The 56480-nt window shown below is 70.0% G+C and carries 51 protein-coding genes and 3 pseudogenes (1 of these 54 running past the window's edge); 29 read left to right on the top strand and 25 right to left on the bottom strand.

Annotation, left to right across the window (positions count from 1 at the left end; translation table 11 throughout):
* Positions 1 to 219: 219 nt before the first annotated feature.
* Positions 220 to 618 (bottom strand): VOC family protein, encoded by a 399-nt coding sequence (locus tag IH68_RS0119970; protein ID WP_030937051.1) that lies wholly within the window; start codon positions 616 to 618, stop codon positions 220 to 222.
* Between the two features lie 93 nt (positions 619 to 711).
* Between IH68_RS0119970 and IH68_RS0119975 the strand changes: the two genes are divergently transcribed.
* Complete coding sequence (locus IH68_RS0119975; protein WP_030937053.1) at positions 712 to 1701, top strand: helix-turn-helix transcriptional regulator; 990 nt, start codon at positions 712 to 714, stop codon at positions 1699 to 1701.
* Positions 1702 to 1845: 144 nt separating this feature from the next.
* Here the strand turns inward: IH68_RS0119975 and IH68_RS0119980 are convergent, their stop codons facing one another.
* The 5 genes from IH68_RS0119980 to IH68_RS0120000 all read right to left on the bottom strand — a co-directional run bounded on the left by IH68_RS0119980 (position 1846) and on the right by IH68_RS0120000 (position 6168).
* Entirely contained in the window at positions 1846 to 2712 is an 867-nt protein-coding gene (locus IH68_RS0119980; RefSeq protein WP_030937055.1) for an alpha/beta hydrolase, read from the bottom strand.
* A gap of 549 nt (positions 2713 to 3261) precedes the next feature.
* Complete coding sequence (locus tag IH68_RS0119985) at positions 3262 to 4497, bottom strand: GNAT family N-acetyltransferase (protein WP_030937057.1); 1236 nt, start codon at positions 4495 to 4497, stop codon at positions 3262 to 3264.
* A gap of 236 nt (positions 4498 to 4733) precedes the next feature.
* Positions 4734 to 5168, bottom strand: coding sequence for a DUF2267 domain-containing protein (locus IH68_RS0119990; protein ID WP_420718995.1), 435 nt, complete (start codon positions 5166 to 5168; stop codon positions 4734 to 4736).
* A gap of 70 nt (positions 5169 to 5238) precedes the next feature.
* A complete protein-coding gene (locus IH68_RS0119995) occupies positions 5239 to 5634 on the bottom strand; it encodes a DUF2267 domain-containing protein (protein WP_030937062.1) in 396 nt (131 codons plus the stop codon).
* A 102-nt stretch (positions 5635 to 5736) separates the two neighbouring features.
* Positions 5737 to 6168 (bottom strand): Hsp20/alpha crystallin family protein, encoded by a 432-nt coding sequence (locus IH68_RS0120000; RefSeq protein ID WP_030937064.1) that lies wholly within the window; start codon positions 6166 to 6168, stop codon positions 5737 to 5739.
* A 127-nt stretch (positions 6169 to 6295) separates the two neighbouring features.
* Here IH68_RS0120000 and IH68_RS0120005 point away from each other — a divergent pair, with 127 nt between their 5' ends.
* The gene (locus tag IH68_RS0120005) at positions 6296 to 6964 is read left to right on the top strand and encodes a hypothetical protein (protein ID WP_051833599.1); all 669 of its coding nucleotides are present in this window, start codon (positions 6296 to 6298) and stop codon (positions 6962 to 6964) included.
* Between the two features lie 268 nt (positions 6965 to 7232).
* On the opposite strand, the gene IH68_RS0120010 is transcribed toward IH68_RS0120005, so the two are convergent.
* The gene (locus IH68_RS0120010; protein ID WP_030937069.1) at positions 7233 to 8606 is read right to left on the bottom strand and encodes a pentapeptide repeat-containing protein; all 1374 of its coding nucleotides are present in this window, start codon (positions 8604 to 8606) and stop codon (positions 7233 to 7235) included.
* Between the two features lie 187 nt (positions 8607 to 8793).
* Entirely contained in the window at positions 8794 to 10152 is a 1359-nt protein-coding gene (locus IH68_RS0120020; protein WP_420718996.1) for an RICIN domain-containing protein, read from the bottom strand.
* A 257-nt stretch (positions 10153 to 10409) separates the two neighbouring features.
* Here IH68_RS0120020 and htpG point away from each other — a divergent pair, with 257 nt between their 5' ends.
* Positions 10410 to 12314 carry a molecular chaperone HtpG gene (gene htpG, locus IH68_RS0120025; RefSeq protein ID WP_030937073.1) on the top strand — a complete coding sequence of 635 codons (1905 nt, stop codon included), beginning with the start codon at positions 10410 to 10412 and terminating at the stop codon, positions 12312 to 12314.
* Positions 12315 to 12392: 78 nt separating this feature from the next.
* On the opposite strand, the gene IH68_RS0120030 is transcribed toward htpG, so the two are convergent.
* Positions 12393 to 14093 (bottom strand): cellulase family glycosylhydrolase, encoded by a 1701-nt coding sequence (locus tag IH68_RS0120030; protein ID WP_030937076.1) that lies wholly within the window; start codon positions 14091 to 14093, stop codon positions 12393 to 12395.
* Between the two features lie 232 nt (positions 14094 to 14325).
* Between IH68_RS0120030 and IH68_RS0120035 the strand changes: the two genes are divergently transcribed.
* The 12 genes and pseudogenes from IH68_RS0120035 (at position 14326) to rph (ending at position 29069) form a co-directional block, all read left to right on the top strand.
* Positions 14326 to 15372, top strand: a complete 1047-nt coding sequence (locus IH68_RS0120035; protein WP_051833601.1) for a LacI family DNA-binding transcriptional regulator — start codon at positions 14326 to 14328, stop codon at positions 15370 to 15372.
* Positions 15373 to 15513: 141 nt separating this feature from the next.
* The gene (locus tag IH68_RS0120040) at positions 15514 to 15771 is read left to right on the top strand and encodes a hypothetical protein (protein ID WP_030937080.1); all 258 of its coding nucleotides are present in this window, start codon (positions 15514 to 15516) and stop codon (positions 15769 to 15771) included.
* Positions 15772 to 15802: 31 nt separating this feature from the next.
* Entirely contained in the window at positions 15803 to 17317 is a 1515-nt protein-coding gene (locus IH68_RS0120045) for a glycoside hydrolase family 43 protein (protein ID WP_199931899.1), read from the top strand.
* A 275-nt stretch (positions 17318 to 17592) separates the two neighbouring features.
* Positions 17593 to 18168, top strand: a pseudogene (locus IH68_RS55350) (MFS transporter); the annotation flags it as partial.
* A gap of 38 nt (positions 18169 to 18206) precedes the next feature.
* Positions 18207 to 18437, top strand: a complete 231-nt coding sequence (locus IH68_RS55355) for a carbohydrate ABC transporter permease (protein WP_030937086.1) — start codon at positions 18207 to 18209, stop codon at positions 18435 to 18437.
* Positions 18434 to 19255 carry a carbohydrate ABC transporter permease gene (locus tag IH68_RS0120060; RefSeq protein ID WP_030937089.1) on the top strand — a complete coding sequence of 274 codons (822 nt, stop codon included), beginning with the start codon at positions 18434 to 18436 and terminating at the stop codon, positions 19253 to 19255. Before IH68_RS55355 ends, IH68_RS0120060 begins: the two co-directional genes overlap by 4 nt.
* A 31-nt stretch (positions 19256 to 19286) precedes the next feature.
* The gene (locus IH68_RS0120065; RefSeq protein WP_030937091.1) at positions 19287 to 20552 is read left to right on the top strand and encodes an ABC transporter substrate-binding protein; all 1266 of its coding nucleotides are present in this window, start codon (positions 19287 to 19289) and stop codon (positions 20550 to 20552) included.
* A 73-nt stretch (positions 20553 to 20625) separates the two neighbouring features.
* The gene (locus IH68_RS0120070; RefSeq protein ID WP_051833674.1) at positions 20626 to 23742 is read left to right on the top strand and encodes an alpha-L-rhamnosidase; all 3117 of its coding nucleotides are present in this window, start codon (positions 20626 to 20628) and stop codon (positions 23740 to 23742) included.
* A 77-nt stretch (positions 23743 to 23819) separates the two neighbouring features.
* Positions 23820 to 24305 carry a hypothetical protein gene (locus tag IH68_RS0120075; RefSeq protein WP_030937095.1) on the top strand — a complete coding sequence of 162 codons (486 nt, stop codon included), beginning with the start codon at positions 23820 to 23822 and terminating at the stop codon, positions 24303 to 24305.
* Between the two features lie 520 nt (positions 24306 to 24825).
* A protein-coding gene (locus IH68_RS59795; RefSeq protein WP_420718997.1) for an IS630 family transposase occupies positions 24826 to 25919 on the top strand; the annotation gives its coding sequence in 2 pieces (ribosomal slippage) (positions 24826 to 25269 and positions 25272 to 25919; 1092 coding nt in all).
* A gap of 7 nt (positions 25920 to 25926) precedes the next feature.
* A pseudogene (locus IH68_RS49930) lies at positions 25927 to 26233 on the top strand (transposase); the annotation flags it as partial.
* Between the two features lie 238 nt (positions 26234 to 26471).
* Positions 26472 to 29069, top strand: coding sequence for a rifamycin-inactivating phosphotransferase (rph, locus tag IH68_RS0120100; protein WP_030937105.1), 2598 nt, complete (start codon positions 26472 to 26474; stop codon positions 29067 to 29069).
* Positions 29070 to 29076: 7 nt separating this feature from the next.
* Here the strand turns inward: rph and IH68_RS0120105 are convergent, their stop codons facing one another.
* Entirely contained in the window at positions 29077 to 30189 is a 1113-nt protein-coding gene (locus IH68_RS0120105; protein WP_030937107.1) for an ABC transporter substrate-binding protein, read from the bottom strand.
* A complete protein-coding gene (locus tag IH68_RS59800) occupies positions 30186 to 30680 on the bottom strand; it encodes a hypothetical protein (protein WP_420718998.1) in 495 nt (164 codons plus the stop codon). Before IH68_RS59800 ends, IH68_RS0120105 begins: the two co-directional genes overlap by 4 nt.
* A 116-nt stretch (positions 30681 to 30796) precedes the next feature.
* Here IH68_RS59800 and IH68_RS0120115 point away from each other — a divergent pair, with 116 nt between their 5' ends.
* Entirely contained in the window at positions 30797 to 30982 is a 186-nt protein-coding gene (locus IH68_RS0120115; protein ID WP_159403700.1) for a hypothetical protein, read from the top strand.
* A gap of 139 nt (positions 30983 to 31121) precedes the next feature.
* On the opposite strand, the gene sigJ is transcribed toward IH68_RS0120115, so the two are convergent.
* Positions 31122 to 32048, bottom strand: coding sequence for an RNA polymerase sigma factor SigJ (sigJ, locus tag IH68_RS0120120; RefSeq protein ID WP_030937113.1), 927 nt, complete (start codon positions 32046 to 32048; stop codon positions 31122 to 31124).
* 100 nt (positions 32049 to 32148) lie between these two features.
* Between sigJ and IH68_RS0120125 the strand changes: the two genes are divergently transcribed.
* A complete protein-coding gene (locus IH68_RS0120125) occupies positions 32149 to 32544 on the top strand; it encodes a hypothetical protein (RefSeq protein WP_030937115.1) in 396 nt (131 codons plus the stop codon).
* A 53-nt stretch (positions 32545 to 32597) separates the two neighbouring features.
* Positions 32598 to 33578 carry a threonine ammonia-lyase gene (locus IH68_RS0120130; RefSeq protein WP_030937117.1) on the top strand — a complete coding sequence of 327 codons (981 nt, stop codon included), beginning with the start codon at positions 32598 to 32600 and terminating at the stop codon, positions 33576 to 33578.
* 286 nt (positions 33579 to 33864) lie between these two features.
* On the opposite strand, the gene IH68_RS0120135 is transcribed toward IH68_RS0120130, so the two are convergent.
* Both IH68_RS0120135 and IH68_RS0120140 read right to left on the bottom strand, forming a co-directional pair.
* On the bottom strand, positions 33865 to 36054 hold the full coding sequence (locus IH68_RS0120135; protein WP_030937120.1) for an MMPL family transporter: 2190 nt from the start codon (positions 36052 to 36054) through the stop codon (positions 33865 to 33867).
* A 265-nt stretch (positions 36055 to 36319) separates the two neighbouring features.
* On the bottom strand, positions 36320 to 36775 hold the full coding sequence (locus IH68_RS0120140) for a nuclear transport factor 2 family protein (protein WP_030937123.1): 456 nt from the start codon (positions 36773 to 36775) through the stop codon (positions 36320 to 36322).
* Between the two features lie 115 nt (positions 36776 to 36890).
* Between IH68_RS0120140 and IH68_RS0120145 the strand changes: the two genes are divergently transcribed.
* A complete protein-coding gene (locus IH68_RS0120145) occupies positions 36891 to 37499 on the top strand; it encodes a TetR/AcrR family transcriptional regulator (protein ID WP_030937125.1) in 609 nt (202 codons plus the stop codon).
* A gap of 28 nt (positions 37500 to 37527) precedes the next feature.
* On the opposite strand, the gene IH68_RS0120150 is transcribed toward IH68_RS0120145, so the two are convergent.
* Genes IH68_RS0120150 through IH68_RS0120165 form a run of 4 tightly spaced genes read right to left on the bottom strand, consistent with a single transcriptional unit; the run spans position 37528 to position 41436 of the window.
* The gene (locus IH68_RS0120150) at positions 37528 to 38793 is read right to left on the bottom strand and encodes an FAD-dependent oxidoreductase (protein WP_030937128.1); all 1266 of its coding nucleotides are present in this window, start codon (positions 38791 to 38793) and stop codon (positions 37528 to 37530) included.
* 17 nt (positions 38794 to 38810) lie between these two features.
* On the bottom strand, positions 38811 to 39455 hold the full coding sequence (locus tag IH68_RS0120155; RefSeq protein ID WP_107057503.1) for a maleylpyruvate isomerase family mycothiol-dependent enzyme: 645 nt from the start codon (positions 39453 to 39455) through the stop codon (positions 38811 to 38813).
* Positions 39455 to 40288 (bottom strand): fumarylacetoacetate hydrolase family protein, encoded by an 834-nt coding sequence (locus IH68_RS0120160; RefSeq protein WP_030937132.1) that lies wholly within the window; start codon positions 40286 to 40288, stop codon positions 39455 to 39457. Before IH68_RS0120160 ends, IH68_RS0120155 begins: the two co-directional genes overlap by 1 nt.
* Positions 40285 to 41436, bottom strand: a complete 1152-nt coding sequence (locus IH68_RS0120165) for a cupin domain-containing protein (protein WP_030937134.1) — start codon at positions 41434 to 41436, stop codon at positions 40285 to 40287. The genes IH68_RS0120160 and IH68_RS0120165 overlap by 4 nt, the downstream gene beginning before the upstream one ends.
* 78 nt (positions 41437 to 41514) lie before the next feature.
* On the opposite strand from IH68_RS0120165, the gene IH68_RS0120170 reads away from it, so the two are divergent.
* Positions 41515 to 42291, top strand: coding sequence for an IclR family transcriptional regulator (locus IH68_RS0120170; RefSeq protein ID WP_030937136.1), 777 nt, complete (start codon positions 41515 to 41517; stop codon positions 42289 to 42291).
* Between the two features lie 52 nt (positions 42292 to 42343).
* Here the strand turns inward: IH68_RS0120170 and rox are convergent, their stop codons facing one another.
* Positions 42344 to 43774: a rifampin monooxygenase gene (rox, locus tag IH68_RS0120175; RefSeq protein WP_030937138.1), complete on the bottom strand. Its 1431-nt coding sequence runs from the start codon at positions 43772 to 43774 to the stop codon at positions 42344 to 42346.
* Between the two features lie 141 nt (positions 43775 to 43915).
* Between rox and IH68_RS0120180 the strand changes: the two genes are divergently transcribed.
* Positions 43916 to 44911, top strand: coding sequence for a Gfo/Idh/MocA family protein (locus IH68_RS0120180; protein ID WP_030937140.1), 996 nt, complete (start codon positions 43916 to 43918; stop codon positions 44909 to 44911).
* A 1-nt stretch (position 44912) separates the two neighbouring features.
* Here IH68_RS0120180 and IH68_RS0120185 read toward each other — a convergent pair whose 3' ends face one another.
* Positions 44913 to 45527, bottom strand: a complete 615-nt coding sequence (locus IH68_RS0120185; RefSeq protein ID WP_030937142.1) for a dihydrofolate reductase family protein — start codon at positions 45525 to 45527, stop codon at positions 44913 to 44915.
* A 131-nt stretch (positions 45528 to 45658) separates the two neighbouring features.
* Between IH68_RS0120185 and IH68_RS0120190 the strand changes: the two genes are divergently transcribed.
* From IH68_RS0120190 to IH68_RS0120200, 3 genes are all read left to right on the top strand, one after another.
* The gene (locus tag IH68_RS0120190; RefSeq protein ID WP_030937144.1) at positions 45659 to 46615 is read left to right on the top strand and encodes a GlxA family transcriptional regulator; all 957 of its coding nucleotides are present in this window, start codon (positions 45659 to 45661) and stop codon (positions 46613 to 46615) included.
* A 125-nt stretch (positions 46616 to 46740) separates the two neighbouring features.
* Positions 46741 to 47739 carry a type I glyceraldehyde-3-phosphate dehydrogenase gene (gene gap / locus IH68_RS0120195; RefSeq protein ID WP_030937145.1) on the top strand — a complete coding sequence of 333 codons (999 nt, stop codon included), beginning with the start codon at positions 46741 to 46743 and terminating at the stop codon, positions 47737 to 47739.
* A 143-nt stretch (positions 47740 to 47882) separates the two neighbouring features.
* Positions 47883 to 48842: a hypothetical protein gene (locus tag IH68_RS0120200; protein WP_030937147.1), complete on the top strand. Its 960-nt coding sequence runs from the start codon at positions 47883 to 47885 to the stop codon at positions 48840 to 48842.
* Between the two features lie 22 nt (positions 48843 to 48864).
* Here the strand turns inward: IH68_RS0120200 and IH68_RS0120205 are convergent, their stop codons facing one another.
* From IH68_RS0120205 to IH68_RS0120215, 3 genes are all read right to left on the bottom strand, one after another.
* Positions 48865 to 49686, bottom strand: a complete 822-nt coding sequence (locus IH68_RS0120205) for an SAM-dependent methyltransferase (protein WP_030937149.1) — start codon at positions 49684 to 49686, stop codon at positions 48865 to 48867.
* A 133-nt stretch (positions 49687 to 49819) separates the two neighbouring features.
* On the bottom strand, positions 49820 to 51052 hold the full coding sequence (locus IH68_RS0120210) for an alpha/beta hydrolase family protein (RefSeq protein WP_030937151.1): 1233 nt from the start codon (positions 51050 to 51052) through the stop codon (positions 49820 to 49822).
* A gap of 118 nt (positions 51053 to 51170) precedes the next feature.
* The gene (locus IH68_RS0120215) at positions 51171 to 51944 is read right to left on the bottom strand and encodes a permease (protein ID WP_234341443.1); all 774 of its coding nucleotides are present in this window, start codon (positions 51942 to 51944) and stop codon (positions 51171 to 51173) included.
* Positions 51945 to 52057: 113 nt separating this feature from the next.
* Between IH68_RS0120215 and IH68_RS0120220 the strand changes: the two genes are divergently transcribed.
* The gene (locus IH68_RS0120220; RefSeq protein WP_030937155.1) at positions 52058 to 52681 is read left to right on the top strand and encodes a DUF1326 domain-containing protein; all 624 of its coding nucleotides are present in this window, start codon (positions 52058 to 52060) and stop codon (positions 52679 to 52681) included.
* A 58-nt stretch (positions 52682 to 52739) separates the two neighbouring features.
* Positions 52740 to 53042: a nitrate/nitrite transporter NrtS gene (gene nrtS, locus IH68_RS49940; RefSeq protein ID WP_078912533.1), complete on the top strand. Its 303-nt coding sequence runs from the start codon at positions 52740 to 52742 to the stop codon at positions 53040 to 53042.
* Between the two features lies 1 nt (position 53043).
* Here nrtS and IH68_RS0120230 read toward each other — a convergent pair whose 3' ends face one another.
* Positions 53044 to 53880: a DUF2182 domain-containing protein gene (locus tag IH68_RS0120230; protein WP_030937157.1), complete on the bottom strand. Its 837-nt coding sequence runs from the start codon at positions 53878 to 53880 to the stop codon at positions 53044 to 53046.
* 143 nt (positions 53881 to 54023) lie between these two features.
* Here IH68_RS0120230 and IH68_RS0120235 point away from each other — a divergent pair, with 143 nt between their 5' ends.
* The 3 genes and pseudogenes from IH68_RS0120235 to IH68_RS55365 all read left to right on the top strand — a co-directional run.
* Positions 54024 to 54695 (top strand): enoyl-CoA hydratase-related protein, encoded by a 672-nt coding sequence (locus tag IH68_RS0120235; protein WP_030937159.1) that lies wholly within the window; start codon positions 54024 to 54026, stop codon positions 54693 to 54695.
* Positions 54696 to 54791: 96 nt separating this feature from the next.
* Positions 54792 to 55433 carry a methyltransferase family protein gene (locus tag IH68_RS0120240; protein ID WP_030937161.1) on the top strand — a complete coding sequence of 214 codons (642 nt, stop codon included), beginning with the start codon at positions 54792 to 54794 and terminating at the stop codon, positions 55431 to 55433.
* Positions 55434 to 55472: 39 nt separating this feature from the next.
* Positions 55473 to 55607: pseudogene (locus IH68_RS55365) on the top strand (aminoglycoside phosphotransferase family protein); the annotation flags it as partial.
* A gap of 131 nt (positions 55608 to 55738) precedes the next feature.
* Here the strand turns inward: IH68_RS55365 and IH68_RS0120250 are convergent.
* Positions 55739 to 56480, bottom strand: the 3' portion of a protein-coding gene (locus IH68_RS0120250) for an SDR family oxidoreductase (protein WP_030937166.1). It continues 182 nt past the right edge of the window; 742 of the gene's 924 nt are visible here — the last part of the coding sequence; the start codon falls outside the window, past its right edge; it ends in the stop codon at positions 55739 to 55741.

The following is a 56480-nucleotide window of genomic DNA, read 5'->3' on the forward strand; positions in this document are numbered from 1 at the left end:
GCTCGGCGAAGACGGCGCCGGCCGCCTCCATGATCGCGGCGCGGTTGCGTTCGGCGTCGGCGCGGCGGCCGCGCGGTGCGGGCTGTTCGGGTGCGGGGGGCGGCTGGTCGGCGAGGGTCACGGCATTCAGGGTACAGCGAACTTCCAGCCTTGCGGAGCAATCGCTCCGGTTGTACCACACTCAAGGGGCAGCGGCGGACCGCACGGCTGTGCGTGGCGTCAGCGTGCGAACTTTTCCCTGGCCGCCGGCGTGACGGGGGTGAAGAAGTTGACGAGGTTGCCGTCGGGGTCGCGGAACAGCAGCGACCGGTTGCCCCAGGGCAACGTGGTGGGCTCGGTGACGAAGTCGGTGACGAAGCCGGTCAGGCTCTGGTGAACGCGGTCCACGTCGTCGACGAGGAACTCGGTGATCACGCTGTGGTTGTCCGCCGGGCGGGCAGAGCCCGGGGCGAACAGCGGGACGGTGCGGGTGCCGGCGATCGCGAGGGTGGCGCCCGCGGTCTTCAGCTCGGCGAAGTCCTCCGTGGCCCACGCCGCCCGCGCCCCTGTGGCTCGCTCGTAGAAGTCGACGAGGCGCGCCACGTCGCTGGTGATGATGCGGATCGAGACGAAGTCCATGGGAATCTCCTTGGCTGTGCTGGAGGCGTGCATGTCGCAGGCTAGGGGAAATAGTGGACAGAATCGGTCCTGTATTCGCGTTAGGCTGCGAACATGCCTCGACCCACCGGCCGCGTGCTGACACTCCTGGAGCTGCTCCAGTCGGGCGGCACCCGGACCGTGGCCGAGCTCGCCGACCGGCTCGGCGTCGAAGGGCGCACCGTGCGCCGGTATGTGGACCAGCTGATCGACCTGGACGTGCCCGTGGAATCGGTGCGCGGCCGCTACGGCGGGTACCGGCTTGCCCCGGGGTACCGCTTGCCTCCGCTCATGCTCAGCGACGACGAGGCGCTGGCCGTGCTGCTCGGCCTGGTCGCCGGCCGCCGGGCAGGGCTGACGACGACGGAGCGCACGGCAAACGAGACGGCATCGGCGAAGATCCGGCGGGTGCTGCCCAAGCACATCGCCCGCCGGCTCGACACGCTGCTGGAAGCTCTCGCCTTCACCGATGAGCCCGGCGAGTCGGACCACCCGGACGCCGGGCTCCTGCTCACCCTCGCCGATGCGGTGCGCCACCGCCGACCGGTCTCGATCCGCTACACCGACCGCGACGGACGGCGCAGCGAACGCACGCTGCACGCGTACGGGATCGTCGCCCATGCGGGCCGTTGGTACGTCACGGGCAAGGACGCCCAGGTCGGCGAGGACCGAACCTTCCGGCTCGATCGCATCGCAGACGCAAGGACCCTCCCCGGCTCGTTCGAGGCGCCTGTGGGTCCCGGTCCGGCACAGCGCGTGTTGTCAGGGTTCGCCACGGCCGAGTACCGGCATGAGGTGACCTTGCGGATCCACGGCACAGTTGAGCAGATCCGCGCCCACCTTCCCGCCGGCGTCGCGAGCCTGGAGGAGCACGAGCCCGCGGCCGGCGAGGACCCGGCGGCCGAGCGCTGGATGCGCGTCGAGCTGCGGGCGGAGCGGCTCGACTGGTTGCCTCGGATACTCGCCGCACTCGACCGGCCGTTCGTCATCGAGCGCCCCGCTGAACTCCGCGACCTCGTCATCGCGCTTGCCGATCGCCTCACGTCCTACGCCCGCCAAGCCTGACAGTGAGGAACTCCCGGATGCATTACGACCGCCGGCGCGCCTAGGGCAAACGCCACGCCAGGCCGTAACCGCCCTCGCTCGCCGCACAGTCAGCGTCTTGTGGGCCCTGATCCGAGACGGCCGCCTCTACGTAGTCGCCGCGCCTCAACCCACCGGTGGGTCACCGCGGTCGTCCGACCGCCACAACCAGCGGAGGGCGTCGGGAAGCAGGACCCCGCCGTGGTTGGGGCTGTGGCCACCGTCGCCCAGGACGAGGCGGAAGTCGTAGCGGGCTTCTGCCAGTGCGGCCGCGACGCGCAGGTTGTTGGCGAGCCAGTTCGCCTCGGGTTCGTTCCAGCGCAGGTCACGGTGGCCCGCTTGCATGAAGATACGCAGCGGCTTGTGCGGGACGCGGGGGATGAGTTCGGGGTATGGGTTGCCGCCTGGCATCTGGGTGAAGCTGGACAAGTACGCGATCACCCGGCGGAATTTGTCCGGGCGCAGCCAGGCTGCGGTAAAGGCGCAGTTGCCGCCGCTGCTGCCGCCGCAGATGCCCCACCGGTCGGGGTCCTCGACGATCGAATAGCGCTTCGTGACCTCTGGGATGATCTCTGCCAGGAGAAAGCGGACGTACCGGTCGTCGTAGGCGTCGTACTCGGTGTTGCGGTTCTTCGGATTCTCAGCATCTGGGAAGACGCCCGGGTCGACGAACAGGCCGATGGTGATCGGGATGTCACCGCGGTGGACGAGATTGTCCAAAACGATCGTGCCTCGGACCTCCCCTTCAGGGTCCAGGTACCACCATCCGTCCTGGAACACCATCAGCGACGCCGGTTCCGAAAGGTCGTACCGGGCGGGCACGTGTACCCAGAACTTCCGTGAGGTTCCCGGGTAGATCGCGCTGTCGCTCCAGTCGAACTCGATCGTCTCGCCGGCCGGTACGCCAGGCTGCACGGCGGAGTCGGGGCCATGGGCATAGCGCACGTCTGACAGCTGAATCGGGAGCGGCTGGTAGGGCACCTCGATCGTCACGCGGCCCAACCTAGGAAGGATCAGGAACGATCTCAACGGGGTTTGTGAACACCGCGATGCCGGACGCCCGCAACTACTGCGCCGAGGTGTCGCGCGAGTAGCGGCGGCGCAGTGCGCGCAGCTTGGCCGCGACACGGAGATTGGTGCTGTGGAAGCGGGGGTCGCCGGCGGCTACCCGTACATCCTCCGTGATCGGTCAACGTCATGATGCTGCCATCCCGCCCGCCGTCGCCTCCAATGCGCCGACCTGGAGCCGGCCGCGAGCTTCCCGATGCCCGACGGGGAGGAAGTGCGGCCTGTCGTCGAGCGCTGACCCGGGCGGGGCTGCCGCCAGGCGGGCATCCACAGCGCCGTCACCCTGATCGAACAGGCCGCCGCGCCGCGCCGCCCGGGCCGCTACCACCTCTTACACGCCACCCGGGGCAGCCCTGCAGCGAGCCCTCGGCCGCACCGACCAGGCCCTGAAGCTCACCATCAATCCGGCCCAACGCCCCCTGCCCGCCACGCGATTGCACCCACCGAGGGCCTCCACTGACTTTGGGGCTGCGGTCAGAACCAGTGCAGGCAGTGCGGGGAGCGCTCGGCGCGGAAGAGAGTGTCGGCGAGGGCGGCCGCGCCCGGGCGGTGGGCCTGGATGTGTCCCGCACGTACGAGCGTGCTCGGGGCGGTGCCGCCGAGGTAGATCGAACCGAGGTCGCTCGCGTCCAGGGACAGATCGGGCTCCCGGTCCGTGGGGACGCATTCGGCTTTGCTGTCGCGCACCGTCAGCAGGTAGCGGCCGTGCTCACCGAGGAACGGGTCGTCGACGTCGAGGACGAGCTCGCCGTCCATGGACCAGCCGCGCGCGGTCAGCGCTCGCGGGACGTCCAGCAGCCGTACCCAGAGCCAGTCGGTGTCGTTGCTGACCTGGCCGGCGCGGAAGTCCGCAAGCTGCCAGCGCAGCGGATTGTCGGGCGGGATGTGCTTGAACACCACCTGACGGACCAGGTCGTGTCCGAGCACGAACCGGGCCAGGGCCGTGAAGACGGCGTCGTCGGTGGCGATGGTCTCGTCGACCGTCAAGGCGTCGCCTTCGCCGATTGCATAGCTGGCGTACCCGTCCGGGACGCCCTCGGCGTCACGGTGGACGGCCACGTAGCGCGGCGCCGGAGAGATGGGGGGCTGCCCCGCGCCCGAGGCCCACCAGCGGTGCGGCCTGGACAGCGCACCGGGCTGGGCGCGGCGGTAACGGTCGTAGACCTCCTCCAGGATCTCGCCGCACTCGGCCCGCCGCAGCAGCTCGACCGAGCCGGTGTCCCGACCGGTCGCCGGTGCCTCGGCCGTTCCGTGTGCCCGGGGGAGGGCGAGGGCGGCCTGGTGGCGCGGCACCGTCAGCCGCTGTGTGTAGGTGGCCGGCCCGTAGCCGAACCTGCGGTAGATCACGGCCTCGGAGGCCAGCAGTACGGAGAGGAACTCCCCTCGGGCCCGCAGTTCGGTGAGCTGATGCCGCATCAGCGCGGTGAGCACGCCCTTGCGTCGGTGCGAGGGCAGGACGCCGACGGCGGTCACCCCCGCGGCCGGGGCGAGGATCTCACCGGGCAGCGTGAGCTCGAAGGAGTACGCGCCCGCGGTGCCGACGGGCCGTCCGTCCGCCGTAACGGCGAGCAGGTTGCGGTCCATTTCGAGCGCCGCCCACCACACTCCGCCGCCGCCCTCGGCCGGGGTTTCCGGGAAGCGCCCGAACGCGGCATACATGGTGTCGACGAAGACGTCGAAGTCCTGGTCGGTCGTGGAACGGATCTCCATTGGTGCCGCTGCCTCCCCGGGCTACCGGCACCACGACCCGCGGTGCCCCGCCACAGTGCAACGCCGAGGCGTCGCCGGGTCAAACGAATTACGGCCGGGCCTGCGGCCGTTCAGATCTGTTGGCGATCCTCAAAGCGGTCGGCATGATGCCGGTGACCGGAGCCCTGCGCGGTCTCGACGGCCCGTGCACGTCTCACGGTCACCGGCGTGCTGTCGCGCCGGAAGGCGCGGTCCACCTATGCGGCTTGGGTGAGTTCGGCGCGGCCGAACAGGAGCGCGTAGCCGGAGGGAAGCCGGCGCAGGATGCGGGTCACGAGGTCGCGGCCGGCATAGGCCGAGACGGCGGAGAAGACGGATCCGGTGTCCCAGCGGGTGGTGGCCAGGGCGGCGCCGGTACGGGCGGAGAGGTCCTTGACGAAGGCCCAGCCGGTCAGTGGCCGGATGTCGGGGATCTGGGCGGTGAGGATGCGTGCGGCCTCGAGGGGGAGGCGGCCGGCGAGTTCGACGCGTTCGTCGCCGGTCAGCTGGCGTCCCAGCCCGGCGAGGACGAGGCGGACGGCCTCCTCGGCCTTCTCGCGGGTGGGGTAGGCGCCGTCGTAGCGGACCTTTTCCAGCATGTGTTCGTACGCCCTTCCATAGGGCTGCTGGAGCGGTGCGCTGTGGTCGGACATCACTGCGGTGGTTGCCTTTCTGTCACCGGGGTCGTGGTGGCCGGCTGTGCGGCCACCGGTGGGTGGGTGGTCAGGTGGGCTGAAGGCGGCCGAAGAGCGCGTCGTAGCCCGCTGGGAGTTGGAGCAGGATCTCTTTGAGGAGGTCGTCGCCGACGGCGTCGGCGGCCGTGGACAGGACGGCGCCGACGTCCCAGGCGGCGGTCTGTTCGGTCGCCCCTTCGATCCAGGCGGCGGTCGCGCGCACGAACCGCTCCGGGGGCAGCGGTTCGGCGCTCTGCAGCGGATTGAGCAGGATCAGGGCGAAGTCTTCCGGCAGACGCGCCGCCAGCCGGGCGCGTACCTCGCCGACCAGGTGTGCGCCCAGCAGGGCGAGCACCACGCGGGCCGCGCGGTCGGCCTCCTGCAAGGTGGCGTACTCACCGCGTTCCTTCACATGGTTGAGGAACGCTTCGCGTCGCACAGTCATGTCGGGCGCCACCCTTCCTCGGTCCACGGGGAACGGAGGACAGGCCCTGGGGGGAGATCAGGTACCTGTCCTCCGCCGTTGTTCAGCCTTCGGCCGTCCGGCTCAGCCGGAGATCTCCTTGCGGCCGGATCCGACGCCGATGGTGATCTTGCGGGGCTTGGCGCGCTCGGCGATCGGAATGCGCAGGGTGAGCACGCCTGCCTCGTAGTCGGCCTGGATGTGCTCGGTGTCCAGCGTGTCCGCCAGCACGAGCTGGCGCGAGAAGACGCCGAGCGGCCGTTCCGACAGCTCCATCTGTACGTCGTCGGCCTTCGTCACGGGCCGGCGCTCGGCCTTGACGGTCAGCATGTTCCGTTCGACGTCGATGTCGATCGCGTCCGCGCTGACGCCGGGGACGTCGAAGGCCACCACGTACTCGTCACCCTCGCGGTAGGCGTCCATCGGCATGGGGGACGGCCGCGACCAGGTGCCCGGGCCCATCAGCTGCTGCGCCAGCCGGTCCAGCTCACGGAAGGGGTCAGTGCGCATCAACATCGGAAAACACCTCCAGGAAGGTTCAGGCAGTTGCTGCCAATGCGCCTCACTGAAACCGTTGTACCATGTCATCCAATGGATGACAAACATGGTGTCGTCCAAAGGATGACCAACTGAGGAGGTGCCCATGACCCAGGCTGACCAGCCGGCATCGTCCGGTATCGGAGCGCCGAGCCCGGCGTCGTTCCTGGCCGCCGCGGCAGCTCTGCACGCCATAGACGATGCCCTGCAGGCCGCCAGGCACGAGGACCACGACACCGCCGACACCCAGGACGTCGCCCCGGAGAAGGCCCTGGCCTCGCTTCTGCTGCTGCGGCAGGTACGCGAGCAGCTCGCCGAATGGGAAACCGGCCTGATCGAAACCGCCCGCCAGGCGGGTGCCAGCTGGGCCGACCTCGCCCACCCCCTCGGTGTCTCCAGCCGCCAGGCCGCCGAGCGACGCTATCTGCGGGGCCGGCCCGGTCCCGAAGGAACCACCGGCGAACAACGAGTCCAGGCCACCCGCGAGCGCCGCGCCGCCGAGCGCACGACCGCCGCCTGGGCCCGCCGCAACGCAGCCGACCTGCGCCGCATCGCCGGCCAGATCAGCGCCCTCACCGACCTGCCCACCGCGGCCCGCAGCCCGCTCGGCCAACTTCACGCGGCCCTCGCCCACGACGACCCCGCCGCCCTCATCCACCCCCTCAACGCAACCCGCCCCCATCTCACCCCCGACCACCCCGACCTCGCCGCCCAGCTCGATGCCCTGGCCAACTCCGCCACGGACCCGGCAGCCCCTGGGCGTTCGAAGCGGTAGTCGGCGGCGATCTCGGCTGACATCTGAGCAGCGTGATCGCCACACACAGCCGCCCCACCCCGGCGACGATCCGGCAGCTGAACCGGATCCGGGATCGGTCATGTGATCAGGCGGCTTCCGGCATCACGAGGCCGTGGGCGACGACGCGCCGTGCGCCGGCACGGTTCTTGCGACAGAGAGCTGCCGGGCCGGGCGGCTTGCAGCCGCGCGCGGACCACGCCGTACACCCCCCGGTGGCGCGAGCGGGCAGCCACGCGGCAGACGGACGCTAGTTCCGGCTCAGCGTCCGGGTCACCCCCGCCACGACCGCCGTCGTCAGGATCCAGCCGATGGCGATCAACGCGTACGCCAGACCCTGTACGCCGCCCTGTGCCCAGTGCCAGTGGTCGCGCTGGCCGAGGCCGCCGATCGGCACCAGCAGGTCAAGGGTGTAGGCGACCGGGTTGAACGGCGTGTCCTCGCCCTTCGTGTTCGCCACGGGGTTGTGTGCCGAGAACACGAGCGAGCCGACGAGCGTGAGCAGCGCCAGCCAGATTCCTGCGATCCACGGGCGGTAGCCGTATCCGACGGTTGAGTCGAGCAGCCAGCCCCAGGCTCTGCCCGCCGGGCCCAGTGTCGCCCGTCGGTGCCGCTCCCGCACGAGCAGCACCTGCCGTGCCTCGTCCTCGTGCCCGCATCTGCGGTAGTGGGAGGCGAGTTGCTCGTACGGCTGCGGGACGTAGACGGGCTGGTGGCGCAGCCACGCCAGCCGGTTCTCGACGTCCTCGCGCCGGGTGGGTGCCGTCTCGCCGAGCCAGCCGTACGTCAGTCCGTCCAGGCCCAGCGTCTTCGGCCAGGTCGACGGGTGGTCCTGGATACGGTCCGCGTGCGCGTTGCGCAGGTTCACGCCGCCCGCGGGCCGGTACCGGAAGCGCAGGTCGAGCGCCCCGGCCTGCATCCCCACGCACATCAACGACGTGCCGGAGCCGAGCAGTTCGGCATCGTCGAAGGTCAGCAGGTCCTCTATCCGTACGCTGCGCAGCCGCACCCTGCCGTCGGTCGTGAATCCCCGTGACAGCCGTACGGTCGACGCCTTGAGCATGTCCCCGTGGAAGGCGAAGGCGTCCGGCGCGCCCACCGTGATCCGTGCCCCGCGCATCCACAGCCCCCCCGGCAACTCGGCCCCGGGGAAGCTGACTTCGCCTTCTGCGACGAATCCGTCCTCACAGAACACCCCGCCCCGCATCACCAGGCCACCGGCGTCCACCGCCATCCGTCCCGGCGCGATCAGCCGTGCCCCGTCGAGCCGCAGCGCTCCCGCGATGTCCGCGTGCACGAGTTCGAGAGCGTGCTGCCCGTCCCCGCCGATGGTCGAGCGGCGCAGGTCAAGTCGTCCGCCGAACTGTGCCGTGGGCGCCCGGAAGCCGGGCAGCGTGCAGTCGACGACGCTCACCCCGAGCGTCGTCGTCCCCTCCAGGCTGACGGCCTCGTCGAACCGGCACCCCTCGAACCGCACGGACCGCCTGATCTCCGCCCCGTCCAGCAGCAGTGCCCCGGTGACGTGGGCACCGCGCAGGATGTACGGCTCGGCTCCGGCGGCCTCGTCGAGGATCTCCTGCCTGACGCGCTCCGCGTCGACAGTCCGGTCGGGCTCAGGCGACACGGGCGGTGCCGAACTCGGTCCAGGCGCCGGCCTCGTGCTCGAACCGGGCGAGTGGGGCGGCGCAGTTGTGCGGTCGGCTTGCGGTGTTCATCGGGCTCCAGGCGGTCCATCCGGCAGGCGTGCACTCTCCGCGGGAGACAGTGCCTAGGACCGCAGCATTCCACACCTCTCCGGAGCGGGTCGGCGGTCACTGTCCTGGCGTGAGGACGTACGTGTTGAGGCTGCCCACCGTGGTGAGCGGGCGCGGGGAGCCGAGGTCGTAGCGGTCCACGGCGAGGTAGTTGGGCTTCTTGCGGGCGGCGGGTGTACAGAAGTTCTGTGCACGGTTGAGGAGTTTGCCGTTGTCGGTCTGCGCGGTGGAGCCGATGGTGTAGTCGCGGAAGTGGTTCATCACGAACAGCGGGTGGAACGCGGACGAGTCCGTGGTGAGGGGGCGGGTGTCCCAGCGGCTGTAGCAGGACCAGTCCGAGGCGCCGATTCCGCCGCCCATGGACCAGTAGTTCTCCACGGTCCACTCGCGCTGGTACATCACCCCGAAGGTGTCGCGGGTGCTCCAACCGCTCGCGGTGTCGCTCGCCCGGGTCCGGTCGCTGAAGATCAGCAGCTGCTTGCCGCGGGCGGCGAGGTCGGCTACGGTCGGCCAGCCCTTGGTCGCCACGCCCTCCTGGTCGGGCCGGTACAGCACGTCGTAGAGGCCGTTCACCGAGGCGAGGGAGGACTTCAGCACGTCGGAGGAGGCGTAGTCCTCGAGGAAGACGGTGGCGAACTGGCCGGGGTTGGCCTTGAGGAAGCCGACGATGCGCTGCAGGTCGGCAGCGAGCGGGACGGGGCTGCCGACGCCGTCGCAGCTGTTGTGGCAGAGGACGGCCTGTCCGGAGACGGTGTAGTCGTCGAGCATGAACCCGCGTACGCCGTCGGCGAGTTGCTTGCTGATGCCGGAGTTCTGGTTGGGGAACCAGCTGACCGGCCACGAGGCGAAGTTGCCGTCGACACCGTTGGCGAAGGCGTTGTGCGCGGTCAGGAAGGTGACCTGGTCCAGGGTGCGGGTGTCGGCGGAGGGCATCGCCGTGGTGGCGTAGGCGACCGGGGTGAGGTACCAGCGGGCGAGGTCGCCCGCGGAGCCCAGTTGTACGGCCGCGGTGTCGGAGGCGGAGCCGGTGAGGTACTGCGAGGTGCCGGGGGCGGTGATGGTGTACGTGCTCTCGGCGCCGGAGGTGATCATCCAGGTGGTGCCGTCCGCGCCGCAGGTGGCGGTGACCGCGGAGGTGCCGCTGCGGCCGATGCAGGTGCCGGACTCGTCGGCGTTCTGCAGCTGGTAGCCGCCGCTGACCGCGACCGGGGTCCACTGCTGGTGGTCCTCGTTGCCCTTGGGATTGTGCGCGGCGACGGTGCCGCCGGCGTCGGCGGCGTTGCGGCCGGTGGTGTAGTTCTGCAGGTAGACCGAAGAGGTCGGGACCGCCGCCGAGGCCGTGCCGGGAAGCAGGGCGGGTGTGGACAGGGCGAGGGCGGCGGAACAGCACAGGACGCGCAGGGGGCGCAGGCGCACGGGGGGTTCCCTTCACTCCGGCACGGGCGTGCCGATGATGACCGAGACATGACATATCCGGTGACACGTGCGTTACACCAGAGGACATCCGTGAATTCCTGCTGTCACTCCGCCTTTTGACGACCTGTCAGGCTGCGTAAACCCACCATCCGCGTTGTCGTGCGCCACCGCACTGCGTTGCCGAGACCCCGCCGATGTGTCCTACAGTGACTCTCACCTGACCTGGCACTTTAGGGACCTGCGAGGACACACGAACCATGTCGACCGAAACGTTTGAGTTCCAAGTAGAGGCCCGTCAGCTGCTCCAGCTGATGATCCACTCGGTCTACTCGAACAAGGACGTCTTCCTGCGGGAACTCGTCTCCAACGCCTCCGACGCGCTCGACAAGCTGCGCCTGGCCGCGCTGCGGGACGACAGCCTCGACGTCGACACCTCGGACCTGCACATCGAGATCGAACTCGATCCGGACGCCCGCACGCTCACCGTGCGGGACAACGGCATCGGGATGTCGTACGACGAGGTCGGCAACCTCATCGGCACCATCGCCAACTCCGGCACGGCCGCCTTCCTCAAGGAGCTGAAGGAGGCCCAGGACGCCGCCGGGGCCGAGGGGCTCATCGGACAGTTCGGCGTCGGCTTCTACTCCGGTTTCATGGCGGCCGACGAGATGACCCTGGTGACCCGGCGCGCCGGGGAGGCCGGCGGCACCCGCTGGTCCTCGCGCGGCGAGGGCACCTACACCCTGGAGAGCGTCGACGACGCACCGCAGGGAACCGCCGTCACGCTCCACCTCAAGCCGGCCGACGCCGAGAACCAGCTGCACGACTACACCTCCACCTGGAAGATCAAGGAGATCGTCAAGCGGTACTCCGACTTCATCACCTGGCCGATCCGGCTGGTCCCGCAGCCGGGCGGCGACGGCGAGGACACGCCCGAACCGGAGACGCTGAACTCGATGAAGGCCCTGTGGGCCCGCTCGCGCGACGAGGTCTCCGACGACGAGTACCACGAGCTGTACAAGCACGTCAGCCACGACTGGCGCGACCCCCTGGAAACCATCCGCCTCCAGGCCGAGGGCACCTTCGAGTACCAGGCCCTGCTCTTCCTGCCCGCACACGCCCCGCACGACCTGTTCACCCGGGACTTCCGGCGCGGCCTCCAGCTCTACGTCAAGCGTGTGCTGATCATGGACGACTGCGAGGCGCTGCTGCCGCCGTACCTCCGCTTCGTCAAGGGCGTCGTCGACGCGCAGGACCTCTCGCTCAACGTCTCCCGCGAGATCCTCCAGCAGGACCGGCACATCCGGATGATCCAGCGCCGGCTGACCAAGAAGGTCCTGTCCTCGGTCAAGGAGATGAAGGCCAACGACCCCGACAAGTACACCGCGTTCTGGCGGGAGTTCGGCGCCGTACTGAAGGAAGGCCTGTTCGGCGACCCCGACAACCGCGACGCCCTGCTCGCCGTCGCGTCCTTCGCCAGCACGCACTCCGAGGACGAGGCGACCACCCTCCAGCAGTACGTGGAGCGGATGAAGGACGGCCAGAACGACATCTACTACATGACCGGCGAGTCCCGGCAGAGCCTTGAGAACTCACCGCACATGGAGGCGTTCCGGGCGCGCGGCGTCGAGGTCCTGCTGCTCACCGACCCGGTCGACGAGGTGTGGGTCGACGCCGTGGGCGAGTTCGAGGGCAAGGCGCTGCGGTCCGTCGCCAAGGGCGAGATCGACCTCGACGTCCAGGGCGACGAACAGGCCGAGGCCGAGCGGGAGAAGCAGACGGAGGCCTACGCCGGTCTGCTGGGCTGGCTGAAGGAGCAGTTGGCGGACGACGTGAAGGACGTCCGGCTGTCGACGCGTCTGACCGTCTCCCCGGCCTGTGTCGTCTCCGACGCCCACGACCTGACTCCGGCGCTGGAGAACATGTACCGGGCCATGGGCCAGGAGGTCCCGCCCACCAAGCGGATCCTCGAGCTCAACCCGGCGCATCCGCTCGTGCAGGGCCTGAACCAGGCGTACCAGGAGCGCGAGGACCGCACCGAACTTGTGGAGACGGCGGAGCTGTTGCACGGTCTTGCCGTCCTCGCGGAGGGCGGCCAGCCCAAGGAGCCCGCGCGTTTCGTGAAGCTGGTGGCGGAGCGGCTGGAGCACGGCCTGCGCTGACGGGGGCCTCGCGCAGAGGCACTCGGCACGGCCCGTCCGTGCCGAGTGCCTGCCCTCAAGCAGGTACGGTTCCCGGGCTCAGCCGCTCGTGCCGGTCACCGTGTTGCCCGTCTTGGTGACGTGGTAGATCACCTTGGCGCCGCTCCAGAAGTGGAAGGTGAGCGTGACGCGGGAATCGTCCTTGAGGGAGTTGACGAAGTCGGAGGTCAGCTTGATGGAGTCGCCGGTGTACGCCGTGAAGGCGGCGTCCCACTGCTGGTAGGGCGTCCAGCTCGCCGGGCCTGCGTTGCCTCCGCCCTCGTAGGTGGCCTCCATCGTGGCCAGTTGGTCGCCCCGGAACTGCGTGGGGATGGTCAGGCCGCCGGTGTCCCCGGAGGCGGCGGACAGAAGCGGGGTGTCGTACGTGATCACGTCGATCCGCCACGGGACGCCTCGCGAAAACCTGGCCTGCAGTGTTGCGTTGGTCCCGTACGCGCGGTCGCCGGCGAGTTCGGTGAGCGCGGCGGGTGTCAGCGTGAGCTGGTTGCCGGAGACGGTGTAGTCCCTGCCCCTCAACAGGTTGCGGGAGCCGTACCGCAGGCCCTGGAAGTCCGTGCCGTTCGCGTTGAGGGTGAGGCTCTGGGCGGTGATGTCACCCGACTTCGCCAGGAAGACCAGGTCGTTGGAGGCGGTGTCCGAGCGAGTGCTCCAGCTCGACCTGATCTGGGCGAACAGCTCCGGGTCCCGCCATTGCAGCGTGGTCCGGTTCAGGAACTGCCCCGCGTCCCACAGCATTGTGGTGAGCTTCCGCTCGCGGGCGTAGTTGCCGAGGAACTCGAAGTACTTGCGCTGCTCGCCGCGTTCGATGATGCCGGGGCGGTTGTGGTCGTAGGCGAGCAGGGCGTACTCGCCGATGATGACCGGGATGCCGTGGGCGACGAAGGTGTCGTGGACGCGGTCGAAGGTGTCCGTGAGGTCCTTCTGGGCGGTGGCGTCGAACCGGGTGTAGCCGGCGATGTTCACGCTGAACGGCCACCAGCCGTAGAAGTGGACGGTCGTGGCCACCATGGGGTCGTGCAGGGCGGTGAGGCTGGTGGCCAGCGCGTCGAGCCGCCCCTGGTCGGCGTTGGTGTACAGGGTGGGCAGGACGAGCAGCCGGTCGGTGTTGCGGCCGCCGGAGGCGCGCACGATGCGGTGGAAGTCGGTGTTGAGCTCGGCCAGCAGCCGGTAGTTCTCGTCGTCGCCCGAAGTGCCGCTGAACGTCGGCTCGTTGATGCTCTCGAACGCCAACCGGGAGGGCTCGTCGCGGAACGCCGCCGCGATCTGGGTCCAGGTGGCGCTGTAGCGGGCGAGAACGGCGTCGTGGTCCGTGGAGAGGTTGTCGACCCACATCCACGAGTCGTGGTGCATGTTGAGCAGCACGGAGAGGTTTTCGTCCAGCGCCCAGTCGACGACCTGCCGCACCTTCGCCAGCCAGGCCGGGGCGATCGTGTAGTCAGGGGCGGCGCCCTGGTGGGAACCCCAGGTGACGGGCAGCCGTATGCTCCTGAAGCCCTGCGACCTGATCCTCTTGAACAGCGCCCTGGTCACGGGCGGGTTGCCCCAGGACGTCTCGTCGGGGATGGCGTCGTAGGTGTTGCCCAGGTTCCAGCCGGGCTGCATGGCCGCGACCGCACTGCGGGCGGTGGCGGAGCCGGCCGGGGGCGGGGCGGCGGCTCCTGCGGTTGCGGGCATCAGCGGCAGGAGGGCGATCGCCAGCAGGAGCACCGCGGCGAGTCTCGGCACCAGTCTCCGCGTCATCACGGCACCTTCCGATGAGGGGGCGTAGACCGCGCAGGAAAATGTGAACTTGGTTCGATGGAAACTTTCTCCGTGGGCGGCGGAGAAATTGACATGAAAATGTGTCCGGGGCCACAGGTTCGTCGGTACGAGATGCGAGAATGACGCGGCAACACCTGTACGAGGCTGTTCAACCGGCTTTCGCGCCGGGCCCGCGTCCGGCGCGAACGGTTCGACGATCGGGAAGGCCACCTTGGCGGACAACGCAGCAGACGGACCGGCCACTCGGGAGCGCGAGGAGCGTGACGCGCCCAAGTCGGTCACGATCGCGTACATCGCCGAGTCGGCGGGTGTGTCCGTGCCGACCGTGTCCAAGGTGCTCAACGGAAAGTCGGGGGTCTCCGCGGACACGCGTGCCCGGGTCGAGGAGCTGATCAACCGGTACGGCTACCGCAAGCCCGCCGGAGCGGGCCGAAGCAATGTCGTCGAGCTGGTGTTCCGTGAGCTCAAGGACATGTGGGCGGTCGAGATCATCCGGGGTGTGGAGCGGGTGGCGCGCCGGCACCGCGTCGGCGTCATGGTCTCCGAGTTCGGCCTGCACGACAGTTCGGCGCCGACCTGGGACGACACGGTCGCCCGGCGCCCCAACTGCGTGCTGTCGGTGGCGCAGCTCTCCGAGGCCGAACGTGAGCAACTGACGGCGAAGGGCATCCCGTTCGTCGTCTTCGACCCGATCATGGAGCTGCCGGACGACGTCCCGTACGTGGGCGCCACGAACTGGTCCGGCGGCCGCGCAGCGACCCGCCACCTCACCGAACTCGGCCACCGGCGCATCGCGATGATCAGCGGGCCCGAGGACCAGCTGTGCTGCTCCGCCCGGCTGGACGGATACCGCTCGGCGATGCAGGCCGCGGGCCTCGCGGTCGATCCGGAGATCGTCGTGCATGCCGGCCTCACCCGCGACGACGGCTACGAAGCGGCCCGCACCCTGCTGGCCCTGCCCGAACGCCCGACGGCGATCTTCGCCGCCAACGACCTGCAGGCCCTCGGCGTCTACCAGGCGGCGCGCGAGGCCGGTCTGCGCATCCCGGACGACCTGAGCGTGGTCGGTTTCGACGACCTCCCGGTCGTGGCCTGGGTGGACCCCCCGCTGACCACCGTCCACCAGCCCCTGACCGAGATGGCGGTGGCGGCGACCGAGCTGGCGCTCACCCTCGGCCGCGGCGAGCAGGCACCCCAGGCCGGCTTGGAGATCGCGACGACCCTGACGGTCCGGGGGAGCACCGCTCCGTTGAAGTAGGCCCCCTCCGAGGAGCAGGACCCGTCCCAAGGGTCGAAACTTTCGCATATCTGTTACGACACTTGCCAAGTGGTTCGGCCTCGTAGACCGTGGTGCGCGTCCCCCGTCCACCCGCCCGCTCGTCACAGCGCTGGAGGGCACATGCGCAGGCCGGTCCAAAAGCACCGCACCCGCCTGATCGGGCTTGTCGCAGCCATCTCGCCGGCCGCGGCGGGCTCCGTCTCCGCCGCCACCCCGCCGGCGGACGCCGCTTCGGCTGCGATCACCGCCTCCGTGTCGGTGGACGCCGGCCGCACCCTGGCGAGCATCCCGGCAACCGGTGTCGGCATGAACGTCGCCGTCTACGACGGCGACGTGAACCACCCGTCCGTTCCCGGGCTGCTGACCCGCAGCCAGTGATCCAGTGAACCAGTGAAGGGACTCGATCAGGGTGTCGAGCAGGCCCAAGACGGCCACCACCACCGTCAACAACCCAGTCATCCCCGGCTTTCACCCCGATCCGAGCATCTGCCGGGCGGGCGAGGACTACTACCTCGCCTGCTCCAGCTTCGAGTACTTCCCCGGCGTGCCCCTCTTCCACAGCCGGGACCTGGTGCACTGGACCCAGATCGGCAACGCGCTGGACCGGCCCGGCCAACTGCGCCTGCCGCTGGACTCGCGCTCCTCGGGCGGGATCTACGCGCCCACCCTGCGCCACCACGACGGCCGCTTCTGGCTGATCGTCACCAACGTCAGCAGCGACGGCAACCTGCTGTTCACGGCCACCGACCCGGCAGGCCCCTGGTCCGATCCGGTGCGGCTGCCCGGGGTGCACGGCATCGACCCGGATCTCGCCTGGGACGAGGACGGCACCTGCTGGTGCACCGTCGCCGGGGTGTCCCAGGTCCGCCTCGACCCCTACACCGGGGAGGCCTTCGGGCCTGCGCGGAAACTCTGGTCCGGCATGCCCGGCGCCAAAGCCCCCGAGGCACCGCATCTGTACCGGATCGGCGGCTACTGGTACCTGCTCATCGCCGAGGGCGGCACCGAACGCTGCCACGGCGTCTCGATCGCCCGAGCCCGCACGCCCGACGGCCCCTTCGAACCGTGCCCGGCCAACCCGATCCTCACCCACCGCGGCACCGACCACCCCATCCAGAACACCGGCCACGCCGACCTGGTCCAGGCACCCGACGGCTCCTGGTGGATGGTGCTGCTCGGGGTGCGGTCGGGCGGCGGCACCCCGGGCTGGCACGTGCTGGGCCGCGAGACGTTCCTGGCACCGGTGACGTGGGTGGGCGACTGGCCGGTCGTCGGTGAACTTTCCCTCGAGGCGCCCGTGCCCCCGTGGCCGCTCCGGCCGGGCCCCGGCACGCCGGTGCGGGACGACTTCGACGTGACCGAACTGGCCCCGCACTGGGTCTCACTGCGCCATCGCCCCGCGGAGCACTGCACCACCAAGGAACGGCCCGGCTGGCTGACCCTGCGCGCCCGCGGAGCCTCGCTCGACGACACCGACGTGACGTTCGTCGGCCGACGGCAGCAGCATCTGTCCTGCCGGGTGCGGTCTCTGGTCGACGTGGGGGAGGGGCGCGGCGGCCTGGCCGTACGCCTCGACGAGCAGCACCACTACGACATCGAAGCCGTCGCCGGTGAAGTGCAAGTGCGCGCCCGTATCGGCCCGTTGAACACAGTCGTGGCGTCCCGGCCGGTACCGCCCGGCCCAGTGGTCCTCCGCGTCGAGGTGGCCGCCGTCGAGACCCTGAACGACGCGCGCACCGGCCCCGACACCGTCTCGATCGGCATCGAGGAACCGGACGGCACCTTCGCCGAACTCACCTCGCTCGACGGCAAATACCTGTCCACGGAGGTCGCCGGCGGCTTCACCGGCCGCGTCTTCGGAATGTTCGCCTCAATCGGCTCCGTTCACTTCGACTGGTTCGACTACGAGCCGCTCGACGGCTGAAGGCGGGCCCCGCGCGTGTGGGGACACTGCATCGGTGACCGGTTCTGCACTGCCTCAACCGCTTCGGGTATTCCCTCCGAAGGGGGGAGCCTTTTCTCCTACGCAGACCGTGCCCAGGAGAAGGCTCTCCCTTCCTCGTGTACGGCACTCCTGGCACGCTCATGGCGAGGCCGGCCGCGCGCGCTCTGACCCCGGCTCGGCCTCTTCTGGCCGGTTCCTCAGCGCCGAGGCGTCGGACCCGCCCGCTCCCTTGCCAGGAGAGAGATTCCTTCCGCATGTCCCTGACCCAGTCCCGTCCCGGGACGCTGCCCGCGCCTGCCGCCGAGCCCCGCTGGACCGCCCGGCTGTGGTGCGTGCTCGCCGTTCTGTGCCTCGTGCTCTTCCTCGGCGGCCTTGACGTCTCGATGGTCGGCATCGCCCTGCCCTCCATCGGCCACGACCTCGGCCTGGCCCCCAGATCCCTGCAGTGGATCGTCAACGGATACGTCCTCGGCTACGGCGGACTGATGCTGCTCGGCGGCCGTACGGCCGACCTGCTCGGGCGCCGCCGGGTCTTCCTCGCCGCGCTGGCCGTCTTCGCCGCGGCCTCCCTGCTCGGCGGGCTGGTCGACGACGGCACGCTGCTGATCGCCACCCGCTTCGTCAAGGGTCTGGCCGCAGCCTTCACCGTGCCCGCCGGCCTGTCCATCCTCACCACGACCTTCCGCGAGGGCCCGCAGCGCAACCGGGCGCTGTCGGTCTTCAGCCTCTTCGGCGCCCTGGGCTACTCCTCGGGCCTGATCCTCGGCGGCCTGCTCACCGGGATCGGCTGGCGCTGGACCTTCCTCATGCCGGTCCCGCTCGCACTGCTACCCGGCCCCTGCTGGCCCCGGCCTTCACCATCAACCTGATGCTGTCGATCATCGGCGGGATCAAACTCTTCGACCAGGTCTACGCGTTGACCGGCGGCGGCCCCGGCCACGCCACCGACACCCTGTCCACCCTCATCTACAAGGACGCCTTCACCCTCGGCGAGTTCGGCTACAGCATCGCCCTCGCGGTCGTGTTGACGATCATCGTCGCGGTCGCCTCCACCGGCCAGTACGCCGTGCTCTCCCGCAGCGAGAGGGCCGCGTCGTGAACCGCTACCGCCCTCGCACCCTCGCCCTCGAACTGGCCATGATCGCCGTCGCCCTGCTCGTCGGCTTCCCCGTCTACGTCCTGGTCAACCTGGCCGTACGGCCGGCCTCGGACACCTCCTCGCCCATCCACCCCACCACCTCGCCGACCCTGGGGAACTTCTCCCACGCCTGGCAACAGGGCGCGCTCGGCGGGGCGTTGGCCAACAGTGTGCTGGTGACGGCCTGCAGCGTCGTGATCGTGCTGGCCGTCTCATCCCTCGCCGCCTACCCGCTGGCCCGCGTCACGGCCCGCTGGTCACGGGGCACCTACCTGCTCGTCCTCCTCGGCCTGGTGCTGCCCTTCCAACTCGCCTCGCTCCCGCTCTACCAGACCATGCGCGACCTCGGCCTGCTCGGCACCCCCTGGGCCCTCGTCCTCTTCTACTCCGGCCTCCAAGTCCCCTTCACCGTCTTCCTCTACGTCGGCTTCCTGCGCGCCCTGCCCCGCGACTTCGAGGACGCCGCCCTCATCGACGGCTGCACCCCGCTGCAGGGCTTCCGCCATGTCGTCCTGCCGATGCTCAAACCCGTCACCGTCACGGCCCTGGTGCTCAACGCGGTCGCGATCTGGAACGACTTCTTCACCCCGCTGCTGTACCTCAGCGGCAGCGCCCAGCAGACCATGCCGGTCGCGATCGCCGGTTTCGTCGGCCAGTACGTCACCGACTGGAACCTCATCTTCGCCGCGCTGGTGATCAGCATCCTGCCCGTCCTGCTCGTCTACTTCCTGCTGCAGCGCAGCATCATCAACGGCTTCGCCGGAGGGCTGCGGGGCTGATCCCCGCCTTCTTCTCCTCGAGGGAGACATCATGAACACACGCACAGTCACGGCCGCCATCGCCGTGACCACAGTCGCTGCCCTGCTTGCCGCCTGCAGCGGAGGGACCAAGGCGGGCGGATCCGGCGGCGGCTCGAAGACGCTGACGCTCGCCTCCGTCGACCAGGGGTCGATCGAGGACGTCGTCAAGGCCTTCGAGAAGGCCAACCCGGGCGTCAAGGTCCGCTACACCACCAGCGGCGCCGACCAGTACCAGCAGCAGATCCGCACCCAGCTCTCCTCCGGCACCGCCCCGGACGTGATGTCCGTCTGGCCGGGCAACGGCAACCCCGGCGCCACCTATGTCCTGGCCAAACCCGGCTACCTGCGTGACCTCTCGGACCAGCCGTGGGCCGCCAAGATGCCCCCGGTCATCAAGTCCGTCGCCCAGTACCAGGGCAAGACCTACAACGCGATCTTCGGGCAGAACGGCATCGGCGCCGTCTACAACCAGCAGGCCATGGCGAAGGCAGGCCTGACCCCGCCCGACACCTGGACCAAGCTGCTGGACTTCTGCAAGGCCGCCAAGGCCAAGGGCACCCCCGCCTTCGCGCTGGGCAACCAGGACAACTGGGTGACCCAGCTCGTGCTGTACGCCCTGGTCGCCACCAGCGTCTACAGCCACGACCCCGACTTCGACAAGAAGATGCAGTCCGGCCAGGTCACCTTCGCGACATCGCCATGGACCACCGCCCTGGACAAGTACCTGACGATGGAGAAGACGGGCTGCTTCCAGAAGAACCCGCTGGGCACCAACTACGAGGCCGGCCAGCAACTCGCCGCCACCGGCAGGACCCTCGGCATCGTGCAGGGCAACTGGGTGATCGCCCTGCTCAAGCAGAAGAACCCCAAGGCCACCTTCACCCTCAAGGCGCTGCCCGCCACCGACACCCCGTCCGAGACCCTCATCCCGGCCGCGGCGGGCGCAGGCTACGGCGTCAACGCCAAGGCCAAGAACCCCGAACTGGCCCTGAAATTCGTGAACTTCGTGATGTCGCCGCAGGGCATGAACCTGTTCGTCACGAAGCAGGGCGGCCTGCCCTCGCTCCCGGACACCGGCTTCCAGGTCGACCCCTCACTCACCGAACTGTCCCAGTTCATCCGAAGCAACCGCACCGTGCCGTTCATGGACCAGCGCTGGCCCAACGCCAAGGTGCAGCAGACCATGCTGAGCGGCCTCCAGGAGATCTTCAGCGGCCAGTCCACGCCCCAGAAGCTCCTCAAGGAGATGGACGGCGACTACAAGGCCGGCTCGTGAATGCCGTGCCGACGACCGAAAGGACAAGGGCGTGACCGATGAAACCCGCAACACCGAAGGCAGGGAATCCGAGATGCGAGGAGACGGCACCGGACAGAGAAGGAAGGGCATTCACCGCAGAACCGTCCTCGCCGCCACGGCCGGCGCGGTGCCCACGGTGGCCGGAGTGATGGGCGTCGGCGCGATGGCGCACGCCGCACCGATTCGCCCCGTGGAGGACGGCGCCGTGTACGGACTGACCGTGGAACACCGCACCGACCCGCTCGGCGTGGACGCCGCACACCCCCGCCTCGGCTGGCGCATGCGGTCCGCCGGACGCGGGCGCAACCAGGGAGCGTACGAGGTCCTCGTCGCGAGCTCACCGGGCAGGCTGACCAGTGACCGCGCCGACGTCTGGAGCAGCGGCCGCGTGAACTCCTCCGAGTCGGTGGCCGTGCGCTACCAGGGCGGGCCGCTGAAGGCCTCGACCCGCTACTACTGGACTGTCACCGTCTGGGACACCGAAGGGCGTCGGCTCGGCAGCGGACCCGTGGCCTGGTTCGAGACCGGCCTGATGAGTACCGACGGCGTCACCGGCTGGGACGACGCCCAGTGGATCGGGATGAAGGGCAAGGCGCCCAACACGCCCGGCGCACCGATGCTCCGTACCCAGGCACCGCTCAGGGGCCGGGTCCGCGAGGCACGGCTGTACATCTCCGCCCTCGGGGTCTACGACGCCTACGTCAGCGGCCACCCCGTGACCGTCCCACAGGACGGCGACACCACCCGCGAACTGCTGCCCCCCGGCTGGACGAACTACGACGTTCGCGCCAACTACCTCACCTACGACGTCACCCACCTCCTGGCCCGGGAGAAGGCCGTCACCCTGGCGGCCGTCCTCGGCAACGGCTGGTACAACGGCCGGATCTCCGACGGCAGTACGTACTACTCCAAGGACGGCAACGCCCTCGCCCTCAAGGCCAAGCTGCTGATCCGCTACGCCGACGGCACGACCCAGTCCGTCGTCACCCGGCCGGACGGCTCGTGGAAGGCCACCGACACCGGGCCCTGCCGGACCGACGACATCTACGACGGCCAGACCTACGACGCGCGCAAGGAACTGCCGGGCTGGACCTCGTCCCGCTTCGACGACTCCACCTGGTCGGACACCGAACGCGTCCCCTACGAGACCAAGTACCCGAACGCCCGCCTGCTCGCCTACCCGGCCGAGACCGCCCGGCTGATGAGCCGCTGGGACCGGCGACCGCAGTCGATCACCGTCTACACCGGGGTGACCGGCGAGGGCAGGGGCCGTATCGTCGTCGACCCCGACCGGACCGTGACCGACCCGCACCGGGCGGCCTCCTCCCCGGTCACCATCGGCGCCGGCGACACCGCAGTCTTCGACCTGGGCCAGAACATGGTGGGCGTCCCCCGCTACAGCCTGCGCGGCCCGGCCGGCGCCCAGGTCACCTTCCAGTTCGGCGAGATGCTCAACGACAGCAGCTCCGGCGCGGACGGCCCCGAGGGCTCCCTCTACCGGGCCAACCTCCGCAGCGCCAAGGCCACCAGCACCTACATCCTCAAGGGCGACCGCGCGGGGGAGACCCACCAGGACTCCCTGACCTTCTACGGCTTCCGCTACGTGTCCGTCACCGCGACCGAGACGGTCACGATCACCGGCCTGACCGGCAAGGTCGCCACCTCCGCCAGCCACGAGACCGGCACCGTCACCACGGACGACCCCGACACCAACCAGCTGATCAGCAACATCCGTTGGGGACAGCGCGGCAACTATCTCTGGGTGCCCACCGACTGCCCGCAACGCGACGAGCGGCTCGGCTGGACCGGCGACACCCAGGTGTTCTCCACCACCGGCCTGTACAACGCCGACGCCGGCCCTTTCCTCAGCCACTTCCAGGACACCGTGGTCGACTCCCAGACCATCTACGGCCAGGACAAAGCCCAGTTCACCGGGGTCGCCCCGAGCGGCCGCTACAACTTCCCCGGCGGCGGCAGCGGTTGGGCGGACTGCGGGGTCATCCTCCCCTGGACGCTGTGGCAGATGACCGGCGACCCGGCCGTCATCGAGAGCAGCTGGCCCGCCATGACCCGCTACCTCGACTGGATCCGCCGGCAGACCGGCGACACCTACGCCGGCCAGGGCTCCCTCACCGGCGACTGGCTCGCCCCGCAGAAGACCAGCGCCCAGCTCATGAGCGACGTCTACTACGGCTACGTTGCCCACCTCATGGGCCGCATGGCCCGAGCCGTCGGCCGCCCCGCCGAGGCCACGACGTACGAGCAGCTGTTCGCCGACATCAAGAAGGCGTTCATCACCAAGTACCTCAGCACCGAGGGCGGCACCGTCACGGTGAAGTCCAGCCTCGGCGACGCCTCCCCGATCGAGCCCGGCTCGGACCCCAACCAGAAGACGGAGGACAACACCCAGACCGCCCTGCTGTGGGTCCTCAAGCTCGGCCTCTACGACACCGAGGCCCAACGCCGCGCTCTCGTGGGCCACTTGGCGGACAACATCGGCAACGACGCGGCCTACAAGGCGGCGCACCCGAACAGCAGCCGGGTCAAGTACGCCGAGAACACGCTGTCCGTGGGCTTCCTCGGCGTCAACGTCCTCGCCCCGGTCCTCAGCGACGAGGGCCGCTCGGACCTGGCGTACAAGCTGCTGCACCAGGATGCGATGCCGTCCTGGCTGTTCTCGGTGAAGAACGGCGCCACCACGGTCTGGGAACGCTGGAACTCCTACTCCAAGGAGGCCGGCTTCGGCCCGGTCAGCATGAACTCCTTCAACCACTACGCCTACGGCGCGGTCATGGAGTGGATGTACGCCTACATGGCCGGCATCGCCCGCGACCCCGACAGCCCCGGCTTCAAGCACTTCCTCCTGCAGCCGCACCTCGACCCCACCGGGCGGATCACCCATGTCACCGGCTCGCACGAATCGCCGTACGGCGAGATCAGAAGCGAGTGGCGGGTGACGGACGGCGGCGGCGCGCTGTCGTACGAGGCTGTGGTGCCCGCCAACAGCGAGGCCACCCTGCGTCTTCCGGCGCTCTCGGGCGACTCCGTCCGCGAGCAGCGCACCCCGCTGGCCCGGGTCGACGGCGTGCGGTTCCTCGGGCAGGCGGACGGTGTGGCTTCCTACCGGCTGCCGTCGGGCGCGTACCGGCTGACGAGCAGGCTCCGTTGACTCCCTGGTGCTGAAGCGGGCTCTTGCACACCCTGGACTGAAACGATTCAAACCCTCCTTTCGAAGGGAAACCCCTGGTGAGAGGCACCACTCGCACCAGTGCCGCCGCGGCCATCGCGGCCGCGCCGGCACTCACCGTCTGCGGCCCGGCTCCGGCCGCGCCACAGACCCCCAGAGCCGCAGCTCGGTCCGCCGTGGACCTGAAGACGGACAACAAGGTCGACCCGATCGGCATCGACGACCGCGCGCCCCTTCTCTCCTGGCGGCCGGCCGGTGCCGAGCAGAGCGCCTACGAGATCAGGGCAGCCCGCTCGGCGGACGCACTGCGCACAGGGCGGGCGGACATCTGGCGGACGGGCAAAGTAGTGTCGTCCCAGTCCGCCCACATCCCCTTCACCGGCACCCTCAGCGCCCGCGAGCCGGTCGCCTGGCAGGTACGCGTGTGGGGCCGCGATGGCCGTGTCTCGCCGTGGAGTTCACGGGCGACCTTCGAGATGGGCCTCCTCGACTCTGACAAAATGACCACGGGGGGGGTGTGTCTGGTGCTATTTGCCTTGCTGTGATGGCATCGGCCAGCGACCCTGGGCCGGTGCCAGGACAGCGGAAGAGGAAGCGGCAGCAAGAGGTCGCGAGGCGGCAGCTTGCTGCTCGCGACGCGGTGGGCGCGGGGCGGTGGGAAGTGATCTTTGAGACCCAGGACGAGACGGAGTGGCAGGCTTATGTGCGCCGTCTTCGGGCTGGGGAAATACGGATCGACGGATCGGTGCTCCGGGTCGACACGCTGTGCGGGCGTCTGGTGCAGCCGACCACTTATCGGCTGAGTCTGTTCGTGGCGGACCCTGCATGCGAGCCCGACGTTGGAGACCGCGATCATTGATGTCGTGGTGGGTCGTGGGGAGTTGACGGATGCGGCGTGGGAGCGGATAGCTCCGCTCTTGCCGCAGGTCACATGCAACGCGCGCTCCTTTCGGGCCTTCCCCGTCCGTCGGTGTCGGGCCGTGGCAGGACCACCCGGCGACCTACTGATCTCTTCGGGTTGTTGTCGGGGGTGACGTGTGGTGATCCCTGCGGTAGGCCGGTGGTATGCGGTACGCGCAGGGTGGTGGGCTGACCGCGGAGCGGCGTCGGTTTCGCGAGCGGATCCGGTACGAGGCCGGCGAGCGGTTTGCTCGCGGTGGGAGAACCGCGGTGATCGCGAAGGATCTGCGGGTGAGCGAGCGGTCGGTGGAACGCTGGCGGCGTGCCTGGCGGGAGGACGGGATGGACGCCCTGGCCTCCACCGGGCCTGCGAAACTGCCCAAGTTGTCCGATGGGCAGTTTGCCGAGCTGGAGCAGGAGTTGGCGCGGGGGCCAGCCGTGCATGGCTGGGAGGACCAGCGCTGGACCCTGGCCCGGATCCGGGAGCTGACCGCCCGGACGTTCCAGCTGGAGTGCTCGTCGGCGGCGGTGTGGCGGCTGCTGCACCGGCACGGCTGGTCCTGGCAGAGTCCCGCCCGCCGGGCGCTGGAGCGTGACGAGCAGGCGGTGGGCCTGTGGAAGAAGGACGTGTGGCCGCAGGCGGAATGACTGCGGCGGTGCTGGGCGCGTACATCGTCTTCGAGGACGAGGCCGGGTTCTCGATGACGCCACCGCGGGCCCGCACCTGGGGCCGGCGGGGACACACGCCGGTGGTGCGGGTGCGGGGCCGCTCCTGGCGCCGCTGGTCGATCGCCGCCATGTGCTGCTACAAGCCGGCCGAGGTATCGCGGCTGATCTACCGGCCGCGCCGCCACCGCAAGCATCGCGGCAAAGGGCGTGACACCTTCGCCTGGAGCGACTACCGCGACCTGGTCGTCCGCGCGCACATCCAGCTCCATGCCCCGATCGTGCTGATCTGGGACAATCTCAACACTCACCGGGCCGCCGGGATGCGTGAGTACGCAGCGGCACACGACTGGCTCACCATCGTGCAACTGCCCTCCCACGCACCCGACTTGAACCCAGTCGAGGGTGTCTGGTCACTGTTACGGCGTGGCCCGCTGGCCAACACCGCCTTCACCGACGACGAGCATCTCGAACGCACCCTCCGCCGAGGTCTGCGCTACATCCAGCTCCGCCCCGACCTCATCGACGGCTGCCTTACAGGCACCGGACTCACCCTCACCCAACGGCCGACAACAGCCCGAAGAGCTCAGTAGGCGTATTCGTTCCCGCGCGATCCGCGCCTGGTGCCGCCGCCACGGCATCGCCGTGACCATTCCCGAACGGGCCGACCAGGCCGCCAACCGACGACGACGTGGCGGGCGTGGCGGACGCCCGCCCGCGTTCGACATCGAGGACTACAAGCACCGCAACGTCGTCGCACGCTGCTTCAACCGCCTCAAACAATTCCGGGCAGTGGCCACCCGCTTCGACAAGCTCGCAGACCGCTACCGCGCCGGACTTCGCCTCGCAGCACTCATCCTCTGGCTCCGCGAACCAGCCGGGTGATCATTTGTCAGACAGGCCCTAGGCCGGGACGACGAGGTGTTCGGCGCAGGCCCCGGCGGGGAGGCCCTGGAAGCGTTGCGGCAAAAGACAAAGGCAAGGAGAGATCTCTCCTTGCCTCTCTCAACTTATAGCGCACTGGGGGGCTTGCCGCAAGGCCCCGGTCGCGGTGCAGAATCGTCGGCCGGTGCCACAACCTGCGGAAACGGGGAGTAATGAGGGATGAGGACGCAACGGAGCACGGCTGCCTCGGAGGTAGCGCAGTGATCGAGCAGTACGTGCTGGACCTTCAAGAGGTGGACGAGACGCGGGTTGCAGTGGTCGGTGGCAAGGGCGCGCACTTGGGCGGGCTGTCGCGGATCGAAGGCGTCCGCGTGCCGCGCGGGTTCTGCGTGACGACCCATGCGTTCCGCCGGATCATGGCGGAGGCGCCGTCGATCGACGATCGGCTCGATGAACTCTCCCGCACCAACCCCGACGACCGGGAGGCGATCCGCACGCTCAGCGCGCAGATCCGCCGGACCGTCGAGGAGATTGCCATCCCGGCCGATCTCGCGGCGGAGGTCACCCGCGCACTCGGCCGGCTCGGCGAGCAGGCCGCCTACGCCGTCCGGTCCAGCGCGACGGCGGAAGACCTGCCGACGGCCTCGTTCGCCGGCCAGCAGGACACGTACCTGAACGTCATGGGGCCGACGGCAATCCTGCAGCACGTCAGCCGGTGCTGGGCCTCCCTCTTCACGGAGCGGGCCGTGACCTACCGTCAGCGGAACGGCATCGACCACCGGACGGTCCACATGGCCGTGGTCGTGCAGCGGATGGTCTTTCCGCATGCCGCGGGCATCCTGTTCACGGCCGACCCGGTCACGGGCAACCGGAAGGTCGCCACCGTGGACGCCGGCTTCGGCCTCGGCGAGGCCCTGGTCTCCGGCCTGGTGAACCCGGACGTCTTCAAGGTGCAGGACGGCGAAGTCGTCACCAGGACGATCGCCGCAAAACAGCGTGCCGTTCATGCACTGCCGGCCGGCGGTACGCAGGAAGTCGCGGTCGACTCGCAACGGCAGGAGCAGCCGGCGCTGACGGATGCACAGGTCGTGGAACTCGTGCGGCTCGGGCGGCGGATCGAGGCGCACTTCGGCCACCCGCAGGACATCGAATGGTGCCTGGTCGACGATGGATTCCAGATCGTCCAGAGTCGGCCGATCACCACGCTGTTCCCCGTCCCCGAGAGCGGCGACGAGGAGAATCACGTCTACCTCTCCGTCGGCCATCAGCAGATGATGACCGACCCCATGAAACCCCTGGGCATCTCCGTGTGGCAGCTGACGGCCATGGCGCCGATGCACGAGGCCGGCGGGAGGCTCTTCGTCGACGCCACCCGCCGCCTGGCCTCGCCCGCGAGCCGAGCCGGCTTCCTGGAGCTTGTGGGCAGAGGCGATCCGCTGATCAGGGACGCCCTGGAAACCGTCCTGGAGCGCGGTGATTTCGTCCCGTCGCTCCCGGATTCGGGCCCCGTCGGGCCGCCGGCCGGCGGCGCGTCCCTTCCGACCGAGGCCGATCCCGCCATCGTCGGCGAGCTGATCGAGCGCAGCCGGGCGTCCATCGCCGCCCTGGAGCGCGACATCCGGACCAGGACCGGACCGGCGCTGTTCGACTTCCTGCTGGAGGCCTTCGAGGAGCACAAGCGAGTCCTCAGTGATCCGCTGAACATGCAGGCGATCATGGCGGGGATGGAGGCCACGTGGTGGCTCAACGACAAGCTGGAGGAATGGCTGGGCGAGAAGAACGCAGCCGACACGCTCACGCTGTCCGCCCCCGACAACGTCACCTCGGAGATGGGACTGGAGCTGCTCGACGTCGCCGATGTGATCCGCCCGCATCCGGAGGTGGTGGCGTTCCTGCAGGGCGTCGAGGACGAGGACTTCCTGGACGATCTGGGGAAGCTCGCGGGCGGGGCCGAAGCGCGCGATGCCATCGAGGCCTACCTCGACCGGTACGGGATGCGCTGTGTGGGCGAGATCGACATCACGAGGCCGCGTTGGCGCGAGCGCCCCAGCACGCTCGTGCCCGTGATCCTCGACAACGTCCGGAACTTCGAACCGGGTGCTGCCGAGCGGCGCTTCGAGCAGGGGCGGCACAGGGCGCAGCAGAAGGAACAGGACGTGCTGTCACGCTTGCGAGCCCTGCCGGACGGGGACCGGAAAGCCGACGAGACCAAGCGGATGATCGACCAGGTCCGAGCCTTCATCGGGTACCGGGAGTACCCGAAGTACGGCATCATCAGCCGCTACTTCGTCTACAAGCGGGCCCTGCTGGCGGAGGCCGAGCGGCTCGTGCAGGCAGGCGTGCTCCCTGAGCAGGAGGACATCTTCTACCTCACGTTCCAGGAACTCCACGAGGTCGTGCGCTCGCACCAGGTGGATGACCAGCTCATCCAGCAGCGCAGGGACGCGTTCCGGTCGTACCAAGCGCTCACACCGCCCCGCGTGCTCACCTCGGACGGTGAGGCCGTCACCGGGGCGTACCGGCGCGACGACGTACCGGCCGGCGCCCTGATCGGCCTGCCGGTTTCCGCCGGGACCGTCGAGGGAAGGGCCCGCGTCATCCTTGACATGGCGCAGGCCGAGCTCGAAGCGGGCGACATCCTGGTCACACGCTTCACGGACCCCAGCTGGTCACCGCTGTTCGTCGGAATCGCGGGCCTGGTGACGGAGGTCGGCGGCCTGATGACCCATGGCGCAGTGATCGCCCGCGAGTACGGCTTGCCGGCCGTCGTCGGAGTGGAGCAGGCCACCCGGCTGATCCGGGACGGGCAGCGGATCCGCGTGCACGGAACCGACGGGTACATCGAGATCCTTCCTTGATGCTCCCTCAGCCGGTGTGCAGGACCCGAAAGCGATCAGGCTCCACCGGATCCCGATCAACGACCTGGATCGGCGTCCCGGCCCATTGCCACACGCTGATGCCCGGCGTGCGGGAGAACCGGATCAGCCCGCGGGTGCCTTCGACTGCGACGCGCGGCCAGGATTCGGCGGTGCGCGCCCGGTCCGCGCCGTGGGAGCGCAGCACGTCGGCGAGGACGGCGATTGTGTCGTAGCCCTCGAAGGCGACGAAGGAAGGCGCCTCGGCCAGCCGGTCACGGAGGGCCGTCTCGACCCGTGCACCGAGGGGGCTGAGGCGCTCGGGCAGGTAGCGCAGGAACGGGATCGCGGCGCCGTCGTCACCCAGCAGCGTCGCCCATTCCGCGAACTCAGGTTGCCCGGCCGGAGCACCCGTCATGATCTCGGCGAGGCGCCGGTCGCGGCGGACGGCCTTGACGAGGGGCACGGCCGGCTCCGGGTGGCCGACCAGAAGAAGGAGGGCTGTCGCACGATTCTCGACGAGTTCGTCGCACACGGCCGCCGGGGTGAGCGCGCTCATGTCGAGTTCGATGACGGTGCCGCCGCGTGCAGCGAGGTACTCGCGCAGAATGCGGGTCCCGGTTGCCCAGTAGACACTCGGCTGGGTTGCCACGGCGACACGACTGTGGCCCGCGCCGAGGAGGAAGTCCGCGTAGGTCCGCCAGCCGCGCGACTGCGGTGGGGGGAGGCGCGCGACCCATCGCGTCGGCTGTTCGGTGAGCGCGTCGAGAACCGCTGACGAGCAGAGGTACGGCAGGCCGAGGGCGTCGGCCCTGGCGGCAGCGGTGCGAGCGACGACGCTGTGATACTCACCCGCCAGGGCGGCCACGCCCAGGCCGGCCAGTTCGTCCACGGCCGCCGACGCCCTGTGCGGATCAGCCGCGGTGTCCCGGACCACCAGTTCAAGTGGCCTTCCGCCGATCCCACCGGCGTCATTCACGTCGCGGACGGCCAACTCGAGCCCGGCGAGCAAGTGTTGACCTGCCTCGACCCAGCCGGGCCTGGTCAGGGGAACGAGAGCGCCGATCCGGACGGAGGATCCTTCGGTCCGCGCCGATCCGGGTGGCGAGAGTGGCGTATTCATGCGGCGGCCTCTCCCGAGCGGCGATGCGGCTGCAGCCGGCCCGGATCGCAGAGTGGCAGAGCCCGGTAATTCGCGTTCGTATCATCTCGCCGCGGCGGGCGCACCTGGGTGATCATGCCGCACATTGCATCCACCACCCTCACGGACAGACAACCGATTATCGTCACCTGCGCCTCGTTGACGGGTCGGGTGGATGACGGGGCGGGCTGGTCCGGGACCCCCTGCAGCAGTGCCCCGTCGGCCGTGGCGGCCCAGCCGGCCGGCAGCCTGATGTGCTTGAGGCCGGTGTAGTGCAGGCGCATGTTGTGCCTGGCCCAGGCGGTGCGGAAGTCCTCGCTGCGGGGGACGAGTTCGCCGATGAGGTCGGTCAGGGCCTTGCCGCAGGCCCGTGGCGGGAAGATCCTCGAAGCCCACCCCGGCGACGTGATCCGGACCCCGCCGGGCTGGGAACACCGGCACGGTGCCGCTCCCGACCACTGCATGGCCCACATCGCCCTGTGGGAGACCGACGACGTCGACTGGCCGGAACACGTCACCGACAGCGAGTACGGCGGCTCCCGCCACAGCAGTCGGATTCGCCAACTCCGGCCGCGCCCCGCTGTTGCTGGTGGCCGGCACCGCCGACCACATCGTGCCGGCGGCTGTCGTCCGCGAGACCCACCGCCGTTACCGCCGCTCTTCCGCGCCCACCGAATACCGGGAGTACCCGGGCCGGGACCACGGCACGGCCTTCCACGACGGCTGGGAAGCCGTCGCGGACGACACCCTCGACTGGGCCCTGCGGGCGCGGTGACCCGCACACTCCGCTTGGAACTTTGGAGCGCGAGTTCGCCCGGCCGCACTGGTCCCGCCTACGGATCCGCCAGGCGGTACGTGACGACATTCAGGGGGCATTGCTGCGGCGACTGCACGATCTGCAGAGCGAGGGCGGGCTAGCCCTCCCGCGCCCACGGCCGCAGCTTCTCCGGATTGCGGACCGCCCAGATCCTGGTGACGCGCCCGCCGGAGACGTCGAACGAGGCCACGGTCATGACGACGCCGGCACGCCGGGCCACCAGGCCCGGTGCACCGTTGACCGACCGCTCCAGGAGTTCGAGCCCCGGAGCCCTGTCGGCAATGGCGATCATGTACTGGGCGATGCGCGCGCCGCCCTCGACCGGGCGCAGAACGGCGCCGACCAGGCCGCCGCCGTCGGCGGTCATCACTGCGGCCGGGTCGAGGAGGCCGACGAGGGCTGCGATGTCCTTGGTCTCCCAGGCCTCTTTGACGTGCCTCACCACGTCGGCCCGGCCGCTCGCCGCCACTGGAGCACGCGCGACGCTCACCCGCCGCCGGGCGGAGGCCGCCAGCTGCTTGCAGGCCGCGGGGGTCCGGCCGAGAACGTCGGCGACCTCGGCGAACGGGTACCGGAAGACGTCATGCAGGACGAACGCCACCCGCTCGGCGGGCGTCATCGTCTCCAGGACGACGAGGAAGGCCATGGTCACCGACTCGTCCAGGACGATCTGGTCGGCGGGGTCTGCGGGGTCTGCGGGGTCGGTGGGGGCGGCACCGCCCACGTGGTTCCACTCGGTGCGGTCGGGCAGCGGCTCGGGCAGCCACGCGCCGACATAGCGTTCACGGCGGGACCGCGCCGAGCCGAGCAGGTCCAGGCAGATGCGGCCGGTCACCGTCGTCAGCCACGCGCCGGGGGACAGGATCTCCTCCTGCCGGCTTCGTGGCAGCCCGTACCAGCGTGCGTAGGCATCCTGGACGGCGTCCTCGGCCTCGGTCACCGAACCGAGCAACCGGTAAGCGACATTGATCAGTTGGCGTCGCTCGCCGGCTATCTCCTCTGCGCTGCTCCCCGCACTCCCCATGATTACGGCCGCCCCCCGCCTTACCTTCCGCCGACCCACTTCGTCGGGCTGTTGAGACCTTATCGATCTACTGCCCGAGGGCGGAAAAGGGGACTGTGACATGGCCACTGAGGTGACGGCGACGGCGAACGCACACCGCGGCTCCTCGTTCCTGAAGATCGCGATCGTCCTGCAGACCCTGACCATCTTCCTTCAGGCGGTCTCCGCCGGACTGCTGCTGACCGCGTCCTACGGAGAAACGCTGCACAGTGCCGGAGCCCGTGTGATGTACGGGGCGTCGATGCTGTACGTGCTTGCGGCGGTGCTGGCGTGGAAGCCCGGCGGCGGCTCGCCCCGGCCCATCTGGCACGCGTCAGGCTTCCTCGTACTCGCCTCGGTCCAGGTCGTGCTAGGCATCGCGCACGTCCCGTCGGTCCATCTCCCCCTGGGGGTCTTGATGTTCGGTCTGAGTGTGCTGGCGCTGGGGCAGGCCTTGCGCCGACCGGTGACCACCTAGGAAACCGCTGTTCACGGCGGCGAGCACAACGGCGCCGACTACGCTGCCGTGTCATGCAGGAGACGCGCCTCGACACTGCTCGGATCAGGGCGGCCCGCCGGGTGATCGATCCCGTTTTTCTCGACACTCCGCTGTACCGCTGCGAGGCACTGGAGCCCGGCCTCGGCTGCACGGTGAGCATCAAACTCGAAACGGCGAACCCGGTGCGCAGCTTCAAGGCCCGCGGCACCGAGCTGGTCGCGAGCCTGCTCGCCGACCAGGAGTCGCGCGGTGTGGTGTGCGCCAGCGCGGGCAACCTCGGCCAGGCCCTCGCCTGGTCCGGCCGCGGCCGCGGGCTCGACGTCACCGTCGTGGCCTCCCGCTTCGCGACCCCGGCCAAGCTCGATCGCATCCGCGCCTTGGGCGCCACACTGGAACTGGTGGACGGCGACCACGAGTTGGCCCGCGAGCGGGCGGCGGCCATCGCGCGCCACGACGGCATCCGGCTGCTCGAAGACAGCCTGGATCTCGAGACCTGCGAGGGCGCGGCGACCATCGGTCTGGAACTGGTGGACGTGATGCCCTCGTTCGACGCCGTGCTGATCGCTCTCGGCGGCGGGGCACTGGCCACCGGTGTGGGGCATGTGGTGAAGGCCCTCGCGCCCGCAGCCGAGGTGATCTGCGTCCAGCCGCTGGGCGCACCGGCGATGACCCGGTCGTGGCGCAGTGGGCGCGTCGTCACCACCGACTCGACCGAAACCATCGCTGACGGCGTCGCCGGCCGGTTTCCCATCCCGGCCGTCCTGGACGACCTCCTGCTGGTCGCCGACGACGCCGTCCTGGTCCAGGAGGCGTCGATCATCACCGGTATGCGGATGCTTTTCGATGACGCCGGCCTCGTCGTCGAACCGTCGGGCGCGCTCGGCATCGCGGCCGTCCTCGAGGACCGTGACCGCTTCGCCGGCCGCCACGTGGTCACCGTCGTGTGCGGCAGCAACGTCGACGTGGACGCCTACCACCGCTGGATCGGTGCGGCTCCCGGCCACGGGAGTTGACGACTGCCCAAGCCGCTCGTCGCTCCCGCCGCGTCCTGTGCCCCGGCCGTCACGCCCCCTGAGGGAGAAGCGGACGGCGTCTGCCGGGCCGCACGGCCCGGCAGACCAGCCCTGTCACACCTCCGCGCCGCTAGGGCCTGTCGTCACATCTGCAGCGTTGTCGTCGGTTGCCGACGCTCCGCGTCGACTCCCTCCTCCGCCTTGCAGCTGCACGCTCCCCATGGCCCCGCTCGGGGCGGCGGCAACGCACCGATCCCCACAGCCGACCGGGGCCAAACGACATGCCCTAGCTGCGGCGTCCCGCAGGATCGTGTGCGACCGAGTTCCGGCCCGGTCCCGGGGCCGGGCCGGAACCGTTGGATCCGGTGTCCGCGTCCGCCGATGGCTCCGCACGGTCCCCGTGGCCCGGCCACCACGCCGCATGGCCGATCAGCGCGGTGAGGCTCGGGGTGAAGAACATCGCCATCACGAAGGCCGCGACCGCGATGCCGAAGGAGACCGCGAAACCCATCTCCGTGAGCAGCGCGTTGCCCGCCAGCATCATCGTGGCGAAGGTCGCCGCCAGGATGAAGCCCGCGGCGGCCACCGTCGGCCCGGCGTGCCGGAGCGCCATGCCGGCCGCCGCACGCGGGTCGCGGCCCTCCCGGGCCTCCTCGCGCAGCCGGGCGATCATGAGGATGTTGTAGTCGGTGCCGATGGCGACCACGAAGAGATACATGATCACCGGGAGCATGAACATCAGCCCGGAGTGCCCCTGCCCCTCCTGGAAGATCCACACCGTGGCGCCGAGGGTCGCGCCGAAGCCCAGACCCACGGAGGCGATCAGATACCAGGGGGCGACCACGCTGCGCAGCAGCAGCCCCAGGATGACCATGATCAGGACGGCGGCGACGGGGAAGACCGTCCGGTAGTCGTGGTTGACCGCGGTGTTGATGTCCTTGTAGATCGAGGACATGCCGCCGACGAGGGCTTCGGTGCCCTCGGGGGCGTCGTCATGCGCGATGTCACGCACCCTGCCCACGGCGTCGATCGCCTTGTCCGTCGAGGCCTCGTACTTGAGCGTGACGGTGAAGTCGGCGGTCGTGCCGCCCTTGCTCACCTGGGACATCCGGGCACTCGCCACACCGTCCACGGCCCCGAGCTTCGACGCGTACGCGGTGAATCCGGCCCTGTCGAGCGGCTTGCCGTCGGTGCTGGACAGATAGACGTCGGTGGGGGCGGCCGCGCCCGCCGAGTACGCCTTCTGCATCTCGTCCTGGACGACCATGGACTCCTTGGTCTTGGGCATCGAGCCCGAGGCCAGGTCGAAGGTGGCCTTGTAGCCGAACGTCCCGAGCGTCAGCGCGATCAGGACCAGGCCGGATGCCACCGCGGTGAGCGCCGGACGACGCTGCACACCCCGGCCGAGGGCGGCGAACCGGGCGTTGTCCGGCTCGCGCTGCCAGGACTTCGAGGGCCAGAAGACCTTCGGCCCGATGAGCGAGACCACGGCCGGGATCAGGGTCAGGCCCGCGACCAGGGTGGCGGCGACGGCGATGGCGAGCGCCGGACCCATCTGCTTGAGGAAGCCCAGCGTGGACAGCGCCAGCGCGAGGAAGGCGATGACGACGGCCCCGGCGGCCGAGGCGATCGCCTCGCCGACCCGGGCGACCGCGTTGACCATGGCCTGCTTGGGTTCGTCGCCGGCGCGCAGGCGTTCGCGGTAACGGAACATCAGGAACAGGAAGTAGTCCGTTCCCACGCCGAACAGGACGACGATCAGGATCGACGAGATCGAGCTGTTGGCCTGCAGGTCGAACAGCTTGGTGGCGTAGGCGATCAGTCCGTTGGCGATCGCCGACACCAGGCCGATCAGGACCAGGGGGAGTACGGCCAGGATCGGCGCCCGGAAGATGATCAGCAGGGTCACCAGAATGATCACGAAGGTGCCGATGCCGATCAGGGCCTGACCGCGCTTGGATGAATCCTGCTGGTCGAGGGCCTGTGCGGCGGAGCCGCCGAGCTTGACGTCAAGATGCGTGCCCTTGGCCAGCGCCTTGACGTCCTCGCGTAACACCTTGGCTGCGTCGGCCTGTTTGGGCTGGCCGGCGTTCTTGCTGTCCATCTGGACCAGGGTCAGGTCGTACCTGCCGTCCTTGGACGGCTGGCCGGGGACGACCTTCTGCACCTGGTCGATGTGCTTCTTGCCCAGTTCGGTGGTGATCCGGGCGACGTCCTGCTTGTCCTCGGCGGTCAGCCTGCCGCCGTCGGTGCGCTGGTACAGCGCGATCGCGGACGGGGTGAAGGCGCTGGGGAACGCCTTTTCCTGGAGATCCGCCGCTTTGATCGATTCGTAACTCTTCGGCAGAAAGCTGCTCTCGTCACTGTTCGAGGGCAGGCTCGGCGCGGTGGCGACGATCGCCACCGCCGCGATCAGCCATGCCACGATCGTCCAGACGGGATGTCGGACGACCGTGTTGCCAATACGTCGGAACATGCGGGAGGGTCCTCCTGGGTAGGAAGATCACCGCAGCCCGGGGAGCGGTCCCTGGCACCGGCGACCCCGACCGGCACGCATCCAACGAGCCGGTCGAATGGTTGTCTTGGGCTCCAATGGTAGTGATCGGACCACATCCGCCCCTCAGGGGTCGGTGGTCGCAGGTCGGCCAAATCCCCTTGGTCCTCGGCCCGTTGCCCGTCCGCCCCCTCAACATCCCGGCCAGGCCGTGGAGATGCCCAGCTCACGGCTTTGTGCAGCGCGCTCACGCCGAAGCGGCGCTCCCCTTCTGCACGGCTGCGACAAGTGAGTCGAGCTGTCCTCGGACTCGGGCGGCGGTGACATGGTCGAAATAGTCGCGGGAGCTGATGATCTCGCCGTCGCGCACCCGTAGGACGAAGATGCCGGGCAGCGCGAAGGGCTCTCCAGTGCCTTCGACGGTTCCCTGGTACTCGAACTCGGCGACGATGACCTCGGGGTCGGTCGTCTCATGGATCGTGATGTTGGTCGCCCGACGGTGCAGCCGGGGGCCGGCACCCGTTGGCCTGAAGTGTTCGCGCAGTTCGTCGCGGGTGCGGAGTGCCGCAGCGCGGAGTGGGTCGAAAGGGTGCACGACATGGGTCTGCTCCGCATACAGGTCGGGCAGGTCCTTCCAGCGGCCCTCCGCAACACCGTTCACGAGCGCGAGGAAAACCTCTCTCGGGCTGAGGACTTCGGTCATCGGCACTCTCCTGTCGTCTGCGCCGGCATGCGGTGGCGTCGAAGTACTATCCGAAGTGCTGACTCCGATTATACGGAGTGGCGACTCCGGACAGCGGCAGATGAGTGAAAGCGCGATGAGCACCCCAGGCAACCGAGAGACCGGCGGCAGACGGCCGCAGCGCGCCGACGCGCGAAGCAACCGCGAGCGGATCCTGAATGTCGCCGAAGAGGTCTTCGGCAAGGGCGGAGAGTCCGCGTCCACCGAGGAGGTGGCCCGCCTGGCCAACGTCGGAATCGCCACGGTGTTCCGTCACTTCCCCACCAAAGCGGCGCTCCTGGAAGCCGTACTGGTGCAGCGGTTCGACCGCCTGCGCGAGCAGGCCGAAACGCTGTTGCACGCCACGGACCCGGGTACCGCGTTCTTCGACTTCTTCCGCCACCTCGTCGCCGACGCGACCGGCAAGATCGCCATCACCGAGGCCCTGCTCGAGGTCGGCGGTGACCACGGCAGCGACGCCGCTCAGGCATCGGACGGACTGCGCCGAGCAGTCGGTGCCCTGCTGCAGCAGGCCCAGCGCGCCGGCGCCGTCCGGAACGACGTCGAACTGCCCGAGGTGTACGCCTTGCTCGTTGCCACCTCACGAGCCTCCGCACCCGCCCACGTCGAGGAAGAGGTACGAGACCGGATGCTGGCCATCGTCTTCGACGGCCTCGCCCCGCGCCGCACCTCGCGGCGCAGGTGAACGCGGGGCACGCTCCTGTCCCAGCCGTTCAGATCTCCACGGACTCCAGCGGGATCGTCGGGTACATCTCGGGTTCCTGGTCCGGGGTCAGCGCCGTGGGGCCGTAGATCCAGTCCATGAAGGAGTAGTCGTACGTGTCGCGCGAGCGCATCGCGGAGTTGCGCTGCTCCCGCTCGACCCCGACGTGATGCCACAGGTCGCCCCACGTGCGTGCGGTGAGGACCACCCGGCGGCAGTGCTCGGGGCGTACGGCCTCATACGCGGCGAGCGCCGTTTCCCAGTCGACTCCGGATCCGCCCGCGGACCGCTTCGCGCGCTGTGCGCCGACGTGCCGGGCCAGCACCCAGCCGTCCTCGATGGCCATCACCGCCCCCTGGGCCATGTACTGCAGCGGGGGATGGGCCGCGTCGCCGAGCAGGGCGACACGCCCGCTGACCCATGTCATCAGCGGGTCGCGGTCGAACATCCGCCACCGGCGGTCCCGCCACATCAAGGGCAGACCCTTCTGAACCTGCTCGCAGGTGCCCTCGAAGGCGCGGTCCAGCTCGTCCGGGGTGCCCCAGTCGTCCTCACCGGCCAGGGCCTTCGGCGACCGGAACACCGCGACCTGGTTGAACATCCGGCCGCCGCGCAGCGGGTACTGGACGAAGTGGCAGTGCGGTCCGACGTACAGGACGACGTCCTTCTCGTGCACCTCGTTCGCGTGCACCTGCGGGAAGGGGACCGCGCCGCTGTAGGAGACGTACGCCGAGTCGACGGGCTCGTCGTCGACGAGCAGGGTGCGGGCGACCGAGTGGAGGCCGTCCGCGGCGATGACGACCTCGGCCTCGTCGGTGCGGCCGTCGGCGAAGGTGACGCGAGCGCCGCCCTCGAAGTTCTCGTAGGACTCGCAGCGTGTACCGGTCACCAGATCCACGCCCGCCCGTTCGCAGCCGCGCAGCAGAACACCGTGCAGGTCGCTGCGGTGGATGACCATGTACGGGAAGCCGTAGCGGCGTTCCATGTCCCTCAGGTCGACCCGGGTCAGCTCGGCGGCATCGAGGGCGTCCTTCATGATCATGTGCTCGGGCAGGACCCCGAGCTGGACGGCCTCGTGCAGGAGCCCGTACTCGTCCAGGATCCGGGTGCAGTTGGGCGCGATCTGGAGGCCCGCGCCGACCTCGCCGAACTCGGCGGCCTGTTCGTAGAGGCGGACCCGCAGTCCCTGGCGGGTGAGGGCGAGGGCGGCGGAGAGGCCGCCGATTCCGCCGCCGATGACCAGGACGTCGGGGCGGTGAACGTGCGTGGTGTTCATGTCTTGCTCCGGCGTGGTCACAGCCACGGACTCAGGGGTTGGGCGGGGGAACCCTCCGGGGTCGTCACACCGGTGTACGGGCGGCCCGCCAGGTAGGCGGTCAGGTCGGCGTCGCTGCCCCGGACCGTGGGGACGGCGTCGCTGCCGCGCTTGGCGACGATGTCGTGGCGCAGTTCGGCGCGGAACTCCTCTGGCAGGTCGGCGAATTGGATGCCGGTGCCGAGGTCGACGGCATGCACCATGACCTCCCTGCTGCGCATCCACGGGACCTCACTCGCCGGCACGGTCCGCCCCTGGGCGGTCAGCACCTCCGCCCGCCACTGCTCCTCCGTCAACTCGGCCATGGCGTACGACAGCAGCTGCGCCGACTCCTCGAACCAGGCGGTCAGCCACCTGGCAGGCAGGTCTGCCCCGGACTCGATGTCGGCCAGGCGCTGCTCGGGCGAGTCGTACATCGGGGTGGGCTCACCCGTGCGGGCCCAGTGCATGAGGTTGCGCAGGGCACGGGCATTGGCGGCCACGTGGGCCACGACGTGCTTGCGGGTCCAGCCGGGCAGCAGCGAGGGCGCGCCGTACGCGGCCTCGTCGAGGTCGGCCACCGCCTTCCCGAACCGTGCGGTGCCCTCGGCCACCCACGCCAGCGTGGTGTGCAGGGTTCGCATCACGCACCCTCGGAGACGACGCGGTTCACGAGGCGGCCCACGCCCTCGATCTCGGTGACGACGGTGTCGCCCTCGTGCAGGAAGACCTGTGGTCTGCGGGCGTGGCCGACGCCGCCGGGGGTGCCGGTGGCGATGATGTCGCCGGGGTTGAGCCGGATCATCGTGGACACGTAGCGGACCAGGTCGACCGGGTCGAAGAGCAGGTCGCCGGTGTTGTCCTGCTGCATGACCTGCCCGTTGACCTCGCAGCGGATGTCGAGCGCGGGGCGCGGGCCGCCGACCTCGTCGGTGGTGACCAGGAAGGGGCCGACCGGTGTCGTGGAGTCCCAGTTCTTGCCCTGCAGCCACTCGCGGGTGCGGAACTGCCAGTCGCGGCAGGTGACGTCGTTGAGCACGGTGAACCCGGCGATCGCCGCCTCGGCCTCACTCTCGCTCGCGCGCCGGACCTGGCGGCCGACGACCACGGCGAGTTCGGCCTCCCAGTCGAACTGCTCGGTCTCCACCGGACGCCGCACGTTGTCGCGCGCGCCGACCAGCGTGTCCGCGAACTTGCAGAACAGCGTGGGGTATTCGGGCAGGTCCCGGCCCATCTCCTTGATGTGCTTCTGGTAGTTGAGGCCGACGCAGACCACCTTGGTGGGGCGGGGGACGAGCGGCGCGAACCCGGCGTCGGCGCCCGCGTACCGCTGACCGTCGGCCGCCGCCGCGGCGTCGAGACCGCCGGGCGATGCCAGGACGGCACCGACGTCCGGCAGACCGAGATCGACGAGGCTGTCGCCCTCGACGCGAACCGCCGTGGTGCGGTCCCCGAGACGGATGGTGGCGAGCTTCACGCGTTCTCCTCGATGTGGGTGCGGAACAGGTTGAGCTTGGTGAACAGGGGGGCGTCGCTGAACTGGAACAGGTCGAGCGCGCCGGAGTCCGAGTCGGACGGCGACGCCTCGGACCGGATCGACAGGGGCTGCCACGACGGGACGACGAACAGGTCGCCGCGGGTGACCGACCAGGAGAAGTCACCCACGCTGACGCGGCCGGAGCCGTCGAAGACCTGGTAGACCGACGAACCCGTCTCCCGCCGCGGCGCGGTCTCCACGCCGCTGACGATCCGGTGGAACTGTGCGCGGATGGTCGGCAGCACATCGCCCGCGGTGGTCGGGTTGGTGTAGCGCACCAGCGCATGGCCGGGGCCGACGGTGCCGGGGTGGCCCGCGCGCTCCAGCTCCAGCTGGTCGGTCAGTGCGGCGTCGGTGTCCGCCCAGCGGTAGCACAGCAGGGGAGTGCCCTCCTGGCGGCCGAGCTGCGAGACCGGCGCCAGCCCCGGGTGCCCCCACAGCCGCTGTGAGCGCGAGCGGTCGGGTGTCGTGTGCTCCTGCGCGGACAGCTCGTCCCGGCCGAAGTCGAAGAACTGCGCCTCGATGTCGTACTGGAAGGGAATGTCCAGGCCGTCGATCCACGCCATGGGCCGGTCGGCCGAGTTGTGGTGGGCGTGCCAGTTCATGCCGGCCTGCGGCAGGAAGTCACCGCGTCGCATCGGCACAGGGTCGCGCTCCACCACCGTCCACACGCCCTCGCCCTCCACCACGAACCGGAAGGCGTTCTGGGTGTGCCGGTGCTCGGGCGCGTCCTCGCCAGGCATCAGGTACTGGATGGCCGCCCACAGCGTCGGGGTGGCGTACGGCCGGCCGCCCAGGCTGGGGTTGGCCAGCGCGATCGCGCGCCGCTCGCCGCCGCGGCCGACCGGCACCAGGTCACCGGAGCGGCCGGCCAGATCGAGCAGCGTCTGCCACTCCCACAGGTGGGGCTGCGCCTTCGACCTGGGGTGTGCGGGCATCAGGTCGCCGATCCGGGTCCACAGGGGCACCAGGAGGGCCTTCTCGAAGCCCCGGTAGAGCTCCTCCAGCTCGGGAGTGACCGGCGGCTGGTCCGGCCTGTCCTCGGCGGTGAGCGAGACGGGGGAGACGACGTCGTCTTGGGCGGTCATGCCCTCACCGTGCTCCGCACCACGCCGATCGGAACAGTAGATTCTGTCCTGCGGAACAGACAGGAAGAGGCGACGGTCATGGCCAAGTCGATGAAGAACCCGCCGGCGTACGGCGTGACCAGCGTGGACCATGCGCTGCAGCTGGCGGTGATTCTGCAGGTCGAGGGCCCCATCACGGTCTCCGAGGCGGCCCGGCGGCTCGGCATCGCCCGCTCCAGCGCCCACCGTCTGCTGTCGACGCTCGTCTACCGCGACTTCGCGGTGCAGAACGAGGACCGCAGCTACCGCGCCGGACCCGTCCTCGAGATCGCCGCCAAGGCCCAGTCGAATGTGGGCGCCCTCCGCTCCGCTGCCCTGGGCCCGCTGCGGGCTCTGGTCGACACCCTCGACGAGACCGCCAACGTCAGCATCCGCACCGGCCGCACCGTCCGCTTCATCGCCTCCGTCGAGTGCACGCAGGCCCTGCGGGTCGGCAACCGCGAGGGCATGGTCTTCCCCGCGCACCAGGTCACCGGGGGCCTGATCATGCTCGCCGCGCTCGCCGACGACGAACTGACCGCGCTGTACGCGCACGCCCCCACCGACGGGACCGAGGAGCTCCCCGACCTGGCAGAACTGCGCGCCGAACTCAGAGCCGTCCGCAGCAGCGGCGTCGCCGTCAACCTCGAACGCTCCGAGCTGGGGCTCGTCGCCATCGGGCGCGGAGTGACCGATTCGACCGGTGCCACGATCGCGGCCGTGTCCGTGTCCATGCCGAGCGTGCGGTACTCGGCGGACCGGGTGAAGGAGATCGTGTCGGCTCTGACCGTGGCGGCGGAAAGGATCTCGGCCGGGATGGACCAGGAGGGGCGGTAGCCCTCGCCTGCCTCGGGGCGGAATGGCAGCCTTCCCCCGGCGGCGGCCGCGCTCACCTCACGGCCGCACCGAACCACTTGGGCAGCCGGTCGAGCAGATCCCGCTGATCGTCACCGGCCCACGCCACATGACCGTCCGGCCGCAGCAGGACCGCGGGCACCTCCAGCTCCTCGCTGACGTCGACGACATGATCGACCCGGTCCGCCCACCCCGTCACCGACAGCCGGCCGGTCTGGTCGAGCAGCAGCCCGCGGCCGCCGTGCATCAGCTCGTAGAGGCGCCCCCGCCTCAACTGCACGTCCCGCATGCGCCGGCCGAGCAGTTCGTGGCCCTCGCTGAAGTCGTAGCGGATCCCGATCGCGGTGATCTTCTCGATCAGGTACCGGTTCACCTCCTCGAAGTCCATCAGCTGCGACACCAGCCGGCGCACCGCCTGCGGGCCGGGCTCCGTGGACATCAGCTCCATCTGCGCACGGGTGTTGTCCAACACGTCGGCGGCCACCGGATGGCGTTCGTCGTGGTAGCTGTCCAGCAGGCCGTCCGGTGCCCAGCCGCCCACCTCGGCGGCCAGTTTCCAGCCGAGGTTGAACGCGTCCTGGATGCCGAGGTTGAGACCCTGGCCGCCGGTCGGCGGATGGATGTGCGCCGCGTCGCCCGACAGCAGTCCCCGGCCCACCCGGTAGCGCTCGGCCTGCCGGGTGGCGTCACCGAAGCGGGACAGCCGGCGCGGTGAGTGAACCCCGAAGTCGGTGCCGGCCACCGCCCGCAGGCGTTGCCTGAACTCCTCGAAGGTCGGCGGGACCGTGCGGTCCGCGGCCAACCCCTCGGCGGGCACGACGACGCGGAACACTCCCTCCCCGAAGGGCCCGACGCCGAACCGCTTCTGTGTTCTGCGGACTTCGGCCACCACGGCGGCCACCTCATCCGCCGGCGCGGCCACCTCCATCTCACCCAGCAGCGTCTCGACCCTGCTGGGCTCGCCGGGGAAGCCGACGCCGAGCAGGTTCCGCACCGTGCTGCGGCCGCCGTCGCAGCCGACGAGGTAACGCGAACGCAGCCGGGTGCCGTCGGCCAGTTCGGCAGTCACCCCGTCCTCGTCCTGACTCAGCCCGACCAGCTCGCAGCCGCGCCGGATCTCGGCGCCGAGCTCGATGGCGTGCTCTGCCAGCAGACGATCGGTGGTGGGCTGCGGGATGCCGAGGACGTAGGCATGCGCGGAGTCCAGCCGCTCGGGCCAGGGCTTGCCGACGGCGGCGAAGAAGCCGCCGACCTTGTCGTGGCGCCGGCCCTGCGCGAGGAACCGCTCCAGCAGACCGCGCTGGTCCATCACCTCGATGCTGCGCACATGCAGACCGAGCGCGCGCACGTACGTGGTCGGCTCCGCCTCCTTCTCCAGCACGACCACGTGTACGCCGTGCAGACGCAACTCGGCTGCCAGCATCAAGCCGGTCGGCCCGCCACCCGCAATGATCACGTCGATCATGAACCCCCCATTCAACAAGCGGCGTGGCGGTGGGGCGGTGAGGCAGGCCTCCCGCCGGATTCGCCAAGTGACCACAGGGCAGCCCCGTACTGACGTACAACGGCAACCACATACTCACGCACCACGGAAGGGCCCGAGCCCATGACAGGAACACGCCCCGTCCGCTGGGGTGTCCTCGCCACCGGCGGCATCGCCCACACCTTTGCCGAGGATCTGCGTCTGATCCCCGACGACGCCGAACTCGTTGCCGTCGGCTCCCGCAGCGCCGACGCCGCCCACAGATTCGCCGACCGGCACGGAATAGCCCGGGCCCACGGCAGCTGGCAGGACCTGGCCATGGATCCCGAAGTGGACGTCGTGTACGTCGCCACCCCGCACTCGGCCCATCGCGCGGCGGCCGCGCTCTGCCTGGAGGCCGGGATGGCGGTGCTGTGCGAGAAGCCGCTCACCCTCAACCTCGCCCAGGCGCAGGACCTGGTGACGATCGCCCGCAAGCAGAACGTCTTCCTGATGGAGGCGATGTGGACCTACGTCAACCCCGCCGTGCTGCGGATGCAGGAGCTGATCGCCGACGGCGCCATCGGTGAACTCCGCTCCGTCCACGCCGACTTCAGCATCGCCCTGCCCTACGACGCCGCACACCGCCTGCACGACCCGGCCCAGGGCGGCGGCGCCGTGCTCGACCTCGGCGTCTACCCCGTCTCCTTCGCCCAACTGCTGCTGGGCGCCCCCGACGCCGTCTCGGCCTGGGCGCACCTCAACCCGCAAGGAGTCGACGACAACACCGGCATCCTGCTCGGCTACGACAGCGGAGCCGTCGCGGTGCTCTCCTGCTCCCTGGGCACCCAGACGGCACAGCACGCCTCGGTCAACGGCACCCTCGGCCGCATCGAGTTCGCCCGCGACTTCTTCCACGCAGGCGGCTTCGTCCTGCACCGCCAGGGCCACGAGGCCGAGGAGATCCGCCTGCCGGAATCCCCGGGCAACGGCTACACCCATGAGGCACTGGAGGTGGCCCGCTGCCTGCGCGCCGGACTCACCGAGTCGCCGTACGTCCCGCTGGACGGCACGCTCGCTGTCATGGCGACCCTGGACGCCGTACGCGCGAGCATCGGAGTCCGCTACCCGGGCGAGTAAGTCATCTCACCATGCGGTACTTCAGGTGGGTGGCGAGGGGCGTGTCGACCACGCGGACCGGCTCGACCTTGCACCGCAGGGCGCCGAGCCCCTCGAAGAGCCGCAGCCCGGCGCCGAGGAGCGCGGGCACGACGTGTAGCTGCAGCTCGTCGATGAGCCCCTCTCCGAGGTACTGCTGCACCGTGCTCGCCCCGCCCGCGATGTCGACATTCCTGTCGCCGGCGGCGGCCTTCGCCCGGTCGAGGGCACTGTGGATGCCGTCGGTGACGAAGGTGAAGGTGGTGCCGCCCTCCTTCACCAGGGTCGGCCGGGGGCGGTGGGTGAGCACGAAGACCGGGGTCCGGAACGGCGGGTTGTCCCCCCAGAACTCCTCACCCGTGTCGTACATCATCCGGCCCATGACCACCGCTCCGGTGACGTCGAACCACTCGCGCATCAGCTCGGAGTCGAGGTTCTCCTCCCCGCCGGTCATGCCCTGGCGCTGCCGCCAGCTCGCCAGGTTGTGGATCCACTCGAAAAGCGGCTCGGCGCCGTCGCCTCCCGGGTTGTCGACGGCGACGCCGGTGCCGGCGATGAAGCCGTCGAGAGAGATGGCCATGTCTGCGGTTACGGTCATGAGGGGGTGCTCCTGGAGTGCTGGGAGGTGTTGCCGTCACCCCCACGTCGATCGGGGAGCGGCGCATTCGACATTTCCCCGGTCGGTGCAGATGATCAGGCCCGCCTCGCACCCCTCGTACGCTGTTCCCTGTGCCCACCCCCCGCCTCCACCGCGTCGCCGTGCTGGTCCTCGAAGGCGCGAAGCCGCTTGATGTCGGCATTCCCGCGCAGGTGTTCACGACCCGCGCGAGCATGCCGTACGAGGTACGGGTGTGCGGGGCGGCACCCGGCCTTGTGACCGGCGGCGACGGGCTGGCGTACCACGTCGCCGACGGGCTCGACGCGCTCGCCTGGGCAGACATCGTGTTCGTGCCGGGCTACCGGTTCCCCGACCGTGAGGACCCGCCGCCGGCCGTCGTCGACGCGCTGATCGCCGCCCACGAGCGGGGCGCGCGCCTCGCCGCCATCTCCACGGGCGCCTTTGCGCTCGCCGCCACCGGCCTGCTCGACGGCAGGCGCGCCACGACGCACTGGCACTACACGCGGGCCCTCGCGGAGAAGCATCCGCTGGTCCAGGTCGACGAGAACGTCCTGTTCGTCGACGAGGGCAGCGTGCTCACCTCGGCCGGCGCCGCTTCCGGCATCGACCTGTGCCTGCACATCCTGCGCGGCGACCTGGGCGTGGCCGCCTCCAACCACGCTGCCCGGCGCCTGGTCGCGGCTCCCTACCGCAGCGGAGGCCAGGCGCAGTACGTGCCGCGCAGCGTGCCCGAACCGCTCGGCGAGCGCTTCGCCGCCACCCGCGAGTGGGCCCTGCACCGGCTCGACGAACCCCTCAGCCTCGACACCCTCGCGCAGCACGCCGCGGTCTCACCCCGCACCTTCTCGCGGCGCTTCGTCGAGGACACCGGATACACGCCGATGCAATGGGTCATGCGCGCCCGCATCGACCTCGCCCGTGAGCTGCTCGAACGGTCGGAGCGCAGCGTCGAGCAGATCGCCAATGACGTGGGCCTGGGCACCGGCGCCAATCTGCGCATGCACTTCCAGCGCATCCTCGGGACCACGCCGAGCGAGTACCGGCGTACCTTCACCCGCGGCGAGTAGCCGCCTCATCGGCGACCTGGCGCGATCCTTTCGAACCATGGCGCTCACGCCACGGCCGCCCGCGGACCCCGCACGCGAGGCTGGTGGGGAACCCAGACGAGCCGCAGAGACACCAAGGGGTATTCATGACTCGCGTCGCCATCAACGGATTCGGCCGCATCGGACGCAATGTGCTGCGCGCCCTGCTGGAACGCGACAGCACCATCGAGATCGTCGCCGTCAACGACCTCACCGAGCCCGCCACCCTCGCCCGGCTCCTCGCCTACGACTCCACGGCCGGCCGGCTCGGCCGCCCGGTGACCGTCGACGGCGACACCCTCGTCGTCGACGGCCGGCGCATCAAGGTCCTCGCCGAACGCGACCCGGCGCAGCTGCCCTGGGCCGAACTCGGCGTCGACGTCGCCCTGGAGTCCACCGGCCGCTTCACCTCGGCGAAGGCCGCCCGCGCCCACCTCGACGCGGGCGCGAGGAAGGTCCTCGTCAGCGCACCCTCGGACGGCGCCGACGTCACCCTCGCCTACGGGGTCAACACCGACGCGTACGACCCGGAACTGCACACCATCGTCTCGAACGCCTCCTGCACGACCAACGCGCTCGCCCCGCTCGCCGCGGTCCTCGACGAACTCGCCGGCATCGAGCACGGCTTCATGACCACGGTGCACGCCTACACGCAGGAGCAGAACCTCCAGGACGGCCCGCACCGCGACGCCCGCCGCGCCCGCGCCGCCGGCATCAACATCGTGCCCACCACGACGGGCGCCGCCAAGGCGATCGGCCTCGTGCTGCCCGGCCTCGACGGCAAGCTGTCGGGCGACTCGATTCGCGTACCCGTTCCGGTGGGCTCGATCGTCGAACTGAACACCACGGTGGCCCGCGACGTGACCCGGGAAGACGTGCTGGCGGCCTACCGTGCCGCGGCCGAGGGCCCGTTGGCCGGCGTCCTCGAGTACTCGGACGACCCGCTTGTGTCGTCCGACATCACCGGCAACCCGGCCTCCTCCATCTTCGACTCGGCCCTCACCCGCGTCGACGGCCGCCACATCAAGGTGGTCGCCTGGTACGACAACGAGTGGGGCTTCTCCAACCGGGTGATCGACACCCTGGAGCTCCTCGCCGCCGGCTGACCGGCGCCCGCCGCCCTCGCTTCGGCCGTGGTGAGGGCGGCCGGCCGCGCCGGGACCGTATGCGGCACCTGTGATGCGGCTGTGACCCGGAACTGTGGCCTCCACCACGGTCTGCCGTCCTCGGCCCCTGATGAGCTGGCCCAATGCGCGCAGCCGCCCCGCTCTTACTGCTCCTGGCCTCGGCCCTCATCCTCGCCGGGTGCGGGCAGCCGTCCGGCTCGCCGACGCCCGAGGCCCGCCCCACCTCGTCGAACGACCCGCGGTTCCTGCCGCTGGCCGCCTACGACCTGTCCGACGACGGACACACCGTCGGTACGGCCCGCTGGACGCTCGCCAAGCAGTGCATGGTCCGCCTCGGGTTCGACGACCTGAAGAACCTCGACATCGACCCCCTGCCCGCCTGGCCCCAACGCCCGGCGGGCACAGGCGTGTTCACGGCCGTCGCGTACGTCGACGACGACCTCCGCTACGGCATCCAGGACCCCCGGCAGGCCGCGCGCTACGGCTATCAGGCGGCGCGGGCCGCATACGAGCGCCGCAACCCGCAGAAGAAGTGGACCCTCTCCCAATTCCTGGCGCTGACCGGCGAGTTCTTCGGCGCAGATCCGAAGTCCGTGCACGGCCACCGCATCCCGCGCCGCGGCTGTCTCGGCGAGGCGGATCGCGCGATCTACGGCAGTAGCCCGCAGGACCGCAGGAACCCGGTCCTGGAACTGAAGTCCAAGAGCCTCCAGCAGGGCATGAAGGACCCCGTCTGGAAGAAGGCGGACAAGGCGTGGTCGTCATGCATGCGCAAAGCGGGCTACCACTACGCCACTCCCAGGGACGCCGAGATCGGCGAGGACCGTCAGCGGGAGGAGCTGGAGGCACGGCTGTCCGCGCCGCCTCGAGACCCCGACGCACCCTCGGCCTCGGAGAAGCAGACGGCGACGGCCGACGCCCGCTGCAAGCAGCACACCGGCTACGTCCGCACCGTGCACGCCGTCGACGTACGCATCCAGAACCAGCTCATCGCCAACAACCGGGCGAAGCTGGAGAAGCAGCGCCGCTGGAACCGCGACGCCGTCCGCAAGGCCCACGACATCCTTGAGGGCCGGTCGTGAAGACCGGTCCTCAAGGGCAGCCTCAGGGCTTCCGCGCCACCCCGCAGAACTGCGTCACGTCGACGATCTCGCCGACCTCGGGCTGCTGCGCACGCCAGCGCGAGCACGACACCACGCCCGGTTCCAGCAGCTCCAGACCGTCGAAGAAGCGCAGCAGCTGCTCGCGGCTGCGGAGTTTCATCGGCGCCGAGCCCTGCTCGTTCCAGCTGGCCACCGCCGCCGTCATGGCCTCGGTGTGGACCTCGGCGGTGGGATGGGCGAGCGCCAGATAGCTGCCGGAGGGCAGGGCGGCCACGAGCCGGTCGACGATCTCGTACGCCTGCTCGTCGTCGCTCACGAACTGCATGATGCCCAGCAGCATGAGTGCCACCGGCTGCTTGAAGTCCAGTGTCCGGGCGGCGCCTTCGAGGATCGGGCCCGGTTCGTGGACGTCGCCGTCCAGATAGTCCGTGACGCCCTCGGGGCTGCTGGTGAGCAGGGCCTGGGCATGCACCAGGACCAGCGGGTCGTTGTCGACGTAGACGATCCGGGTCGCGGGGGCCAGCCGCTGGGCGACCTCGTGCGTGTTGTCCGCGGTGGGCAGGCCGGTGCCGAGGTCGAGGAACTGGCGGACGCCCGCCTCGCCGACCAGATGGCGCACCGCGCGGCCCAGGAACGCCCGGTCGGCCCGCGCGGAGTCGACGATCTCCGGGAAGTACTCCAGGACTTGGTCGCCCATGGCGCGGTCGGGGGCGTAGTTGTCCTTGCCGCCCAGCCAGTAGTTCCACACCCGTGCCGAATGCGGGGTGGTCAGATCCAGCCGCGCCAGCACGGCCTCACGGTCGGCGGCCGGTTCCTCGGTCATGACACGCTCCTCGTCCTGGACCGGCGGCCCCCCTCGACCACCGCCCCCTTGCGCCTGTGGGCAAGCGACAACGTAGCGGGCGGTATCAGTTCAGGCCACCGATTCCCCGATCTTGACAGCCGCCGCTCAGCTCTCAGAAGTACCGTGCTTCCGGATGGCAGCCGGACGCCCCGTCCCACAGAGCGTCGTCGTCCCGGCCGCGCAGCCAGCGGTCGAAGAAGGCGGCGACGTAGGCCCGTTGGGCGGTGATCGCGAGCCGCGGGGCGATGGTGCCGATGTTCTCGACGACGGTCTTGCGGGGCAGGCCGAGCCGCCGGGCGATCTGCGGAACCATCGCTTCGGCGTCGGTGTACGTGGCGTGTTGCGCGCCCCGCAGGCTCAGGCCCCGGTGCCATCCGGGGCTGTTGCGCCACAGAGCCTGCCAGGACGGCACCGTGCCGAGGTCGTTGCCATCCTTGCCGATCAGCAGGAAGGGGCGGTCGAGGCCGTCGGCGGCAACGGAGGACAGGTTGCCGGGGGCGCTGTCGTCCTGGACGTACGCGAGTACCCCGTCCAGGTTGGCCGCTGCTGCGATGCGCGGGTCGTCGTGCATGGTCTGCAGGGCGGTGAAGCCTCCTGCCGACTGGCCGAACATGCCGATGCGGCCGAAGTCCAGCCTGCCGCACAGGACTTGGGGCAGCGCGCTCGGCAGTGCGTCGAGGAGGAAGCGGGCGTCGGCCACGCGTACTGCCATGGTTTTCCGCAACAGGGCGGTGATGCGCTGCTGGTCCGGGTACGCCTTGGCGAACTCCGCGGGGAGGACGGAGCGTTCGACGCGGCCGCCGGGGAACTCGACGGCCGAGGCGTCGTAGGTGTGATCGAGGGTCACCACGGCATAGCCCCGGGAGGCAAGGTCGTCGCAGAGAGTGGTGCCCAGGGAGCGCGGGTCCCCGGCACCGGGGGAGTAGCAGAGCACCGGGAGCGGACCACCGTGAGCGACCGGGGCACCTTCGTGAGCGTGCGTGCGGGTGGCCGCCCAGTCGACCCGGCTGCTCGGCACATCGGTGAAGCTGTTCAGGGCGGCGAACCCGGAGGCCTCGCCGGGAAGCATCTGGGGTGCGGCCGGACAGCCGCCGACGGTCCGGGCCGGATAGCGGATGCCGACCATGAGCTCCCGGTACGGCTGCGACGCGACCCAGGGATCGGCCCGCGAGGCATCGACGAGGCGCAGCGCGACCGTCCCCACGGGATATGGGCCGCTGGGCGCGGGCAACGTCAGTCGCACCAGCCCGGCCGGGCGCGGCTCGCCGGCCGCCGCTCGTGCCGGGACGGCGGACACGGCGAGTGCTGCAATGGCCGACAGCATGGTGGCGCGACGGGTCTGCATGCCTGAACTCCCTTGTCTGTACGGGTGAAAGGACCACGTACAGCCTTGTGGAGCGACCGGGTCGCGAACCATGCGGCAGGCCGGTCGATGCGCATGGGGGTTATCCCACAGACGCTTCTCACGTCTCATGCGGGGTGTGCGCGTGCCCGTGCCCGTGCTCTGTTTCCCCGGCGCCGGGTGAGCCGCCCATCATCCGCAGCATGGCCGGGCCGCCGGTGCGCCAGAACCGTAGGAGCAGAGCCGCCGCCAGCAGCAGGAAGACGAGGACGACGTATCCGGCGACGGCCATCGCGGCGAAGAAGGTGCCGAGGAGGAAAACGGCCGTGCGGGCGCCGTAGTGCTTCCGGTAGATGTTCAGGATGGGGAGGATCGGCAGGCCGGCGTAGATGAAGGCGATCACCCCGCCGAAGCTGATGCCGCCCTTCCACAGCACCACGGCCGGCGGCACCTTGCCGATCGAGCAGACGAAAGTGGCGATGGCCACCAGCGTCCCGACCAGGGGGCCGATCAGTTTGGCGGCGAGCGGATGGTCCGCCAGGACGAACGTGCGCCAGAAGTCTTCCGGCACCCAGGCCGCGATCGCCCCCGCGATCAGCAGCCCCGCCACCAGGTCCCGCACGATCGCCGCCCACTCCATGACGAAGATGTGCGACACGGAGCTGAAGCCGTCCCGGGAGAACAGACGCCGGACGAAGCCGCCCTCGGCCCGTACCAACATGTCCATGGCCGCGTGGCCTTCCATCGACCCCGCGATCCCGCGCTCGGCCTGCTCCCGCGTGGCGATCTCGAACGCCATCGCCGCCGTGAAGTTCGCGCCCTTGCGGAACAGCGAACGGGCCAGAGCCGCGGCCGCATACGAGCAGGACGACGAGGCCGCCCCGAAGCCGGACAAGAATTGAATCGCCGTGATGTGCCGGAACGACGTTTACAGGGTGATTTGTCAGGTTTAGCGTAAAAGTAAAGGACGACGCTCGCCGCCATCATCATCGGAAAAGGGGAGCACTCATGTCGTGGACGATATCCGGCACCTATGTGGCCGGTTGCTCTTGTGCGGTGTTGTGCAGCTGTCCCTACGACGGCCAGCCGCGGGATGCCGAGGGGCGCACCGAATGCCGGGGCACCGCCGTGTTCCATGTGGCAGACGGGAATCTGGACGATCTCGACCTGTCCGACGTGGACTTCGCGTTCTACAACCTCTTCCCGTCCAATCTGTCCTCCGGCAACTGGAAGGTCGGACTGGTCGTCGACGCCTCGGCCAGTGATGAGCAGGCCGAGGCCCTGGAGCGCATCCTCTCCGGCCGGGAAGGCGGACCGTTCGGCCAGCTGTCGCAGTTCTACGGCGAGTACCTGGGCATGGAGCGGGCGGCCGTCTCCCTCGGGGAAGGAGACAGGCCCGGCCTCACGGTCGAGGGCCGGACGGAACTCTCCTACGAGCCGCTCACCGGGCCCGACGGCAGCTCGACGAAGATCAGGAACGCCATGTTCGGGTTCGCGCCGGAATTCGAGGTGGGCAGGACCAGCGGCCGTTCCGACGCCTTCGGGATGAGCTACGAGGCGTCGTACGGCGAGACCGCCGACTACGTCTTCACCAGCGAGGAGACCGAGGAGACCGCCCACGGCCGCATCTGAGCGAAACGACGGGTCCGAACCGGGCGGCGGGACCGAGCGGGCCGGCCACGAGACACCCATGAGCGCCGGCCACGAGACACCTAGGAGCGCCGGCGAGGCACCACGTCTGCTTGCGACCGTGTTCTCGGCGGCCTCGCTGTCGAGGTGCGTACCGATCGCCCTCCTTGTGGGCACCCTGCTCTCCCTGGTCAACCAGGGGGCGGTGATTGCGTCCGGCGACGCCACCGCCGCGACCTGGCTGCGGGTGCTGTTCAACTACCTGGTGCCGTTCTGCGTGTCCAGCGCGGGCTTCTTCAGCTGCCGGCGGGCCGCCTGGCGGACCGTACGGCCTTCGAGGGCCAGGTCTTCGTGGACCCGGTGAGTTACATGCCGCCCATCGACGGCATCGACCCCTGCAGCCCCGGCAGCAGCCAGTCCTGGAACGGGGCGAGCACGGCCAGCACGAGGAAGGCGACCCCCACGGCCCGCGCGAGCAGCGGGCCCCGGGACCAGAGCTTCTCGACGAAGATCACCACCGCCAGCCCGGCCATCGCCGCCACGTTCATCACCCCGAGCGGGATCAGGACGACCATCAGCCCCGCGCAGCAGCCGACACAGTAGGCGCCGTGATGGACGCCCACCCGAAGATCTCGGGCCGGCCGGCGGAAACCGGCGTAGTGCACCAGATGGCTCAGGGGGTCTCGGCAGTGCCGCAGACAGACGTACTTGAGGGGCCCGAGCTGATACAGGCCCGCGAGCAGGAAGGCCACCGAGCCGATCCAGCGTCCGGCGGTCGGATGGTCGTCCACCAGACGGCCGGTGAGGGCCAGAGCCGCGTAGGCGAGCAGCCCGAACGCCGTCCACACCAGCAGATATCCGCCCACGAACTCGACCGTGCGCGCGGTCCGCGTCCAGCCGGAGGACTGCCGGCCGATGCCCCGCACCCAGGTGATGGCCACCGGCGCCATGGACGGCAGCATCATGGCCGCCATCATCGTCACCCACAGCAGCAGGAACAGCGGCAGCGCCATCCCCATGGTGCCGGGCTCGACCCCCATGTCCCGGGCCTGCCCGATGGTCAGCGCCCAGGCGGGCACCGCGATCAGGACGACCAGAAGCCAGGCGACCGCCAGATCCCGCGTCGGCAGCAGGCCTCCGCCCGTTCCGGTCGGCGCGGGTGACCGGGCGGATGCGAGGGTGGAAGTCCGGATATGACGCATCGGCGTGCTCTCCTACAGACACTTCCAGGAGAGCACGCCACTGTCGGGGGCGCCAGCGCCCGTTGTACCGGCTCTTGCAGGTTCTACGGCGCACCACATAAGTTACCTGTCGGTAGTAAAGGTGAGTGCCCGAGGGAGCCGCCATGCCCGTACTCGACCGCCAGGACGATGTCTACGTCCTCGATCTCGGAGACGGCGAGAACCGTTTCCACCCCGACTGGATCTCCGCCGTCGAGGCCGCCCTGGACGAGGTGGAGAAGGCGGAGGGGCCTCGCGCGCTGGTGACCACCGCGACGGGCAAGTTCTACTCCAACGGGCTCGACCTGGACTGGCTGTTCGCGCACGCCGACCAGCACATGGACTACGTCGTCTCCGTGCACGCCCTCTTCGCGCGGCTGCTGTCCCTGCCGGTGGTCACCGTGGCCGCGCTGCAGGGGCACACCTTCGCCGCCGGAGCCATGTTCTCGCTGGCCCACGACTTCCGTGTGATGCGCGCCGACCGCGGCTTCTGGTGCCTGCCCGAGGCCGACATCGACATCCCCTTCACGCCCGGCATGTCCGCCCTCATCCAGTCCCGCCTGGCGCCGCGGACCGCCCACGAGGCCATGGTCACCGCCCGCCGCTACGGCGGCCACGACGCCCTGGCCGCGGGCATCGTCGACCACGCCGTCGACGAGGACGCCGTACGGACGACGGCTCTCGGTCTCGCGCAGCCCCTGGCCGCCAAGGCGGGCGACACCCTCGCCACCATCAGGACCCGTATGTACGCACCCGCCCTCGCCGCCCTGCGCGACACGGACGACCCCCTGGGCTGACCGCACGGGCTCAGCCGCCTCAGTCCGCGGGTGGAGACCTCTCCATCGACCCGTGGGTGGTGGTGATCCACTGGGTGCGCGGAGCAGGCTTGAGGCATGGGTCCACTCCACTCGGCACTCGTCGCTCTCACCGGTGTCTGCGTCTTGGTCTTTGTCGTGGCCTGGATCGGCGGCGCCGTCTACTTCGGCGTGAAGAGCCAGGCCGGCCTGCGCGGCTGGGCGCATGGACTTCGACGCACGTTGCCTCGCCGGCTTCTGCTGACAGCCGGCGCCCTTGCCCTGTCCACGCTGGTCCGTCACTCGCGGGGCTTCTGGCGCCATCTGCAGTTCTGGCAGCCCGAACTCGCCCTCCTGGGCGGTCTGCTCGCCGTCGCCTCCACCGTGTTGCTGCTGTGGGCCCGCTGGGTCCTGGGCACGATGTGGGCCAGCGTCCCGATGGTCCAGGAGCACCACGAACTGCGCACCGACGGCCCCTATCGGCTGGTCCGCCACCCCATCTACACCGGCCTGCTCGGCCTGATCACCGGCTCCATGCTCGCCTGCGGCTTCGGCGTCTGGATCGCCTTGACGGTGGTCGCCACACCCTGGCTGCTGCGCCGGGTCCGGATCGAGGACGGCCTGATGGCCGGCCAGTTCGGCCCGTCCTACGACACCTACCGCGCTCGCGTCCCCGCACTGATCCCTTGGACGCGGCCCGCTCCTGTGGGGCTCCGCCGGGCCGGCAGCGAGCAGCATTAGCGGGTCGTACGAGTGCGCATCGGCGATGACGGCACGGTTCTGCAGATCCGCCTGCACGACGCCCACGAGTCGTTGGCGGCCGACGGACTGAACGAGGGCCGGCTCGCCCTCTACATGCCGGCCCAGCGGCTCTCGCTGACGGCGGGGCCGCTGCGGCTCCTCGACGGTGACTTCGCCCGGCTGCCGAGCGTGCAGACCTGGTCCCTGGCCGTGTCCCACGGCGACGGCGACGGGCACGTCGACGTGGCGGCTCGCAGGGATCCTCCTCCGCGTGGCACTCGTCGGCCGCAGGTACGGCCGCTCGGTCAGGACGTGGTGGCAGGGGCCTGGAAATAGTGGCCCTTGTCGAGGTCATCGAGGAGACCGGGGCCGGTGGGCTGCCAGTCCAGCAGTTCGCGGGTCAGGGCGCTGGACGCCGGGCCGTCGAGTGCCAGGAAGTGACCCAGCCAGGCGAAGTGCTCCGCCGCGGCCTCGGGTGCCACGGAGGCCACCGGCACATCCAGGTGACGACCGATCACCTCGGCGATGTCGCGGATCGGGACGCCTTCCTCCGCGACGCCGTGCAGCACCGCGCCCGCGGGGGCCTTTTCCACCGCCAGACGGAACAGCCGTGCGGCGTCGAGGCGGTGGACGGCCGGCCAGCGGTTGGCGCCGTCGCCGATGTAGCCGGAGACTCCCTTGTCCCGGGCGATGGCGACGAGGGTCGCCATGAACCCGTTGTCTCCTTCGCCATGGCAGGTCGGAGACAGCCGCACCACGGATGAGCGCACTCCGCGTGAGGCAAGCGCAAGCATCGCCGTGGCGGTGGCCGAGCGGATGGACACCGGCGAGCCGTCGACCGCGGGCATGTCCCGCTCGCTCGACACCTGCCCCGGCTTCAGGCCGACCAGCCCGGAGGCGAGGACGAAGGGACGGCCGGTGCCGGCCAGCGCCTCGCCGAGGGTCTCGACGGCGCGTCGGTCGGCCTCGGCGGCGCCCTGGAAATTGCCGGTGAAGGCGAGGTCGTGCTTGAAGGCGAGGTGGACCACCCCGTCCGACGTGGCAGCG

The sequence above is a fragment of the Streptomyces sp. NRRL S-646 genome, assembly GCF_000720765.1.
Classification (GTDB): Bacteria; Actinomycetota; Actinomycetes; order Streptomycetales; family Streptomycetaceae; genus Streptomyces.

Coding starts and splice junctions, on each gene's coding strand:
- IH68_RS0119970 (WP_030937051.1), bottom strand. CDS start 618: ATGGACTTCGTCTCGATCCGCATCATCACCAGCGACGTGGCGCGCCTC.
- IH68_RS0119975 (WP_030937053.1), top strand. CDS start 712: ATGCCTCGACCCACCGGCCGCGTGCTGACACTCCTGGAGCTGCTCCAG.
- IH68_RS0119985 (WP_030937057.1), bottom strand. CDS start 4,497: ATGGAGATCCGTTCCACGACCGACCAGGACTTCGACGTCTTCGTCGAC.
- IH68_RS0119990 (WP_420718995.1), bottom strand. CDS start 5,168: ATGTCCGACCACAGCGCACCGCTCCAGCAGCCCTATGGAAGGGCGTAC.
- IH68_RS0119995 (WP_030937062.1), bottom strand. CDS start 5,634: ATGACTGTGCGACGCGAAGCGTTCCTCAACCATGTGAAGGAACGCGGT.
- IH68_RS0120000 (WP_030937064.1), bottom strand. CDS start 6,168: ATGTTGATGCGCACTGACCCCTTCCGTGAGCTGGACCGGCTGGCGCAG.
- IH68_RS0120005 (WP_051833599.1), top strand. CDS start 6,296: ATGACCCAGGCTGACCAGCCGGCATCGTCCGGTATCGGAGCGCCGAGC.
- htpG (WP_030937073.1), top strand. CDS start 10,410: ATGTCGACCGAAACGTTTGAGTTCCAAGTAGAGGCCCGTCAGCTGCTC.
- IH68_RS0120030 (WP_030937076.1), bottom strand. CDS start 14,093: ATGACGCGGAGACTGGTGCCGAGACTCGCCGCGGTGCTCCTGCTGGCG.
- IH68_RS0120040 (WP_030937080.1), top strand. CDS start 15,514: ATGCGCAGGCCGGTCCAAAAGCACCGCACCCGCCTGATCGGGCTTGTC.
- IH68_RS55355 (WP_030937086.1), top strand. CDS start 18,207: ATGCTGTCGATCATCGGCGGGATCAAACTCTTCGACCAGGTCTACGCG.
- IH68_RS0120065 (WP_030937091.1), top strand. CDS start 19,287: ATGAACACACGCACAGTCACGGCCGCCATCGCCGTGACCACAGTCGCT.
- IH68_RS0120070 (WP_051833674.1), top strand. CDS start 20,626: ATGCGAGGAGACGGCACCGGACAGAGAAGGAAGGGCATTCACCGCAGA.
- IH68_RS0120105 (WP_030937107.1), bottom strand. CDS start 30,189: ATGAATACGCCACTCTCGCCACCCGGATCGGCGCGGACCGAAGGATCC.
- IH68_RS59800 (WP_420718998.1), bottom strand. CDS start 30,680: ATGTGGGCCATGCAGTGGTCGGGAGCGGCACCGTGCCGGTGTTCCCAG.
- sigJ (WP_030937113.1), bottom strand. CDS start 32,048: ATGGGGAGTGCGGGGAGCAGCGCAGAGGAGATAGCCGGCGAGCGACGC.
- IH68_RS0120125 (WP_030937115.1), top strand. CDS start 32,149: ATGGCCACTGAGGTGACGGCGACGGCGAACGCACACCGCGGCTCCTCG.
- IH68_RS0120130 (WP_030937117.1), top strand. CDS start 32,598: ATGCAGGAGACGCGCCTCGACACTGCTCGGATCAGGGCGGCCCGCCGG.
- IH68_RS0120135 (WP_030937120.1), bottom strand. CDS start 36,054: ATGTTCCGACGTATTGGCAACACGGTCGTCCGACATCCCGTCTGGACG.
- IH68_RS0120140 (WP_030937123.1), bottom strand. CDS start 36,775: ATGACCGAAGTCCTCAGCCCGAGAGAGGTTTTCCTCGCGCTCGTGAAC.
- IH68_RS0120145 (WP_030937125.1), top strand. CDS start 36,891: ATGAGCACCCCAGGCAACCGAGAGACCGGCGGCAGACGGCCGCAGCGC.
- IH68_RS0120150 (WP_030937128.1), bottom strand. CDS start 38,793: ATGAACACCACGCACGTTCACCGCCCCGACGTCCTGGTCATCGGCGGC.
- IH68_RS0120155 (WP_107057503.1), bottom strand. CDS start 39,455: ATGCGAACCCTGCACACCACGCTGGCGTGGGTGGCCGAGGGCACCGCA.
- IH68_RS0120165 (WP_030937134.1), bottom strand. CDS start 41,436: ATGACCGCCCAAGACGACGTCGTCTCCCCCGTCTCGCTCACCGCCGAG.
- IH68_RS0120170 (WP_030937136.1), top strand. CDS start 41,515: ATGGCCAAGTCGATGAAGAACCCGCCGGCGTACGGCGTGACCAGCGTG.
- rox (WP_030937138.1), bottom strand. CDS start 43,774: ATGATCGACGTGATCATTGCGGGTGGCGGGCCGACCGGCTTGATGCTG.
- IH68_RS0120180 (WP_030937140.1), top strand. CDS start 43,916: ATGACAGGAACACGCCCCGTCCGCTGGGGTGTCCTCGCCACCGGCGGC.
- IH68_RS0120185 (WP_030937142.1), bottom strand. CDS start 45,527: ATGACCGTAACCGCAGACATGGCCATCTCTCTCGACGGCTTCATCGCC.
- gap (WP_030937145.1), top strand. CDS start 46,741: ATGACTCGCGTCGCCATCAACGGATTCGGCCGCATCGGACGCAATGTG.
- IH68_RS0120200 (WP_030937147.1), top strand. CDS start 47,883: ATGCGCGCAGCCGCCCCGCTCTTACTGCTCCTGGCCTCGGCCCTCATC.
- IH68_RS0120205 (WP_030937149.1), bottom strand. CDS start 49,686: ATGACCGAGGAACCGGCCGCCGACCGTGAGGCCGTGCTGGCGCGGCTG.
- IH68_RS0120210 (WP_030937151.1), bottom strand. CDS start 51,052: ATGCAGACCCGTCGCGCCACCATGCTGTCGGCCATTGCAGCACTCGCC.
- IH68_RS0120220 (WP_030937155.1), top strand. CDS start 52,058: ATGTCGTGGACGATATCCGGCACCTATGTGGCCGGTTGCTCTTGTGCG.
- nrtS (WP_078912533.1), top strand. CDS start 52,740: ATGAGCGCCGGCCACGAGACACCTAGGAGCGCCGGCGAGGCACCACGT.
- IH68_RS0120230 (WP_030937157.1), bottom strand. CDS start 53,880: ATGCGTCATATCCGGACTTCCACCCTCGCATCCGCCCGGTCACCCGCG.
- IH68_RS0120235 (WP_030937159.1), top strand. CDS start 54,024: ATGCCCGTACTCGACCGCCAGGACGATGTCTACGTCCTCGATCTCGGA.
- IH68_RS0120240 (WP_030937161.1), top strand. CDS start 54,792: ATGGGTCCACTCCACTCGGCACTCGTCGCTCTCACCGGTGTCTGCGTC.